Source organism: Oerskovia douganii (genome assembly GCF_015142735.1).
Classification (GTDB): Bacteria; Actinomycetota; Actinomycetes; order Actinomycetales; family Cellulomonadaceae; genus Oerskovia; species Oerskovia douganii.
Genome location: NZ_JACSPN010000024.1, coordinates 1 through 56557, shown reverse-complemented (window position 1 = coordinate 56557; position 56557 = coordinate 1). Strand labels below are relative to the sequence as shown.

The window sequence follows — 56557 nt, the reverse complement described above, 5'->3', positions numbered from 1 at the left end:
ACCCTTGATGTCGGACTCGGCGGCCCGGACCGACGCGACGAACTCCGCGGGGACGGCCAGCGTCACGGCGAGGATCGGGGTGCGCATCGACACCTTGGCCTCCGACTTGACCTTGCGCAGTGCGGCCAGCGCGTGGCCCGCGCCCACGAGGACGACAGGGACGCCGCCGCTCGTGGCCGGCAGCAGCTCGGCGGTCGTGGGCCACGGCGCACGGTGCACCGAACCCTTGCGCCACCACGACCACACCTCTTCCGTCGCGAACGGGATGAAGGGCGCGAAGAGGCGCAGCAACGTGTCGAGAGCCAGGGCGAGCGCGACGCGAGCCGACTGCGTGGCGGGGGCCGCCGCGTCGGGCGTCTCGTTCGTCGTGCCTGCGCCGTACGCGCGGTCCTTGACGAGCTCCAGGTAGTCGTCGCAGAAGGTCCAGAAGAACGTCTCGGTGACCTCGAGGGCGCGCGTGTGGTCGTACTCCTCGAGCGCCTCGGTCGCACGGGCGACCACCTCGAGAAGGCTCGCGAGCATCGAGCGGTCGATCGCCTCGGTCACGAGCGACGGGTCGAGCGTGATCTCGCTGCCGCCGAACGACAGCGCGAACTTGGACGCGTTGAGGACCTTGATCGCGAGGCGGCGGCCGATCTTCATCTGGCCGACCTCGAAGGCCGCGTCCGTGCCGAGGCGTGCCGAGGCCGCCCAGTAGCGGACCGCGTCCGAGCCGTGCTCCTCGAGCAGGCCCATGGGCGTGACCACGTTGCCCTTGGACTTGGACATCTTCTTGCGGTCCGGGTCCAGGATCCAGCCCGAGATCGCGGCGTTGGACCAGGGCAGCGAGCCGTGCTCGAGGTGCGAGCGGACGACCGTCGAGAAGAGCCACGTGCGGATGATGTCCTGGCCCTGGGGGCGCAGGTCCATGGGGAAGACGCGCTCGAACAGGTCAGGGTCGGACTCCCAGCCGCCCGCGATCTGCGGGGTCAGCGACGACGTGGCCCAGGTGTCCATGACGTCGGGCTCGCCCACGAACCCACCGGGCACGCCGCGCTGGTCGGCCGTGTAGCCGGCCGGGACGTCGGAGGACGGGTCGATCGGCAGGATCGACTCGTCCGGGACGATCGGGTGCTCGTAGTCGACCTCGCCCGACTCCAGGACGGGGTACCACAGCGGGATGGCGACGCCGAAGAAGCGCTGGCGCGAGACGAGCCAGTCACCGTTGAGGCCACCGACCCAGTTCTCGTAGCGCACCTGCATGAACTCGGGGTGGAAGCCCAGCTCCTTGCCGCGCGCGAGCAGCTCCTCGCGCAGCGCCACGTCGCGGCCACCGTTGCGGATGTACCACTGGCGCGACGTCACGATCTCGAGGGGCTTGTCGCCCTTCTCGAAGAAGTTCGCCTTGCGCTGGGTCGCGACGGGCTCGCCGTCCAGGTCGCCCGACTCGCGCAGCGCGTCGACGACGGCCGCGCGCGCCGAGAACGTCGTCTTGCCCGCGATCTCCTCGAACAGCGCGACCGCACGCTCGGATGTCAGCCAGGACGGGGTCTCGCGCGTGATGCGCCCGTCGCGGTTGATGATCGAGCGCGTCGGGAGCTGCAGCTCGCGCCACCACTGGACGTCGGTCAGGTCGCCGAACGTGCAGCACATCGCGATGCCCGCGCCCTTGTCCATCTGCGCGGCGGGGTGCGCCAGCACGGGCACCTCGACGTCGAACAGGGGAGACGTGACCGTGGTGCCGAACAGGCCCTGGTAGCGCTCGTCGTCGGGGTGCGCGATGAGCGCGACGCAGGCTGCGAGCAGCTCGGGGCGCGTGGTCTCGATGAAGACCTTCTCGCCGCCCGGGGCGTGGAACGCGACCTTGTGGAAGTGCCCGGGGTAGTCGCGGGCCTCGAGCTCGGCCTGCGCGACGGCGGTCTGGAACGTGACGTCCCACAGGCCCGGGGCCTCGGACTGGTACGCCTCGCCGCGCGAGAGGTTCCGCAGGAACGCCTTCTGCGCGACGATCCGGGCCGGCACGCCGATGGTCTGGTAGTGGTGCGACCAGTCGACCGACAGGCCCAGGCGGCGCCACAGCTCCTCGAACTGGACCTCGTCCTCGGCCGTCAGGCGCTCGCACAGCTCGACGAAGTTGCGGCGCGAGACGGGCTGCTGGTCGGCGGCCTTGACGCTCTTGCCCTCGGCTCCCTGGAGCGGGGGCTCGTAGCCCTCGATGTACGGCAGCGACGGGTCGCAGCGCACGCCGTAGTAGTTCTGCACGCGACGCTCGGTCGGCAGCCCGTTGTCGTCCCAGCCCATGGGGTAGAAGACCTCGCGGCCGCGCATGCGCTGGAAGCGCGCGACGACGTCGGTGTGCGTGTAGGAGAAGACGTGCCCCACGTGCAGCGAGCCGGAGACGGTGGGCGGCGGGGTGTCGATCGAGTAGACCTGCTCGCGCGTCTTCGTCCGGTCGAACGAGTAGGTGCCCTGCTCGGTCCAGGCGGCGTCGAACTTGGTCTCGAGGCCGTCGAGGCTCACCTTGTCCGGTACCTCTCCGACCACGGCGCGGACTACCTCGGTGCCCTCGGCGGGGGCGGGTGCGGCGGGGGTCTGGGAGGCGGGTGCGGGCGTGGTGCCCTCGACGGGTGAACTCATGGACGACATTCTCCCAGAATCTCGGAGGGACCTGCGAAACGCGCCGCTCCCCGGACCGGGGTGGGTGGGACTCCGGCGGCGAGCGGCCCGCGGGAGGCCGGTCGGCGAACCTCCGGGGGCCTCGGTGAGTGCCGGGCCGGTGAGCAGCACGCCTGTAGCCGCCCCGGGGTTTTACCGAACGAACAAAGGCCAAAGGTCCCTGGTCGGTGTTGGTCATCGGCTCGTAACCTTCGAGCAAAGGCGGGGGCGTACGTGGACGCGCCCCATCAACTCGACGCCTTCGTTCGAGGTCCGACCCAGGAGTAGCTATGACATTGATCGACAGCGTGGCCGTGCACGGTACCGGGAGCATCCCTGCCGGCATGGTCCTTCCCCCCGCTGTCCAGGCCGCCCTGGATGCGTGCGCCACCGTGATCGTCCCCGCCTCCCGTGAGGAGCTGTACCAGCTCGCGCTCGGCCCCGAGGGAGGGCCGCGCTTCACGGTCGAGTACGACGTGTTCGGCACGCCGGTCCCCGAGGCCGAGGTGGTCCGCTGCAAGAACGGGATCGCCGTGAACTACCCCGAGGACTACATGCGCCGTCGGGACCCCGACTGCATGCGCATCGCCGACGACCTGCCCACCGACAAGCCGCGCTACCGCGACGTGTTCGGGACCGGGTTCGACCAGGTCAAGGCCGAGACGCTCGACTGGCTCGCGGGCCAGGACCTCGTCGTCGTGCCCTTCAAGGCCGGCGGCCTCACGCACGGCTACCCCTCGCTCGCGATCTGCCCCGTCAACTCCGCGTTCTTCGCGCTGACGCTCGTGGACCTGCAGGGCTGGGTCACGTTCGACGAGATCGGGCCCTTCGAGCCGCGCTCGATCCTCTACGTCGCGCCGCCCTTCCGCCACACGCACTTCGACGGCCGCCAGGTCGTCGTGCACGACCGCTCCGAGACGCTGCACGAGGTCTTCGCCTACAACCTCTACCCGGGCCCCAGCGCCAAGAAGGGCGTCTTCTCCGTCCTGCTCGACGTCGGCGAGCAGGAGGGGTGGGTCACCGCGCACGCGTCGTCGGTGCGCGTCACGACCCCCTACGAGAACGAGACCGTCATCATGCACGAGGGCGCGTCGGGCGGCGGGAAGTCCGAGATGTGCCAGGAGATCCGCCGCCAGGAGGACGGGCGCATCCTGCTGGGCACCAACGTCGTGACCGACGAGCCCTACGTCATCAACCTCGGCGAGTCCAGCGCGCTGGACCCCGTGACCGACGACATGACGCTGTGCCACGTCGACCTGCAGACCGGCGAGGGGCGCCTCGTGGTCGCCGACGCCGAGGACGGCTGGTTCGTGCGCGTCGACAACCTCACGGGCTACGGCCAGGACGCCCACCTCGAGCGGGCCTGCATCCACCCCGACCAGCCGCTCGTCTTCTTCAACATCGACGGCGTCCCGGACGCGACCGTCCTGCCGTGGGAGCACACGCTCGACTCGACGGGCAAGCGCTGCCCCAACCCTCGCGTGGTCGTGCCCCGTCGTCTCCTGACCGACGTCACGGGGGCCGAGGAGGTCGACGTGCGCACCTTCGGCGCCCGGATGCCGGCCTGCACCCGCGACAACCCGACCTACGGGATCATGGGCATGATGCACATCGTGCCGCCGTCGCTCGCGTGGATCTGGCGGCTCATCGCCCCGCGCGGAGACAAGAACCCCTCGATCGGCGAGTCCAAGTCGGCGACCGACAAGCTGGCCCACGGCGGCATGGTCGCAGAGGGCGTCGGGTCGTACTGGCCGTTCTCCACGGGCACCAAGGTCGCGGCCGCGAACCTGCTCCTGCGCCAGCTCGTGGACATGGACCGCACGCGCTACGTGCTCACGCCCAACCAGCACATCGGCGCGTACAAGGTCGACTTCGCGGCCGAGTGGCTCACCCGCGAGTACCTGGCGCGCCGTGGCGGCGGCAAGTTCCGCACCGAGGAGCTGACCCCCTCGCGGTGCCCGCTGTTCGGGTACACGCTCCAGGAGATGAAGATCGACGGGCAGCTCGTGCGCCCGACGTTCCTCAAGCCCGAGATGCAGTCGCAGGTGGGCGTCGAGGCCTACGACGCCGGCGCGAGGATCATCACGGACTTCTTCAAGAGCGAGCTCCAGGAGTTCCTCACCGACGACCTGGACCCGCTGGGTCGCCAGATCATCGAGGTGTGCCTGCGCGACGGCTCGGTCGAGGAGTACACGGCGCTCACCCCGCTGTTCACCTGATCGAGGCCTGCTGAGAAGAGGACGGGCCCCCCCGCCCCCCCCCCCCGCGGCCCGGCCCCCGCCGGGGGGCGGCCGTCCTCCGGCAAGTATCAGATACCGGCGCTCGGGCGCGAGGCGCCCGTACTAAGGTCGGTCCATGGACTTGACGATCGGCTACGCCGCCATGCTCGAGCAGTTCCACCCGACCGAGGTGATCGCCCTCTCCGAGTACGCCGAGAGCAAGGGCTTCTCCGGCGTCATGGCCGCGGACCACTTCCAGCCCTGGGTCCCCGCGCAGGGGCACTCGGCGTTCGTGTGGAACGTCCTGTCGGCCCTCGGCGAGCGCACGCGCGGCGACCTGGGCCCGGGCGTCACGGCGCCCACGTTCCGTTGGCACCCCGCGATGGTCGCGCAGGCCTCGGCGACGCTCGCCGCGATGTACCCCGGGCGGCACTGGCTGGGCCTGGGCTCGGGCGAGGCCCTGAACGAGCACGTCACGGCGCAGTACTGGCCCGAGGCCCCCGAGCGCATCAACCGCATGTTCGAGGCCATCGACATCATCAAGAAGCTCTTCGCCGCCTCGCTCGCGGGCAAGGACACCAAGCACTCGGGGCAGTTCTACAAGCACGAGTCCACGCGGCTGTGGACCATGCCCGAGGTCGCCCCCGAGATCCTCGTCGCCACGGCCGGCCCCGTGACCGCGAAGCGCGCGGGCAAGCACGCCGACGGCCTCATCACCGTGGGCGCCCCGCTCGAGAAGATCTCGATGCTGTTCGGCAAGTTCGACGACGGCGTCCGCGAGTCCGGCCGCGACCCGCAGACCATGCCCAAGGTCCTCCAGCTCCACATGTCGTGGGCCGAGACCGACGAGGAGGCGCTGACGAACGCCATGACCGAGTGGCCCAACGGCGGCATGAAGTTCCCCAAGGCCGACATCCGCTCGCCGTTCGACTTCGAGCAGATGGCCAAGCTCGTCCGGCCCGAGGACTTCGAGGGGCGCCTGGTCATCTCGTCCGACCCGGACGTGCACCGCGCCTACATCCAGAAGTTCGTCGACCTGGGCTTCGACCGCATCTACCTCCACAACGTGGGCCGCAACCAGCGCGAGTGGATCGACACGTTCTCGCGCGACGTCCTGCCGAAGCTCGTCCGGTGACGGGCACGTCCGTCCCGCTGCCCGACGGCGGAGCTCGCGCCGAGCGGCAGGCGTCGCCCGAGGCGAGGCGTGCCGCGGGCGACGACACGCGCTTCACGGTCGTGGCGCCGTCGGGCATCGGGGAGATCTTGCCCGGTGACGACCTGGCGCGCATCGTGGGCGACGCGCTCGCCCGCGAGGGCGGGCTGCACGACGGCGACGTCGTGGTCGTCACGAGCAAGGTCGTGTCCAAGGCCGAAGGGCGCGTCGTCGCGGCCACCGACCGCGAGCAGGCGATCACCGACGAGACCGTGCGCGTCGTCGCGACCCGGCCGTCACCCGGGGGCGTGCTGCGGATCGTCGAGAACCGGCTCGGCCTCGTCATGGCCGCAGCGGGCGTCGACGCGTCCAACACCCCCGAGGGCACCGTGCTGCTGCTGCCCGTCGACCCCGACGCCTCGGCGCGCGCTCTGCGGGCGGCGCTCGCGGAACGGTTCGGGGTCCGCGTCGGGGTCGTCGTGTCCGACACGGCCGGGCGTGCGTGGCGAGAAGGGCTCACCGACCTGGCGATCGGGGTCGCCGGGGTGGTCGCGCTCGACGACCTGCGCGGCGGCGTCGACTCCCACGGGCGTGAGCTGTCCGTGACCGTGACGGCGGTCGCGGACCAGATCGCCGCGGCCTCCGAGCTCGTCCGGGGCAAGGCCGCGGGGCGCCCCGTGGCCGTCGTGCGCGGGCTCGGGCGGTTCGTGACCGACGACGACGGGCCGGGGGCGCGCGTGCTCGTGCGGGACTCGGGGACCGACATGTTCCGCGAGGGCTCCGCGGAGGCGTACGCGCGGGGGGTGGCGGCAGGCCGTGCGGGCGCTGCCGGTGAGGGCAGGCCGGGGGTGGGTGCGCCGGTCGGTGCTGCGGCGCCCGGCGGTGCTGCGCCCGGCGGTGCCGAACGGCTCGCCCGCGAGGCCGGGTACGCCGACGGGTACCGGGACGGGTTCACCGAGGGGTTCCGGGAGGGGACCGGAAATCCTCAACAGGGCTGACGTCGGGTGCCGAGAACGGGGTTGTGGTCGTTCTGAGGGTTTTGGCGGCCGCAAGGTCGTGGTCGACTGAACGGAAGGTCCTGCTCGATGACTGCTGGGGCGGGCGCGTAGTGCGGCGGGAACCGAGGGCGGAGCTCCGTCGGCTCGCGCGGGACCTTGCGTTCTCCGGCGACCTGGCCGACGAGCACGCACGATGGGCGCTGTACCAGAAGGCGCTGCAGCATGGCGCGCTCGAGCCTCTCTTCCGGGCGGTGGCCGACGACAGCGACCACGTGATGGCGGGCGGAGCCGTCGTCGTGGCCCTCGAGCTCGTCCCGCCCGTCGAGCGGGCGCGTTGGGTGGGGCTCACGAGCGACTGGACAGTGGCCAACTTCGTCGCCCGGCGGGCCGCGGAGCTGGCGATCCTCGAGTCCGTGTCGGGCGCCGTCGCCGCATCGGGCGGCGAGCTCCGATCGCTGGGCGACGGGCTCGACGTCGAGTGCTGGTCCGACTGGCTCCAGCTGCGCGCGGCGAGCTCCGCGACCCGTGCCGACGTCCTGGACGCCCTCGCCGGGGGCGGTCGGACCCGCCGGATCCGGTATGCTGCGGCGGCGAACCGCGGTCGTTCGGGCGGTGCTGGCTGAGCTTGTTCCGCCCTTCCGGTCCGACGGCCCGCGATCGCTCAGGGGACCGGGTGCCGAGAACGACGTTGTGGTCGTTCTGAGGGGTCTGGCGACCGCAAGGTCGTGGTCGACTGAACGGAAGGTCGTGCTCGGCAGGGGCACCGGAGCCGGACGCCCAGCACAGAATCTGCTGGGCGGATCGGCCGGCCGCTCGGTATCGTTCCCTGATGCTTCCCGCCGACTGGATCCCGCACCGCCGTCCCGACGACCGTGAGCACATCGGCTGGATCCGTCCCGACGGTGACGGGTGGGTCGCCGTCTCCCTGCTGGGGCACGCGCTCACCGAGCCGGTCGACTGGCTCGACGCCGAGGAAGCCCTCGATGCCACCGGGCTCTCGTGGCTCGGCGACGTGTGGATGCTCGAAGGGGACGGCGTCGAGCCGATCCGCGTCCGCCTCGTCGAGGTCACACCCGAGCGCGTCGTCGTCCAGACCGACGACTTCGGGGCGATCGACGCGCCCGTCGTCCGGTTCGAGCTGCCGTGGCCGGCCCCCGCCCGGCTCAGGCCCCGGCGCAGCGACGACCCGGACGAAAGAGTCGTGTTCGGACCGGCGTGAGGCGCGTTCCGAACGGCAGGTGTCGCGAACGGCGCACGAGGCGAAGGTGTCGCACGGCCCCGCCTCCTCGGGACGAGTGGCTGTGCGCCCACCGGGGGTCGGCGCACAGCCCTCCTCAGGGACTACTCGTCGTCGACGTCGTGACGGTTCCAGCGACGGACGCGTCCGATCTTGCGCAGGTCGCGGAAGGGCAGGCGCGCGGCGTCGCCGATCCCGCGGATCTTGTGCGGGCTGCACAACCGGCAGCCCTTCCACCGGCGGTGGGGTGAATGTGCCACGAGGCACCTCGTCTCAGGACAACACCCGCCTGAGAGGGCGGGGTTGGTTCCCGCGCGGACGCACCCGTGGAGTCATGCGAGCACCGTACAGCGCGCCGCCGACGTGCCTCCCGGGCACGGCGGCCGGACTGACCCTGACGCACCCGCGGCCACGGCACCCGCCGCGCCCCGAGACCCCCGGTTCCGCCGTGCGTCCACGAAGACCCTCGTCATTCGGCCGACGTGACGCCCTCGTAGAGGCCGAGCTGGTTCCCGTCGAGGTCCTCGAAGATCGCCCACCAGCTCGTCGGGCTGATCTGCGACTTGCCCATGAGCACCTTCCCGCCGAGGGAGGACACCTGCGCGAGGGTGTCGTCGATCGAGTCGACCTCGACGTAGCTGCGCGGGGTCGTGAAGCTCGCGTCCCGTGGTGCGAGCCCGCCGCCGCTGATCTGGTTGGGTGCCCGCCACATGGGGTACCCCTCGAAGCCGGGGACCTCCGCGATGTCCCAGCCGAACAGCCCGCTGTAGAACGTGCGGGCGGCCTGGGTGTCGCCGACCGGGATGTCGATGTGCGTGATGTCGCCGTGAGCCATGGGGTCCTCCTCGACCGGGGTGCTGGGCGGTGCGGCCGGGCGCCGGGCGGCGTCCCCGCTTCTCCACGCTACGTCCGTCGAGCGCGACGGGCACCCGTCCGCCGGGGTGAGCGACGCCGTCGGGCAGGAGCGCTCCCGGGCGGTCAGCCCTTCGCCGCGCGCTCCGCCTTCGCCGCGGCCTTGGCCGCCTTCTTGGTCTCGCGGACCTGGTCGAGCGAGTGCTGGTCGACGACGTCGGCGATCGAGCGGCGCGCACCCTCCTCGCCGTACGCCCCCGCTGCCTCGCGCCACCCCTCGGGCTGGACGCCGTACTGCTTGCCGAGGAGCGCGAGGAAGATCTTCGCCTTCTGCTCGCCGAAACCCGGCAGGGCCTTGAGCCGCTTGAGGACGAGCGGGCCGTCGGGGGCGCTGCCGTCGGGTCCGGGGTCGGTCCACAGGCGCGTGACGTCGCCGTCGTACTGCTCGTCGACGACCTGGGCGACGGCCTGCACGCGACCCGCCATGGAGCCGGGGTAGCGGTGGATCGCCGGGGGAGTGGCGGCCATCGCGGCGAACGACTCGGGCTCGGCCGCGGCGATGCGGTGCACGTCGAACCCGCCCATGCGCTGGGAGATCTTGAGCGGCCCGGCGAACGCCGACTCCATGGTGACCTGCTGGTCGAGGAGCATCCCGACGAGCAGCGCGAACGGGTCGGTGGACAGCAGCGTGTCGGCTTCCGGGTCGCCGGTGAACCACAGGTCGTTGGCCATGCCCCCATCATGGCAGCCGGGGCCCGCCGACGCCGTGGCGCCGGGGTGCCGGGGTGCCGCTCAGCGGGGCGGACCCACCCGCCCGTCGAGGAACTCGTCCACGCGCAGCACCCGCAGCGCGACCCGGATCACGCCCGGCACGAGCCGGAGCCCGGCGTCGCCGTGCAGGCGGCGCAGGTCGTCGACGACGTAGCCGCGCCCACCGCGCGTGAGCCCGAACAGACCGACGGCCTCGACGTTCCTGAGCCAGTCCACGTCGGGGCCGTAGGTCAGGGCGATCACCACGCGGACCTCGTGCGGAGCGGTCGCCGACGCCGGCTCCCGGAACGCCATGACCGGTGTCGCGAAGGGGCGCCCGCTGCGCCGCCCGTGGTGGTGGACCGTCGCGAAGGGGGGCACGCGCGACGACATGCGGAGCACGAGGGGGTTGAGGAGACGCCTGTTGGTCCGGGCGACCGCGTGCGGGATGGGCATGACAGCCATGGTGCGCGCCGGCGCGTGCACCGGCCAGCGCACGAGCGCCCGGCGTCGTGACCGGCTGCCGGCCGAGGACGACGTTGCGCGCCCTCGAGAACGAGGTTGCGGTCGTCTCGGCGGGTATGACGACCGCAACCTCGTTCTCGGCGGGCAGGGCCCCGGTCCGGCCGTGGCCGTTCAGGCGGCCCCGGCCCGTTCCCGGTGCGCGGTCGGGCTCATGCCGCGCACGCGTGTGAACGCTGCGCTCAGTGCGAACGGTGTCCCGTACCCGACCTGGCGGGCCACCGACCCGACCGTCGCCCCGGGTTCCAGCAGCAGGTCGGCCGCGAGGGTCAGGCGCCACCCGGTCAGGTAGCTCATGGGCGGCTCGCCCACGAGCTCGGTGAACCGGCGCGAGAACGCGGCGCGCGACAGCCCGACGGACCGCGCGAGGGACTCGACCGTCCAGGCCGTGGCCGGCTCGTGGTGCATGAGCCGCAGCGCGTGCCCGACCACGGGGTCGGCGTCGGCGCGGTACCACCCCGGCGCCTCGCCGCGGTCGAGCCAGGCGCGCAGGGCGCCGATGAGCAGGATGTCGAGCAACCGGTCGAGCACGGCCTCCTGCCCGGGCCGGTCGTGCGCCATCTCGCGGGCGAGGAGCGACACGAGGTCGGCGTCGAGGTCTCCCCGGCGCAGCACGAGCAGCGGCGGCAGGACGCTCAGCAGGCGGCCGCCGACCTCGCCGTCGAGGGGGTAGGTCCCGGTCAGCAGGACGGTCGGACCGTCGGGGTCGTTTCCCAGGTCCGGACGCCGAGGTCGACGAGGGGCGACGGCTGGTCGCCGACCGCCCGGCAGGCCCCGACGGCGTCGCTCACCATCTGCGGTGGCGTCCCGGGGGCGTCGGCCACGGTGTAGTGGCGTGGGCCGCGCAGCAGGGCGACGTCGCCCGCGACGAGGTGGGCGTCGAGCCGCGGCTCGTCGGGTCCCGGCCCGGCGTCCATCCCGATCCACGCCGTCCCGTGCACGACGGGTACGAGCGTGAGCGGCGCCTCGTCCTCGATGCGCATCGACCACGGCGGCGCGAGGAGCGAGCGCAGCAGGAAGGCGCCCCGCGCGCGGGGCCCGTCGAGCAGTCCGGCGACAGCGTCCATGCCTCGACCGTACGCCGCCCCGCTGCCCGGTGGAAGACGGACGGACATGCAGACGAGCCTCTGGGCCATGGAACGTCTCGGACGGTACCTGTTGACTCGAAACCACAGCACCGGACCATCGATCACAGGAGACCGACATGACCGCGCACCAGCCCCCCGCAGAAACCGCAGCACCCGCAGGACCCGCAGCACCCGCGGCACCGGACGGCGTCGCGCCGCTGGTCGCCGTCGTCGGCGCGACGGGCAAGTCGGGTCGTCGTGTCGCCGCCCGCCTCACCGCGGCGGGCGTCCGCGTCCGCGCCGTCTCGCGCAGCACCGAGGTGCGGCTCGACTGGGACGACCCGGCGACCTGGGCCACGGCCGTCGCGGGAGCCGACGCCGTCTACGTGGCCGTCGCCCCGGACCTCGCAGCCCCCGGCGTCCCCGAGGTCGTCGCCGACCTCGCCGGGGTCGCCGCCCGGGAGGGGGTCCGGCGCCTGGTCCTGCTCTCCGGCCGGGGCGAGCCCGAGGCACAGCGGGCCGAGGGGCTCGTCGCCGAGGCCTTCCCTGCGCGCACGGTCGTGCGCTGCGCGTGGTTCGCGCAGAACTTCAGCGAGAGCTTCCTGCTGGACCCCGTGCTCGGCGGCGTGGTCCACCTTCCGGTCGACGGCGTGGTCGAGCCGTTCGTCGACCTCGAGGACGTGGCCGAGGTCGCGGTCGCCGCACTGACCCAGCCCGGGCACGAGGGCCTGGTCCACGAGCTCACGGGGCCGCGACTGCTGACGTTCGGCGAGGCGCTCGCGGAGATCGGTGCGGCGAGCGGTCGGGAGGTCCGCCTCCGGACCGTCACGGGCGACGAGTTCGCGGCCGGCCTGCGTGCCGCGGGGCTCCCGGCGGACGACGTCGACCTCGTGCGCTACCTCTTCGAGGAGGTTCTCGACGGTCGCAACGCGCACCTGGCCCACGGGGTCCGCGAGGCGCTCGGGCGCGAGCCCCGGGACTTCGCCGGGTTCGCGCGCCGCGAGGCCGCCGTGTGGTCCCCGACCTCCACCGCAGCCCCGTCCGCTCTCTCGGAGGTGCACTGATGGACGCGGTCGGCGCGGTGGGGTGGGCGGTCGTGGTCGCGGCCGTGGGCTGCGCCCTGGTCGGGGGAGTGCTCTTCGCGTTCTCGACCTTCGTCATGGCCGGTCTGCGGTCGGTCGCGCCGGACGTCGGCGCGGCGGCGATGGCCGCGATCAACCGTCATGCGACGAGGGTGCCGTTCGGGTCGCTCCTGCTCGTGACGACCGGGCTGGTGACGGTGCTCGGCGTCGTGGCGGCTACCCGGCTGGGCGAGGCGGGCATGCCGCTCGTCGTCGCGGGTGCCGTGGTCTACCTCGTGGGCGGGATCGGGGTGACGGCGGCGGTCAACGTCCCGCTCAACGACCGCCTCGAGGCCGCGGACGCCGCGGTCTCGGCCTCCTCGCCCCGCGCTGTCCCGGCCTCGGGCGCAGGGGTGCGCGACGTGAAGGTCCGGGCCACCAGCCCGACGGCGGAGCGCGACCAGGTCTGGCGGGTCTTCCTGGGGCGCTGGGTCGCCTGGAACCACGTGCGGACCCTCGCGTGCGCGGCGGCGGCCCTGCTCCTGACCCTGGGACTGGTGACGCTCGTCGGGGGATGAGCGGCGCCGTCGGGCCCGGTCCTGGTCCGGTCGTCGAGGTGGACCTGGAATAGCCGCTCGCACGCCGGGGTTCGCCCCGGTATGAGCGAACAGAGCTGGGGCGACGACGCCACGATCCGCACGGTCCTCGCGGACACCGAGACCTGGGCCGTGGTGGGTCTGTCGAACAACTCGGCACGCGCTGCCTACGGGGTGGCGCGGCTGCTCCAGCGTCAGGGCAAGCGGATCGTGCCGGTCCACCCGTCGGGCCAGTCCGTGCACGGCGAGCAGGGGTACGCCTCGCTGGCCGACATCCCGTTCCCGGTCGACGTGGTGGACGTGTTCGTGCGGTCCGAGCTCGCCGGGGACGTCGCGGACCAGGCCGTGGCGATCGGGGCGAAGGCCGTCTGGTTCCAGCTCGGCGTGGTCGACGAGGACGCCCTCGCGCGGGTCCGCGACGCCGGTCTGGACATGGTCATGGACCGCTGCCCCGCGATCGAGTGGCCGCGCCTGGGCCCCGCCGTCTGACCGGCCGGGCCCCGCAGGGCGCCGAGAACGGGGTTGAGGTCGTTCCGACCAGCAGAACGACCTCAACCCCGTTCTCGGCACCCCGGGGGACACAGCAGGGTCAGTCGCCGAACACCAGCACCGGGCGCCCCGTCCGTGGGTGGGTCAGCACGTCGCAGCGGACACCGTAGACCGGTTCGATCACGGCAGGCACGAGCACCTCCCTGACCGGTCCTGCCGCGACGACGCGCCCTTCCGCGAGGACCACGACGTGGTCGCACGAGGCCGCCGCGAGGTTGAGGTCGTGCAGCGCCGCGAGGACCGTCACGCCGTCGGCGGCGAGCTTGCGCAGCACCGTCATCGCCGCGAGCTGGGCCGCGATGTCGAGATGGTTGGTGGGCTCGTCGAGGAGCAGAAGGGCCGGGTCCTGGGCGAGCGCACGAGCCATGTGCACGCGCTGACGCTCACCGCCGGACAGCGTCGCGAGCGACCGCCCGGCGAGCTCCTCGACCCCGGCGCGGCCCAGGGCCTCGCGGGCCACGGCGCGGTCGGCGTCGGTGTCCCCCGCGAGGAGCGGGCGGTGGGGGATGCGGCCGAGCAGCACCGCGTCGAGCACCGAGATCGGCAGGTCGGTCGACGCGTCCTGCTCGACGAGCGCGACCCGACGGGCCCGACGACGCCGCGGCATGCCCAGGAGGTCCTCGCCGTCGAACCGGACCTCGCCCGCGTCCGGTACCTGCGTGGCCGCGATCGCGCGCAGCAGCGTCGACTTCCCCGAGCCGTTCGGTCCGAGCAGCCCGCTCACGGCGCCCGGGGGAGCGGTCGCGTCGACCCCGTCGAGGACGAGCCGTGTCCCGGCCGACCACGAGACGCGCGACGCGTCGAGCCCACGACCGCCCTCCGCGCCCGGGACCACAGCGCTCTCCCCGCTCACAGCGCCCGCCTCCCTCGCCACAGGATGAGCGCGAAGACGGGCGCACCGATCGCGGCCGTGAGGATGCCCACGGGCAGCTCGCGCGGGGCGAAGATCGTGCGGGCGAGCGTGTCCGCCCACACCAGGAACGACCCGCCGAGCAGTGCCGCGAGGGGCAGCAGCACGCGGTGCCGGGCGCCCGTCAGGAGCCGGACGGCGTGCGGCAGGATCAGGCCCACGAACCCGATCGCGCCCGAGACCGAGACCAGCGCTCCGGTGAGCAGCGCGACCCCCACGAGCAGCAGCCAGCGGGTCCGGTTCACGGCGATGCCGAGGCCCGCGGCCGCGGTGTCGCCGAACGTGAAGGCGTCGAGCACCGAGCCCGTCGAGGCGAGGAGCGTGCCCAGGACCAGCACGGCCCCGCCCGCGATCGCCACGGACGTCCAGGTGGCCCCCGCGACCGACCCCATGAGCCACGACAGGATCTCGCGGTAGGAGTCCCCTGTCGCGGACCAGAAGATGATGAACGACGTCGCCGCGGCCGCGAGCTGGCTCACCGCGAGACCCGCGAGGACCGTCCGTGTGGGGGTGACCGCCCCGAGCGAACCGGCGAGCGCGAGCGCCGCGACCAGGGCCAGGACGGCGCCGCCGAACGCCGCGACGGGCAGCAGGACGCTCACGCCGAGGACCAGGACGAGGACCGCGCCGAGCGAGGCGCCCGACGAGAGCCCGAGCAGGTACGGGTCGGCGAGCGGGTTGCGCGTGAGGGACTGCATGACGGCTCCGCAGATCGCGAGCCCTGCCCCGACGGCCGCGGCCGTGAGGACCCGCGGCAGGCGGAGCTGCCACACCATGCCGTCCTGCAGGAGCGGCAGCGGTTCGAGCCCGAGCGGCCCGCCGAGCCCGACGTGCGTCGCGATCGAGCGCCACACGTCTCCCCACGTGAGGTCCGCGGGGCCGATCGTCACGGCGACCACGACGCTCAGGACGAGCGCGAGCGACGCCCCGGCGAGCCACCACGGCCCCGCGCGCCGGTTTCCCGGGGAGCGGCGCGCGGGGGCGCGCTCACCCGACGGGGCGGTGCTCGTCTCGGCCACGAGGCTTCTCACGGGTGCCGGACCTCTCAGGAGACGGTCAGCGCGGCGAGCTGCGCGCCGAGGTCCTCGACGGCGTCGACGTTGCGGACGCCCGCCTCGGTCGCGGGGAAGGGGACGGTCAGGAAGCGGTCCTCCCGCACGGCCGTGAGGTTGGCCGTGGCCGGGTTGGCCTGCAGGGCGTCGATCTTGGACTGCGCCGTGTTCCAGGCCGAGTCGACGAGCACGATCACGTCGGGGTCGGCCGCGATGATCTCCTCGAACGAGAACGGCGTCCAGGTGTCCCGGACCGAGGCCGCGATGTTCTCGAGCCCGACGGCGTCCATGATCATCTGCGGCGCACCGGTCCCGGCACCCACGTAGGGGATGTCCGACCCGGACGAGTACCACAGGGCCGTGAGCCCGCGGTCGTCGGGCTCGACGGCGTCGAGCCCTGCGCGCTGGGCCGCCACGAGGTCCTCCGCCGTCCCGGCGACGTCGAAGACCTGGCCTGCCTCGGTGATCTCGGCGAACACGTCGTCGAACGTGAGCGGGTCCGGCTTGTACGCTTCGTCCTTGCAGGCCGAGGGCGAGACGTAGGTCTGGACGCCGAGCTGCTGGAGGGTCGAGCGGTCGCCCGCGCCCTCGGCGGTGAGGTTGGACTCCCACCCCGCGTACACGAGGTCGGGCTCGAGCGTGAGGACCGCCTCCGCGCCGGGGACCTTGTCCGCGAGCGGGGTCGCGACGGCCGGGAGGTCGGCGGCGACGTCGGCCCACCGCTCGGCCACGGCCCCGTCGGGGAACGCGGTCCCGACGATCCGGTCGCCCAGCCCGAGCGCGAGCATCATCTCGGTCGTGCTCGACTTGATCGTCACGACCTTCTCCGGCGCGGCGTCGAACGTGACGTCGAACCCGCAGTTGTCGAGCGTCAGGGGGTACGTCGTCGCCGCGACGTCGGTCCCGGCGGGCGCGGACGACTCGTCCGACCCACCGGCCGACGGGGCCCCGACGGCCGAGCACCCCGCGAGGGCGAGGGACGAGGCCAGGGCGAGCGCCGCCGTCGGGCCGGCGCCCGGTGCGCGACGGGACGGGCGGACGGACGGTCGGACACGGCGCAGCGTGGACAGCACAGCACTCCAGGTCGGGAGGTCGCCTGCTCGACCGGTGCAGGGCACGGCGGCGCGGCGAGATGCGAGAGGGGTAGGGCGCCACAATCCGCGACGAGGATCCGCGGCCCAAGCACGGGCCGCTGCGGCGAGCCAAGCACGGCCCGCGATCCGCACCCCAGCCTAGTAGGTCGTGGCGGCCGGGGGCCACGGTCGGTGAGACCGCCGTCCGCGCGGCGCACGGACCTAGAGTGGGCACATGAGCCCGACGGCGGAGCCCACCCCTCCCGGCACGCCCGGCACGCCCGGCACGCCCGGCCGCGGGTCCGGCGCGGCGCGCACCGGTCCGTCACGGCTGTGGGCGCCGCTGCTCGGGATCGTGTCGGCCCTCGGGGCGTTCGCCGTGGCCGAGCTCGTCGCGCTCGTCGTGGGCGCCGGGTCGAGCCCCGTCCTCGTCGTGGGCGCCGGGGTCGTGGACCGGGTGCCGCCGTGGCTCAAGGACTTCGCGGTCGAGACGTTCGGGACCGCGGACAAGACCGTGCTGATCCTCGGGATCGTCGTGGTGCTGGCGCTCGCGGCCGTCGCCGCCGGGACCCTCGAGACGCGACGGCCGCCGTGGGGCGCCGTCCTGCTCGTCGCGGTCGGCCTCGTGGGGGTGGCCGCCGCCGTCACGCGACCCGACGCGACGCCCCTGTGGGCGCTGCCGACCGTGGTGGGGGTCGGCGTCGGCGTGATGCTGCTGCGGACGGGCGCGGCGCGGCTGCGGACGTGGCGCAGCGCGGCGCTCGCGGCCACGACGGGTCCGGCCGACCCCGAGACCCCGCTCACCGCGGCCCGTCGGCGCGAGGCGGTCGACCGCCGGTCGTTCCTCGTCTTCGCGGGCCTCACGACCGCGACCGCGATCGTGGTCGGCGGGGTGTCGCGCGTGCTGTCCGCCTCTGCCCGGGCAGTGACCGCGGCGCGTGACGCGATCCGCCTCCCGGCCCCGACCGGGCCCGCCGTCGTGGTCCCGGCCGGGGCAGACCTCGCCGTGCCCGGCATCACGCCCTACGTGACGCCCAACGACGACTTCTACCGCATCGACACCGCCCTGCGCGTGCCCGAGGTCAACCCGGACGACTGGCGGCTGCGCGTCGTCGGGCTCGTCGAGGAGGAGGTCGAGCTCACGTTCGCGGAGCTGCTCGCGCTGCCCCTCGTCGAGCACGCCACGACCCTGACGTGCGTGTCGAACGAGGTCGGCGGGAACCTGGTCGGCAACGCGGTGTGGCTCGGGTACCCGCTGCGCGACCTGCTCGCCCGCGCCCGTCCGCACGCGGACGCCGACATGGTGCTCTCGCGCAGCGCCGACGGCTGGACCGCGAGCACGCCGCTCGACGTGCTCACGGACCCGGGCCGCGAGTCCCTGCTCGCGGTCGGCATGAACGGCGAGCCGCTGCCGCTCGCGCACGGCTTCCCGGTGCGCATGGTCGTGCCGGGGCTGTACGGGTACGTGTCGGCGACCAAGTGGGTCGTCGAGCTCAAGGTCACGCGCTTCGCCGACGACGTCGCCTACTGGTCCACGCGCGGCTGGTCCGAGCGCGGGCCGATCAAGACGTCGTCACGCATCGACGTGCCCCGGGCGGGTGCGACGGTGTCGCCCGGCGCCGCCGGGGACGTGGTCGTCGCGGGCGTCGCGTGGTCCCAGCACACGGGTGTCGCGGGCGTCGAGGTGCGGGTCGACGAGGGGGAGTGGGAGCAGGCCGAGCTCGCGGCGACCGTCTCGGCCGACACCTGGCGCCAGTGGACCTGGACCTGGGCGTCGCCCGCGGCGGGCAGCCACCGCCTCGCGGTCCGGGCGACCGACACCGACGGCACGGTCCAGACCTCGACCGAGGCGCCGCCCGCCCCCGACGGGTCGAGCGGCTGGGACGCGATCGAGGTCCGCGTGGGGTGAACCCGTCCAGCATGCGAGCACCTCGCGCAGCGGCGTGGACGACGCCGCGCGGCGTGGCAGGGTAGGGAGCGTGACGACCTCGCAGCCCCAGCCCCCGTCCACCGAGCAGGCCGCCGTGCCCGCGACCCTGCGCGCCGTCGTGACCGGCGCCTCGTCCGGCATCGGCGCCGCGACCGTGCGCCGGCTGCGCGCGCAGGGGTGGGACGTCGTCGCGTTCGCGCGCCGCGCCGACCTGCTCGACGCGCTCGCGGCCGAGACGGGCGCCCACCCCGTGGTCGGCGACGTCACGGACGAGGCCGACGTCGCGCGCCTCGTGCGCGAGGCCGAGGCCCGCGGACCTGTCCACGCGGTGCTCAACATCGCGGGCTTCGCGAGCGGCACGGACCCGATCGACGCGAGCGACCTGGACCGCTGGCGCGCGATGTTCGAGACCAACGTGCTGGGGACGGTGCGCGTGACCAAGGCGTTCCTGCCCGCGATCCGCCGCGCGGGGTTCGGCACGGTCCTGGTCCTGACGTCGACCGCGGGGCACGACGCATACAGCGGCGGCTCGGGCTACGTCGCGACCAAGCACGCGCAGGCCGCGGTCGCGGACACGCTGCGCCTCGAGCTCAACGGCGAGCCCGTCCGGGTCCTGGAGATCGCGCCCGGCATGGTCCGCACCGAGGGGTTCTCCCTGACGCGGTTCGACGGCGACCAGGCCAGGGCCGACGCGGTCTACGAGGGCGTCGAGAACCCGCTCACCGCGGACGACGTGGCCGACGTGGTGGCGTTCGCCGTGACCCGGCCCCAGCACGTCGCGATCGACACCCTGGTGCTGCGCCCCGTCGCGCAGTCCTCGACCACGCTCCTGGCCCGCGGGCCGCTCGTGACGCGGACGGACAGGGGCTGAGCGCCGGTCCGGGCTGAGGTGCGGGCGCCCTGGGCCGAGACGCGCTTGTCGGGCTGCGGCCCGGCTGGCATGATGACGCCCGTGACCCCCTCCGCGCACCCCCTGAGCACGCCGGTGCTCCCGGTGCGCCCGTGGGCGGTCCGCGCGTCGAGCTGTTGTTGAGGGCTCGCTGACGCTCCAGCAGCGTGCGACCTGGTGTCAGCGAGCAGTGCCGCGCCCCTCCCTCCTGGGAGAGGGCGTGATGGTCACCGATCAGTTCTCCGGACCCGGTCGGTCTGCCCTCGTGAGCACCCGCCTCGACCTCAGGACCTCCTATGAACATCGCTCTGAACGCCTACCCGTTCGCCGTCTCCGCGGACGTCGACCCGCTCGGCCGCCTGGTCGCCCACGACCCGTGGTTCGCCGCGGCCTCGCGGGGCGGCGTGCCGTCGGCGGCCCACGGCCCGACGGCGCAGCCCGCCCCGGCCGGGGCGCTCACCATCGAGTGGCTCGTCGCGCGCGACATCGACACCTACCGGGCGCGGCGCGGGCAGTCCTCGCGGGGCAGGTAGGCGGGCTCAGGCCGCTGCGCGGTCGCCGACCGTGCCGGCGCTCATGCGCAGCCCGGGCAGGCCCCGCCGGGCGACCAGCCACTCGGCGCGCACGATGTTGGGGAGCCAGCACAGGAACGCGACGGGGGCGTACGCGGTCTCGAAGAGCACCCCGGGGTCGGCGTCGGGTCCGGCGAACGGCGTCTGGACCGCCACGAGGACGCCGACCCACAGGCGCAGCGTCACGGCCGCGTACGTCAGGGCGAAGCAGCGGATCATCCAGGCCTGGTGCTCGGCGACGCGACCCGTCCGGACGGCGCGGTACGCCTTCCAGCCCGTCCAGGCCCACAGCACCGCGAGCGTGCCGAACCCGAAGAAGCCGAGGAAGGCGACCGAGCTCGCGGTCGAGACGACGAGCCCCGTGAGCGCGCCGACCCCGACCCCGACCAGGTAGACCCGGCCCAGCACGCGGTGCAGGCGTGGGAAGCGGCGGCGCCAGCGGGACACGAACTGCAGCGGTCCCACCAGGAGCGCGACGCCCGCGAACGCGATGTGCAGGTAGAACGCGAGCTGGATCGCGGGCGGGCGGTCCGCGAACGTCGACGCGAGGCCCGTGCCGTCCTGGGCCAGCTCGTCGAGCGTCGCGCCCGTGTAGGAGGTGAGCAGGACCGCGGCCATGGCGATCGAGCTGAGCGCGACCCACACGAGCCCGGGCCGGAAGCGGCGGGACGGGCGGACCGGGTGCGAGGGGCTCGTTCGCCCGGGGGCGCGCGGGGCGCCGGTCGTGGACGTGGCCTCGGAGGGAGTGGGCATCGTCGCCTCGTTCTCGGGTCGGGGTGCGGGACGGGGGCGCCGTCCGGGCACCGTCGGGCGTTCCCAGCGTCCCGCCCCGGGGAGGCCCTCCGACAGGAGGGCGACCCCCCGGAAACGTGGTGGCCCGCCCCCGGCACGCGCTCGACCGTTCCGGTACGCCGGTTCGACGATCGGCTCGGTGCCCGCGCCGACGGCGCGTTACCATGGGGCCACAGGCATCGACCCGGCCATCACCGGTGAGCCTCCGGAAGAACAGGTCCCACGCCGTGGCGCCCCAGTAGAACCGGACGGGTAGGCCCGTCACAGCCGTGTCGAGCGGTCGCCGCTCGGGCTCCGTGAGGTGCCCGACGACGGCAAGCGGGGTGGTACCGCGGCTCGCCCGCTCCCTCGGTCACCAGGGAGGGGTGGTCGTCCTCGCACGAGCACGTCCCGGACCACCGCCTGCCACTCACGATGGAGCCACTGAGCCATGGCCTACCCTCTGCACCGCACCGACGACACCGCCCCTGACGGTCAGGGCCACCAGATCCCCGCCAGCCCGAACCTGCCCGCGCTCGAGCGCGGCGTGCTGTCGTACTGGTCCAAGGACGACACGTTCCGTGCGTCGATCGAGCGCCGCGAGGCCGGCCAGGACGGCGACAACGAGTTCGTCTTCTACGACGGCCCTCCGTTCGCGAACGGCCTCCCGCACTACGGGCACCTCCTGACGGGGTACGCCAAGGACGTGGTGCCGCGGTACATGACCATGCGCGGCAAGCGCGTCGAGCGCCGCTTCGGCTGGGACACGCACGGCCTGCCCGCCGAGCTCGAGGCCGAGCGCGTGCTGGGCATCACCGACAAGTCGCAGATCGAGGCCATGGGCATCGCCGCGTTCAACGACGCCTGCCGTGAGTCCGTGCTCAGGTACACGGACGAGTGGAAGGACTACGTCACGCGCCAGGCGCGCTGGGTCGACTTCGCCAACGACTACAAGACGCTCGACATCACGTTCATGGAGTCGGTCATCTGGGCGTTCAAGCGCCTGTACGACAAGGGCCTCGCCTACGAGGGCTACCGCGTGCTGCCCTACTGCTGGCGCGACGAGACGCCGCTGTCGAACCACGAGCTGCGCATGGACGACGACGTCTACCAGTCGCGTCAGGACCCGGCGCTCACGGTCGGGCTGCGCCTCTCGGGTGACGTCGTGGACGGCGCCGCCTCCCCGGCGGCGGGCGCGCTCGTGCTCGTGTGGACCACGACCCCCTGGACGCTCCCCTCCAACCTGGCGGTCGCCGTCGGGCCGGACGTCGACTACGTGGTCGTGCGCCCCGGGGTCGACTCCGCGGTGGCGGGGGACAAGGTCGTTCTCGCGGCCGCGCGCCTGGGCGCCTACGTCAAGGAGCTCGGGGAGGACGCCGAGGTCCTGGCGACCGTCAAGGGAGCCGACCTCGCGGGGCTGCGCTACACCCCGGCCTTCGACTACTTCACCGACCGCTCGGCGGCCGGCTGGCCCAACGCCCACCAGGTGCTCGTCGCGGACTTCGTGACGACCGAGGACGGTACCGGTGTGGTCCACCTGGCCCCGGCCTTCGGCGAGGACGACATGGCGGTCTGCGACGCGGCGGGGATCGTGCCCGTCGTGCCGGTCGACGCGCGCGGTCGCTTCACCAACGAGGTGCCGGACTACGCGGGCGAGCAGGTCTTCGACGCCAACCCGAAGGTCATCAAGGACCTCAAGGAGGGCACGGGCCCTCTCGCGCGCGTCGAGCCCGGGGCACGCGCCGTCGTGCTGCGCCACGAGACCTACCAGCACTCCTACCCGCACTGCTGGCGCTGCCGGAACCCCCTGATCTACAAGGCGGTCTCGAGCTGGTTCGTGCGCGTGACCGAGTTCCGCGACCGCATGGTCGAGCTCAACCAGGACATCACCTGGACCCCGGAGCACATCCGCGACGGGCAGTTCGGCAAGTGGCTCGCCGGTGCGCGCGACTGGTCGATCTCCCGCAACCGCTACTGGGGCACGCCCATCCCCGTGTGGGTCTCGGACGACGCCAACCATCCGCGCATCGACGTCTACGGCTCGATCGCCGAGCTCGAGGCGGACTTCGGGGTGCCCGTGACGGACCTGCACCGCCCGTTCATCGACGACCTGACGCGCCCCAACCCGGACGACCCGACCGGGAAGTCCACCATGCGCCGCATCCCCGACGTCCTGGACGTCTGGTTCGACTCGGGGTCCATGCCGTTCGCGCAGGTGCACTACCCGTTCGAGAACGCCGACTGGTTCGAGCACCACTACCCGGGCGACTTCATCGTCGAGTACATCGGCCAGACGCGTGGCTGGTTCTACACGCTGCACGTGCTGGCCACGGCGCTCTTCGACCGGCCGGCGTTCCGCTCGGCCGTCTCGCACGGGATCGTGCTGGGCTCCGACGGGCGCAAGATGAGCAAGTCGCTGCGCAACTACCCGGACGTCAACGAGGTCTTCGACCGCGACGGGTCCGACGCGATGCGCTGGTTCCTCATGAGCTCGCCCATCCTGCGCGGTGGCAACCTCATCGTGACCGAGGACGGCATCCGCGACTCGGTGCGCCAGGTCCTGCTGCCGCTGTGGAGCACGTACTACTTCTTCACGCTCTACTCCAACAACGCCCAGGACGGCGCGGGGTACACCGCCCAGCGCGTGGCCCCCGAGCGCGTCGCCGGCCTCCCGGCCCTCGACCGCTACCTGCTGGCCCGCACGCACGACCTGGTCGAGACCGTCACGGCCCAGCTCGACGCGTTCGACATCGCCGGGGCGTGCGAGACCGTGCGCGAGCACCTGGACCTGCTCACCAACTGGTACGTCCGCACGCAGCGCGACCGGTTCTGGGACGAGGACGCCGACGCGTTCGACACCCTGTGGACGGCGCTCGAGGTCCTCACGCGCGTCATGGCGCCGCTCGCGCCCCTGCTCTCGGAAGAGGTCTGGCGCGGGCTCACGGGCGGGCGCAGCGTGCACCTGACCGACTGGCCCAGCGTCGCCGCCGGTGGGGCGGACGGCGCGGGGGAGTCCCTCGCGGACGTCCTGGTCGCCGACGACGCCCTGGTCGCCTCGATGGACCTGGTCCGCTCGGTCGCCTCGCTCTCGCTCGGGCTGCGCAAGGCGCACTCGCTGCGCGTGCGCCAGCCGCTGAGCACCCTGACCGTCGTGACCGAGGACCCGGCAGCGCTCGAGCCCTACGCCGACCTGCTCGCCCGCGAGCTCAACGTCAAGGCCGTGCGCTTCCTCGACCTCGAGTCGGGCGCGGCCGACGAGTTCGGCGTGTCGCAGAAGCTCACGGTCAACGCCCGGGCCGCCGGCCCGCGCCTGGGCCGTGGTGTCCAGGCCGTGATCAAGGCGGCCAAGGCCGGGGCGTGGCGCGTGGGTGACGACGGGTTCGTCGTCGTCGAGACGCCCGACGGCGACGTGCCGCTGCTCGGCTCGGAGTACGAGCTGACGACCGTGGTGCTCGCCGAGCAGGGCCACGACGAGGCGGACCCGGCGGCGCCGTCGATCGCCGCAGCCGTGCTGCCCACGGGCGGTTTCGTGGTCCTCGACCTCGAGCTGAACGACGCGCTCCTGGCCGAGGGGTACGCGCGCGACATCGTGCGCGAGGTGCAGGATGCCCGCAAGGCCGCCGGCCTCGAGGTGTCGGACCGCATCGACCTGTCCCTCTCGGTGCCCGGCCCCTGGCAGGGCGCGGTCGAGGACCACCGCGAGCTCATCGCGGGCGAGACCCTCGCAGTCAGCGTCACGATCGACCTGTCGCCGACCGACGAGCGCCAGGTCCTCGTGACCAAGGCGACCACGGGCGCCGACGTGTCCGGCTCGACCGGAGCACAGGCATGAGCGGCATCCGCGTCGGCCGTGGCGCCGGCGAGCGCCCGGGCGACAAGGACGCGCGGCGTCCCGGAGGTGCTGCGCACCAGCGCACGGCCGAGGAGGCCGCCGCGCTCGAGGACCTGACCACGGTGTACGCGCACATCATGGACCGGGCCCCCGAGCACGACATCGACCCGACGCTCGCGCGGGTCGAGCGGGTCCTCGAGCTCCTCGGCGACCCGCAGAAGGCCTACCGCACGGTCCACATCACCGGGACCAACGGCAAGACGTCGACGTCCCGCATGGTCGAGCGCCTCGTGCGCGAGCACGGCCTGCGCACCGGACGCTTCACGAGCCCGCACCTGACGTCGGTCACCGAGCGCATCGCGATCGACGGGGAGCCCGTGAGCCCCGCGCGCTTCGTCGAGATCTGGGAGGACGTCGCGCCGTACATCGGCGTCGCCGACCGCGAGTCCGAGGAGGCCGGCGGTCCCCGGCTGAGCTTCTTCGAGGTGCTCACCGTCATGGCCTTCGCCGCGTTCGCCGACGCCCCCGTGGACGTCGCGATCGTCGAGGTCGGCATGGGTGGCGGCTGGGACTCGACCAACGTCGTGGACGGCGACGTCGCGATCGTGACGCCCATCTCGATCGACCACACGCGCTGGCTCGGGCACACGATCGAGGAGATCGCGACCGAGAAGGCCGGCATCGTCAAGCAGGACGCCGTCGTGGTGCTCGCCGAGCAGAGCGACGTGGCCGAGGCGATCGTGATCGAGGCGGCCGCCGCCAAGGACGCCCGCGTCCTGCGCGAGGGCCAGGACATCGCGGTCGCCGGGCGGACGCCGGCGGTCGGGGGACAGGTCGTCGACCTGCGCACCCCCGCAGGCCTGTACACGCAGATCTTCCTGCCCATGATCGGCGAGCACCAGGCGCACAACGCCCTGCTCGCGCTGTCGGCGACCGAGGCCCTGCTGTCCGGCGGGCGCGCGCTCGACGGCGGGGTCGTCGAGGCCGCGTTCGGCGACGTGTCCTCGCCGGGGCGCCTCGAGGTCCTGCGGTCCAGCCCGACCGTGATCGTCGACGCGGCCCACAACCCGGCGGGTGCCGAGGCCCTCGTCGCGGCGCTCGACGAGGCGTTCGAGTTCGAGCACCTCATCGGGGTCGTCGCGATCATGGGCGACAAGGACTCCGAGCAGATCCTCTCGGTGCTCGAGCCCGTCCTTGCCGAGGTCGTCATCACGCGCAACAGCGCCGAGCGCTCGGCCGACGTGACGGACCTCGCGGAGGTCGCGACGGAGGTCTTCGGTGAGGACCGGGTCCACACGGCCGAGCGGCTCGACGAGGCGCTCGCCATCGCGGTCGACCTGGCCGAGCGCGACGACAGCGTCGGCGTCGGCGTCGGGACGGGCGTCCTCGTGACCGGGTCGGTCATCACGGCGGCCGACGTGCGGATCCTGCTCGGACGCGGCTGACGCGTCGGGCGACCACGGCGCGGGGCGCCTCCTCCGGGAGGTGCCCCGCGCCGTCGGCATCCGGTGCCGCGCGCCCGGACCGGGCGCTCCCTGCGTGCCGGGGGGCGCGCGCGGGTGTTTGATGGGGGGACGGGCGCCGGGGCACGAGCCACCGGCGCGCGTGCAGTGCACGCGGCCGCCCGGTGCCGCAGCAGTCCGACGGAGGGATGCGCCATGAAGAAGCTGCTCAACGACCCGCAGGACGCGGTCACGGAGTCGCTCGACGGGTTCGAGCTGGCTCACGCGGACCTGGTCGAGGTCCACCGCGCGCCGCTGTACGTCTCGCGCGCGGGCGGGGCCGTCCCCGGGAAGGTCGGGCTCGTCAGCGGGGGCGGCGCCGGGCACGAGCCGCTGCACGCGGGCTTCGTCGGGGCTGGCATGCTCGACGCCGCGGTGCCCGGGGCGGTGTTCACCTCGCCCACGCCGGACCAGATCGTGCCCGCGATCCTCGGCGCCGACTCGGGCGCGGGCGTGCTCGCGATCGTCAAGAACTACACGGGGGACGTGCTCAACTTCGAGACCGCGCTCGAGCTCGTCGAGGCCGAGGGCACGCAGGCCGCGAGCATCCTCATCAACGACGACGTCGCGGTCGAGGACTCGCTCTACACCGCGGGCCGCCGCGGCGTGGCCGGGACCGTCGCGGTCGAGAAGATCGCCGGGGCCGCCGCAGACCGGGGGGACGACCTCGGCAAGGTCACCGAGATCGCCGGCCGGGTGGTCGCCAACGTCCGGTCCATGGGCGTCGCGCTCAGCGCGTGCACCGTGCCGCACGTCGGCAAGCCCAGCTTCGACCTCGGCGACGACGAGATCGAGATCGGGATCGGGATCCACGGCGAACCAGGACGGCACCGCATCCCGCTCGCGGCCGCGGACGAGATCACGGGCATGCTCGTCGACGCCGTGGCCGAGGACCTGAGGCTCGAGGGCGGGGAGCGAGTGTTGCTGTTCGTTAACGGTATGGGCGGTACGCCCCAGTCCGAGCTCTACGTCGTCTATCGTCAGGCACGGAGGCTGCTCGAGGCGCGCGGCGTGGCGGTCACCCGCTCGCTCGTGGGCAACTACGTCACCTCGTTGGAGATGCAGGGGGCCTCGGTCACCGTGCTCCGGCTGGACGACGAGCTGACCGCGCTCTGGGACGCGCCCGTGCACACCGCCGCTCTGAGGTGGTGACTCCGGCCGCTCCCGAGAGCCGGGGGACGGCGCCCCGCCGGCGGTTCTCGCGAGCCGCCCCGGGACAGTAGTGAAAGGGCGATTGATGACGCTGGACGTTGCGTGGGCTGTGCGCTGGATGCGGGACACCGCGGAGATGGTCGTGTCGTCGAGGGACGAGCTCACCGAGCTGGACCGCCAGATCGGCGACGGTGACCACGGCGAGAACCTGAACCGTGGCTTCCAGGCGGTCGTCGCGAAGCTCGACGGGCTGGAGCAGCAGCCCGCACAGATCGGTGACGTGCTCAAGCTCGTCGCCACGACGCTCATGTCCTCGGTGGGGGGCGCGTCCGGCCCCCTCTACGGCACCGCGTTCCTGCGGGCGGCCAAGGTGACGGGTCTCGCCGAGCTCGACTCGTCGGCCGTCGTCGCGCTGCTCGAGGGCGCGCTCGAGGGGATCACCGCGCGGGGCAAGGCCGTGCCCGGCGAGAAGACCATGGTCGACGCCTGGCAGCCGGCCGTCGACGCGGCCGTCGCGGCGGCCGACGCCGGGGCCTCGCCGGAGGGGGTCCTCGAAGCGGCCCTCGCCGCCGCCGAGGAGGGGGCCCGCGCGACGATCCCCATGCTCGCGACCAAGGGGCGCGCGAGCTACCTGGGCGAGCGCAGCATCGGTCACCAGGACCCTGGTGCGACGTCGACGGTCGTGGTCCTGCGGGCCGCGGTCGCGGCGGCCACCGCTCCCGGTGAATGATGGCTCGATGACTACCCCACAGGTCGGCGACCGCGCGCGGATCGCCCTGGTGCTCGTGTCCCACTCGGCCCGCCTCGCGCAAGGGGTCGCCGAGCTCGCCGCCCAGATGGCGCCCGGGGTCCTCCTCCTGCCCGCGGGCGGGACGGACGACGGCAGCCTGGGCACGAGCTACGACGTGGTGTCCGCCGCGGTCGAGGAAGGGCTCGTCGGCACCGACGGGGTCGTCGTGCTCGCCGACCTGGGGTCGGCGGTCATGACGATAGAGTCCGTCATCGAGCTGGACGACTCGCTCGACGGCCGGGTGGTCCTCGCGGACGCCCCGTTCGTCGAGGGGGCCGTCGCCGCCGCGGTCACGGCCCACGGCGGCGGTTCCCTCGCGGAGGTGCTCGCGTCGGCCGAGGCCGCGGGCGGCACGTTCGCGCAGAGCGCGGGGGCCCCGGGGGGAGGGGGCGAGTTCGTCCCCGCCCCGGGACCGGCCGACCAGCTCGCCGGTGCCGCGGGGATCGAGGACGACTCGCCCGGGGCCCCGCGCGCGGTCACGCTGCGCAACCCGCTCGGCCTGCACGCCCGCCCTGCGGCGATCCTCGCGCGCCTCGTCGCGGGGTACGACGCGAAGGTCACGGTCAACGGGGTCAACGCGGCGAGCGTGCTCGAGCTGATGAAGCTCGGTGCGACCGGAGGCCGCGAGCTCGTGGTCGCGGCCGAGGGGCCGCAGGCGGACGAGGCCAGGGACGCGGCGGTCGCCGCGGTCGAGGAGGGCTTCGGAGAGGTCTGAGGGGCCGCGGCCCGGACGGCGCCGCCGGACCCCGCCATCGGACCCCGCCGTCGGCGCGTGCCGCGCCGAGTGCGTGACACGTGTCACGCGAAGACTGCATTGCCTGCAAAGTTGCACGACGCGTAAAGTTGCGTGCTGTGCAGAACGTCGTCGAACCGTCAGCGGCCCCCACGGGGCTGCGTGAGCGCAAGAAGCGCGAACGCCGCGAGGCGCTCATCGACGCCGCCCAGACCCTCGTGCTCGAACGAGGGCTGGACCGTGTCACGGTCGAGGACATCTGCACCTCGGTGGGCGTCTCGACGCGCACCTTCTTCAACTACTTCGCGTCGAAGGACGACGCCGTGCTCGGGGTCGAGGAGTTCTCCCCGTCCCCCGAGGCGGTCCGGACCTTCGTCGCGGGCGGCCCCACGGGCGACCTGCTCGCGGACGTCCAGGCGCTGGTCGCCGACCTCCTGTCCCACCAGGCGATGTCCCTCGACCGCGTGCACCGCGCGCTCGCGCTCGTCGAGCGCGAGCACCGGCTCCTCGCCCGCCACATGTGGTGGGTCGAGAACCTGCGCACGGGGCTCCTCGACGTCTTCGGTCGTCGCCGGGCGGACCACCCGTTCGTACCCGAGCCCGAGCTCCTCGTGATGGTCGTGATGAGCCTCCTGCGCACCACGACGCTCGAGTGGGAACGGCTCGGCCGTGCGGGCGAGCCCGTCGACCACCTGGGCTCCGTCGTCGACCAGCTCCGTGCGCTCGCGGGACCCGACCCCTCGCCGCACTGACCGACGAGACGCACCCTCCGGCCCGGCGGCTCGCGTCCGCCGGGTGCCTCACGACCCGACCGACCTGAACGGAATCCTCATGTCCTCCTCCCGCTCCACGACGCCGGCCGCGCCGGCCGGGGCCGGCGCGTCGCCCGCCGAGAGCGGCAAGCCGCTCATCGTGCTGACGCAGCGCACCGTCTGGCTGATCTTCGGCGCGCTCATGGCCTCGATGTTCCTGTCGTCGCTCGACCAGTCGATCGTCGGCACCGCGATGCCGACCATCGTGGGCGAGCTGCACGGTGTCGAGCACCAGGGCTGGGTCATCACGGCCTACATCCTGGCGATCGCGATCGTCATGCCCCTCTACGGCAAGTTCGGCGACCTCTGGGGTCGGCGCTGGCCGTTCCTCGTCGCGATCGGCCTGTTCACGATCGCGTCCGCGGGCGCCGGGTTCGCCCAGACCTTCCCCGAGCTCGTCGCGTGGCGGGCCGTCCAGGGCCTCGGCGGCGGTGGTCTCATGATCCTGTCGCAGGCGATCATCGCGGACATCGTCCCCGCCAAGGACCGCGGCAAGTACATGGGCCCCATGGGTGCCCTGTTCGGGATCGCGGCCGTGATCGGTCCGCTCCTCGGCGGCTGGTTCACCGAGGGCCCGGGCTGGCGCTGGGCCTTCTGGATCAACGTGCCGATCGGCATCGCGGCGTTCCTCGTCGCCTGGGTCACGCTCAAGCTCCCGAGCCACCGCTCGGGTCGCAAGATCGACGTCGCCGGCATCTTCTTCATGGTCGTCGGGACCTCGGGGATCGTCCTGCTCACGAGCTGGGAGTCACTGACCACGAGCGCGGGCTACGACTGGTCCGACCCCATGCTGCTGGGCCTCGTGGCCGCGACCCTCGCCTCGATCGCCCTGTTCGTCGTGGTCGAGAACCGTGCCGAGGAGCCGCTGCTGCCGCTGCACCTGTTCAAGAACCGCACCTTCACGATCGCGACGCTCATCGGCCTGGTCCTGGGCATGGGCATGTTCTCCGCGCTCGCGTTCCTGCCGACCTTCCTGCAGATGTCGACCGGTGCGGGCGTGACCGAGTCCGGCTTCCTCATGCTGCCCATGATGGTCGGTGTCATGATCACCGCGATCGGCTCGGGCTTCGCGATCACCAAGACGGGCCGGTACAAGGTCTATCCGGTCGTCGGCCTCGCGATCACGACCGCGGGCATCGTCTGGCTGACCAACATCACGGGCGACATGTCGATGGTGCTGTTCGGCGCCATGATCTTCGTCATGGGTGCCGGCATGGGGCTGGTCATGCAGACGATCGTGCTGGCCGTCCAGAACTCGGTGGACCCCCACGAGATCGGCACCGCGACGAGCGCGAACAACTTCTTCCGTGAGATCGGCGCCGCCGTGGGCACCGCCCTGTTCAGCACGATCTTCACCACGCGGCTCACCGCGAACCTCGCTGAGGTCATCCCGGGCGGGGCGGCGACGGGAGGCGGCGACGCGGCGAGCCTGACCCCCGCCGCCGTCCAGGCGCTGCCCGAACCCATCAAGACCGGCGTGATCGAGGGCTTCACGGACGCTCTCGCCCCGGCGTTCTGGTACCTCGTGCCGCTCGTCGTGGTCGGCTTCGTGCTGTCGCTCTTCCTCAAGGAGGTCGCGCTCTCGAACGAGGCGGGCATGGTCGCGCGCGGTGAGGCCCTCGCCGACCCGCGGGGAGCGCTGGTCGAGGGCGTCGAGGACGTTGCCGGTGGTCCGGAGGGGGACCCGGACGCCCGGGTGCGTGACGCCGTCGGGCCGGACGGGGCGCGCGTCCCGGGCGACGGCGACGCGCCGGGCGCCCCTGCCCGGCAGGACGCGCCGGTAAACTGACCGGCGTGAGCTCCACCATCGAACCGGCCGACGAGCCGGCAGAGCAGGCCCGGTCCGCCGCGTCCTCCGCCCCCGCGGGCGAGGACGCGGCGGGCCCGCCCCGCATCAAGGCCAAGAAGTCCGCGAAGATCCAGTTCACGTCCACGACGCTGCTGCTGGAGGCCTTCCTGGTCCTGTTCGCGACCCTCGTCGCGTACGGGCTGCGGACCGTGCCGTACGCGTGGCCGGACCGGCTGCAGGTCCCCTCGGGGCCCGCGATCTGGATCGTGGGCGGCACGCTCATGGTCGTGCTGATCCTCCTGAGCCGCATGGTCGGGGGCCCGGGCGGGTACGTCGCGGGCTCGGTCGTGCAGCTCCCCGTCATCGCGTGCGGCTTCGCCGTACCGCTGATGTTCCTGGTGGGAGGCATCTTCGTGGTGCTGTGGGTCGTGTCGTTGCGCCTCGGCGGGCGGATCGACCGTGAGCGCGCGGAGTACGACGCCGCGCACCCGGAGACCGCGCCGAACATGTGAGCGCGCCCGGTAGGGTCGTGCGCATGACTGATGTTGCAGCCCCCGCAGTGGCAGACGCGCTCTCCGAGACCATCGAGCGCACCCTCGTCCTCGTCAAGCCCGACGGCGTCCGTCGCGGTCTGTCGGGAGAGATCCTCCGCCGCGTCGAGGCCAAGGGGTACACCCTGGCCGCCGTCCAGCTCCTGGACGCCACCCCCGAGCTCCTCGCGGAGCACTACGCCGAGCACGAGGGCAAGCCGTTCTTCCAGCCCCTGGTCGACTTCATGCTCTCGGGTCCGATCCTCGCGGTCGTCGCCGAGGGGCAGGGCGTCATCCCGGGCTTCCGGTCGCTCGCCGGCACGACCGACCCCACCGCCGCCGCCCCGGGCACCATCCGCGGCGACCTGGGTCGCGACTGGGGCCTGAAGGTCCAGCAGAACCTGGTCCACGGCTCGGACTCCCCGGAGTCCGCGGCACGGGAGATCGCGCTCTGGTTCCCGGGCCTCTGAGCGGCCCCCGCACGACCCGCTGACGCCCCACCCGGCGCGGCACGCAGGCACCCCCCGTCCAAGGGACCGGGGGTGCCTGTCGTCGTCCGTGCCTGCGTCCCTGCGCCACCACCTCCCCGGTTCACCCGCAAAACCGCACTAGGCTCTGACCCGTGCACCTCAAGACCCTGACCCTTCGCGGGTTCAAGTCGTTCGCGTCGGCGACGACCCTGCGCTTCGAGCCCGGGGTGACGTGCGTCGTCGGGCCGAACGGCTCGGGCAAGTCGAACGTGGTCGACGCCCTGTCCTGGGTCATGGGCGAGCAGGGGGCCAAGTCCCTGCGCGGCGGCAAGATGGAGGACGTCATCTTCGCGGGCACCGCGGGGCGTCCGCCGCTGGGCCGCGCCGAGGTGTCGCTGACGATCGACAACACGGACGGCGCCCTGCCGATCGACTACTCCGAGGTGACGATCTCCCGCACCCTGTTCCGCAACGGCGGGTCGGAGTACGCGATCAACGGGTCGTCGTGCCGCCTCCTGGACATCCAGGAGCTGCTGTCGGACTCGGGCATCGGGCGCGAGATGCACGTGATCGTGGGGCAGGGGCAGCTCGACGCGGTGCTGCGGGCGACGCCCGAGGAGCGGCGCGGCTTCATCGAGGAGGCCGCGGGCGTCCTCAAGCACCGCAAGCGCAAGGAGAAGGCGCTGCGCAAGCTGGACGCGATGCAGGCGAACCTGACGCGGCTCGGGGACCTGACGGCCGAGATCCGGCGCCAGCTCGGCCCGCTCGGACGGCAGGCGCAGATCGCGCGCAAGGCACAGGTGGTCCAGCGTGACCTGCGCGACGCGCGGGCGCGCCTGCTCGCGGACGACCTGGCCCAGCTCACGGCGACGCTCGAGCAGGAGATCGCGGACGAGTCGGCGCTGCGCGCGCGGCAGGCCGAGGTCGAGCGCTCGCTCGCGGCGGCGCGCGAGGCGCTGGGGTCGTTGGAGGCGCAGGCCGCCGAGGCCGCCCCGGCGCTGGCCCAGGCGAGCGACGTCTGGTACCGGTTGTCGTCGCTCCAGGAGCGCCTGACCGGGACCCGGACGCTCGCGGCCGAGCGGCTGCGCCTGCTGGGCCGTCCGGAGACGGTGCAGCGCGGGCAGGACCCGAACGACCTCGACGCGCAGGCGGCGCGGGCGCGCGCCGCCGAGCAGGAGCTCGAGTCGGAGGTGGCGGTCGCGCGCGCGACGCTCGAGGGCGCCGTGTCGGAGCGGACCGCGGTCGAGGGCCAGGCCCAGGCCGCGGAGCGTGCGCTCGCGACGTTGCTGCGCGGGGCGGCGGACCGCCGCGAGGGGCTCGCACGGCTGGCGGGCCAGGTCGCGGCCCGGCGCTCGCGCGTCGAGGCGACCGAGGCCGAGATCGGGCGCCTGCGGGAGTCGCTCGCGGAGACCGAGCGGCGCGGGAACCAGGCCAACGTCGAGTTCGCGAGCCTCGAGACCCAGGTCGTGGGCGTCGAGGAGGGCGAGGAGGGCCTCGACGCCGAGCACGAGGAGGCGGCCGACGCCGTCGAGCGGACCGCGGCCGTGGTGTCCCGGCTGCGTGCCGACGAGCAGACCGCCGACCGCGAGCGGGCGACGTGGAGCGCACGCGTCGAGGCCCTCGAGATGAGCCTGGTCCGCAAGGACGGCGCGGGAACCCTGCTGGCCGCGGACCAGGTGGGGACGCTGGGCTCGCTCGCGGCGCTGCTCGGCATCGACACGGGGTACGAGGACGCGATCGCCGCAGCCCTGGGCCCCGCTGCCGACGCGGTCGCGGTCGAGAGCCTCGAGGCCGCGGTCGACGCGGTGCGCCACCTGCGTCAGGAGGACGCGGGACGGGCGAGCCTCGTGGTCGGCGGGGGAGCGCCCGTCGAGGACAGGGCGAGCGCCGCGCGTGCGGCCCGGCCCGCCGTCCTGCCCGACGGCGCAGCGTGGGCCACGTCGGTCGTCACGCCCGCGCGGTCCGTCGCCTCGGCGGTCGAGCTCCTGCTCGACGGCGTGGTCGTGGTCGAGGACCTCGCGCAGGCGCGTGCCCTGGTCACGGCGTCTCCCGAGGTCACGGCCGTGACCCGGGGTGGCGACCTGCTCTCGGCGCACGGTGCGTGGGGCGGGTCGGCGACCGCGCCGAGCGTCCTGCACCTGCAGTCGGCGCTCGAGGAGGCCCAGACGGCGCGGGACGACGCGGTCGCCCGGGGGGAGCGCACGCGCTTCGCCCTGGTCGGGGCGCTCGAGGAGGCAGACGAGGCGCAGCAGCGCTACGACGCGACGCTGGATCGGCTCAACGAGTCCGACGCCGCGCTCGCGGCCGTCGCGGAGCAGCTCGGGCACCTGGGCGCCACTGCGCGCGCGGCCGCGGCCGAGTCCGCCCGGGTCCGGGCGAACCTCGAGAAGGCGCAGGCCACGCTCGTGGCCGAGCAGGCCGAGCTCGAGGCCCTGGTCGCGCGGCACGACGAGGCCGAGGCAGCGCCCGAGCAGACCGAGGAGTCGGTCGCGGCCGCCACGGCAGCGCGCGACGAGGCGAACGCCCTGGCGACCGGGGCCCGGGCCGCCGAGACCGAGGCGCGCCTCGCGCTGCGCACGAGCGAGGAACGGGCGCGCGCCCTGACGGGGCGGGCGCAGTCCCTCGCCCGCGCTGCCGCGACCGAGCGGGCGGCTCGCGAGCGTGCCGCCGCCCGGGAGGCCGCACGGGTTCGACAGGCCGCGCGGGCAGAGGCCGTGCGCGACGGGGCGCAGGTGGCCCTGACGGCGATCGACCGCTCCCTCGCGCGGGCCCGGGACGAGCGGGAGGCCGCGGAGGCGGCCCGGGGCGAGCTCGACGCCGCCGTGACGGCCCGACGCGCCGAGGTCGACGCGCTCGCCGGACAGCTCCGCGAGCTGACCGACGTCGCGCACCGCGACGAGGTCGCCCGGACCCAGCAGCAGCTGCGGATCGAGCAGCTCCAGGAGCGCAGCGTCACCGAGCTCGGCCTGGACCCCGAGGTGCTGCTCGACGAGTTCGGCCCCGACCGCCCGGTGCCCGTGCTCGCGGAGGACGGCTCGGTCCGCCAGGACGAGGACGGCGATCCCGTGACCGAGCCCTACGTGCGCTCCGCGCAGGAGAAGCGGCTGCGGTCCGCCGAGCGCGCCCTGGGGCAGCTCGGGAAGGTCAACCCGCTCGCGCTCGAGGAGTTCGCCGCGCTCGAGGAGCGGCACACGTTCCTCACGACCCAGCTCGCCGACCTCAAGAAGTCCCGCGCCGACCTGCTGGAGATCGTCCGGGAGATCGACGAGCGCGTCGAGCAGGTCTTCACCGAGGCGTACCACGACACGGCCGAGCAGTTCGTGCACGTGTTCGAGCGCATGTTCCCCGGTGGTGAGGGGCGCCTGGTCCTGACGAACCCCGAGGACATGCTCACGACCGGCATCGAGGTCGAGGCGCGCCCCGCGGGCAAGAAGGTCAAGCGGCTGTCGCTGCTGTCCGGGGGAGAGCGGTCGCTGACCGCGGTCGCGCTCCTGGTCGCGATCTTCAAGGCTCGCCCCAGCCCGTTCTACGTCATGGACGAGGTCGAGGCGGCGCTCGACGACGTCAACCTGGGGCGCCTGCTCGAGATCTTCCGCGAGCTCCAGGAGGACTCGCAGCTCATCGTCATCACGCACCAGAAGCGGACCATGGAGATCGCGGACGCCCTGTACGGCGTGACCATGCGCGGCGACGGCGTGACGACCGTCATCAGCCAGCGGCTGCGCGACGAGGTCGGGGTGTGACGACCGTCTCGAGGAGGCGCCGGCCCCCGGTCCGGTGACCGAGGGGCCGCGTGCCGGAGCGTGCGACCCGCACGATCGTGCGGCTCGCGCGGTGTGAAGATGCTGTATCGATCAGCGGACTCGCCGCGTTCGGTAGGCGGTCGGCCGCGAGCCCCGGTGATACTTGACGAATGCTCTGGATGTTCGTGTTCCTCGGGATCGCGCTCGTGGCGGCCGTCGTGGTCTTCCTGTTCGCGAGCGTCGTCACGCGCATCGACGACCGCAACGAGCGCCAGGGTCCGCCCGTCGGGATCAAGGGGTTCTGGCGCGACTTCCGGTCGGGCCTCTCGGGCTGGCGTCGCCGCAAGGACGAGGACCGGGCCGCGGCGAGGGCCGCCCGACCGATCGACACGGGCATGGAGGAGTTCTTCGCCGCGACCGAGGTCGACGAGCCCGCCTACATGGACGCCGACGAGATCACGGACGTCCTGCACCGGGCCCGGGAGCGGGCCACCCACACGCTCCAGGGGGCCACGGTGCGCCGCCCGCACACCGGGTCCGTGCGCTCGGTCCCGGCGACACCGCCCCAGGGCCCGGTCGCCCCGCAGGGCTGACCCCCTCCGAGCCCCTCGGCGGACCCCGCCGCGAGCCCCTCGCCGGACCCCCGCCGCCGCACGTCACGCTCGTATTTGAGAGACTGCGACGGTGAACGATCTCCTCTGGCTCTGGATCACCCTCGCCGTCCTCGTCGTCGTCTCGGTCGGCTTCGTCGGCTACCGCCGCCGACCCGGGACGCGCGCCCCCCTTCCTCCGCCGACGCCGGGCACGACCCCCGACGCCGTCGAGCCCCCGACCGCGACGCAGGAACCGGGGGCCGTCGCGACGACCGAAGCCCCGACCGACCTCGAGGCACCGCCCGCGGTCGAGGTCCCCGAGGCCGTCGGCGGCCGTCTCGCCCGGCTCCGCGGCAGGCTCGCACGGTCCGGCTCCCCGCTCGGTTCCCGGCTGCTCGCGGTGCTCTCGCGCGACCACCTGACCGAGGACGACTGGGACGAGCTCGAGGAGACGCTGCTGCTCGCCGACGTCGGGGCCGGGCCCGCGGGCGAGCTCATCGAGTCCCTGCGGACCCGCGTCCGGGTCCTCGGCGTCCGCGACCCCGCGAGCGTGCGCGCCCTGCTCCGTGAGGAGCTGATCGCCCTGGTCGACCCGACCCTCGACCGCTCGCTGGCGACCGAGCCCCGGACGGCCGAGGACGGGTCGCGCGTGCCCGCCGTCGTGCTGGTCGTGGGTGTCAACGGCACGGGCAAGACGACGACCGTGGGCAAGCTCGCGCGCGTCCTGGTCGCCGAGGACCGCACGGTCGTGCTCGGCGCGGCCGACACCTTCCGCGCGGCCGCCGCGGACCAGCTCGAGACGTGGGGCGCCCGCGTGGGCGTGCGCACCGTGCGCTCGGAGCGTGACGGCGCGGACCCGGCCGCGGTCGCGTTCGACGCTGTCCGCACCGGTCGTACGGAGGGCGTCGACGTCGTGCTCGTGGACACCGCCGGCCGCCTCCAGAACAAGGCGGGCCTCATGGACGAGCTGGGCAAGATCCGGCGCGTCATCACCAAGGAGGCGCCGCTCTCCGAGGTCCTCCTGGTCCTGGACGCGACCACGGGCCAGAACGGCCTCAACCAGGCGCGCGTCTTCGGCGAGATCGCCGGTGTCACGGGCATCGTGCTGACCAAGCTCGACGGCACGGCCAAGGGGGGCATCGTCGTCGCGGTCCAGCGCGAGCTGGGCGTGCCCGTCAAGCTCGTGGGCCTGGGTGAGGGGCCCGACGACCTGGCCCCGTTCGACCCGCAGGAGTTCGTCGACGGACTGCTCGGCGACTGACGCCGCGCCACCCCGAGCCCGCAGGTCGTCGACCCGCGGGGCGTCCCGGAGGCTCCACGGCCACCGGGGCGCCCCGCGCGGCCGACGGACGACCGGGTAACGCAACGTTTACACGCAGGGTCCGCGCGTTACACCTCCGTCACCGCGCGAGCGTCGGCGGGAAACGCCGCTGGACGACTCTTGACCTGTCCGGCCGCCCGGCTGGCGAGGTGAGAGGCGACAGCGCATGCCCTTCGAACTTGACACTGGAAACACGGCCTGGCTCCTGACGTCGGCCGCCCTGGTGCTGCTGATGACCCCGGCCCTGGCGTTCTTCTACGGCGGCATGGTCCGCGGCAAGAGCGTCCTGAACATGATGATGATGAGCTTCGGCGCGATCGCCGTGGTGGGCATCATCTGGGTGCTGTGGGGCTACTCGATGACCTTCGGGTCCGACGTGGCGGGAGTCTTCGGCAACCCGACCGAGTTCTTCGGTCTGGCCCCCCTGACCGACGACTCGAACAGCCTTCTGGCGGCCAGCGGCGTCCCGGCGCTCGTGGCGGCAGGGTTCCAGGCCACCTTCGCGATCATCACGGTCGCGCTGATCAGCGGCGCGATCGCCGACCGGGCGCGGTTCGGCGCCTGGCTCGTCTTCGCGGGCGTCTGGGTCACCCTGGTCTACTTCCCGCTCGCCCACATGGTGTGGGGCGGCGGCCTGCTCGGCGCAGGCGAGAACGGCATCGCGGCTGCGATCTACGGCGTGACGGACGGGATCGCGAACGTCGCTCCCATCGACTTCGCGGGCGGCACGGTCGTGCACATCAACGCGGGGATCGCCGGCCTGGTGCTCGCCCTGATCATCGGCAAGCGCAAGGGGTTCGGCAAGGAGCCCATGCGTCCCCACAACCTCCCGTTCGTGATGCTCGGCGCAGCACTCCTGTGGTTCGGCTGGTTCGGGTTCAACGCCGGTTCCGCCGGCGCGGCCAACGAGGTCGCGGGTCTGGCCTGGGTCAACACCACGGTCGCGACCTGCGCCGCCATGGCGGCCTGGCTGCTCACCGAGCGTCTGCGCGACGGGCACGCAACGAGCCTCGGTGCGGCGTCCGGCATCGTCGCGGGCCTCGTCGCGATCACCCCGGCTGCCGCGGCGGTCAACCCGATCGGCGCGATCGCGCTCGGTGCCGTCGCCGGCGTCCTGTGCGCCCTCGCGGTGGGTCTCAAGTACCGCTTCGGGTATGACGACTCGCTCGACGTCGTCGGCGTCCACCTGGTCGGTGGCCTGGTCGGCACCGTCCTGATCGGCCTGCTCGCCACCGACACGGGCCTGCTGTACGGCGGAGGGATCGACCAGCTGGTGATCCAGGTCGTCATCGCCCTCGCGGCCGTGATCTTCTCCGGTGTCCTCACGTTCGTCATCGGCACCGTCATCAAGGTGACGATGGGCTGGCGGATCAGCGAGGAGGCCGAGGTCGGCGGGATCGACCTCGCAGAGCACGGTGAGACCGCATACGAGACCATCGCACAGGGTCGTGTCATCCAGGAGGTCAGGGCATGAAGCTCGTCACAGGAATCATCCAGCCGCACCGTCTCGACGACGTGAAGTCCGCGCTCGAGGCCGCAGGGGTCCGCGGCATGACGGTCAGCGAGGCCAGCGGCTACGGCCGGCAGAAGGGCCACACCGAGGTCTACCGCGGTGCGGAGTACACCGTGGACCTGGTCCCGAAGGTTCGGGTGGAGGTCCTCGTCGACGACGAGGACGCCACGACGGTCACCGAGGTCATCGTCAAGGCGGCCCAGACCGGGCGGATCGGGGACGGGAAGGTGTGGACGGTCACGCTCGACGACGTCGCGCGGGTCCGGACCGGCGAGCACGGCTCGGGCGCCCTCTAGGACCTGAGGGCCCGGTCGGGCGGCACGAGCGGTGGCAGCAGGCACGGCGGGGGCGACGGAGGCGGAGCCGAGATGAGTGGACCGGCAGGGGCAGGAGCCACCCGCGACGTCGACCGGCCGCCGGAGGCCCCGCACCCGTCAGGGGTGCGGGGCCTCCGGGCCGAGATGCTCGCGGTGGCTCGCGGGCTCAGCGGCCCGGGGAGCTCGGGGGTGGCGCGTCGGTCGGCGGTCTGCACCGTGGTGACGGACCGGCTGCGGGCGCTGTGGGACGAGGCGACGGCGGGGGAGAGCACCGAGGGCATCGCGCTCGCGGCGGTCGGGAGCCTCGGCCGGGGGGACATGGGGCCCGTGAGCGACCTCGACCTGGTGCTCGTGCACGACGGTCGCCACCACTCGGCCGAGCAGGTCGCGGTGGTCGCGGAGCGGCTCTGGTACCCGTTGTGGGATGCCGGGATCGACCTGGACCATGCGGTGCGCTCGTTGTCCCAGTGCCGTCAGGTCGCGTCCCGGGACGTGCCCGCGGCCGTGGGCTGGCTCGACGTGCGGGCGGTCGCGGGGGACGCGCTCGTGGTCCACCGGGCGGCGTCGGCGGTCCTCACGGACTGGCGGTCGGCGTCGCGTCGCCGGCTGCCGGAGCTGCTGTCGTCCGTCAAGGAGCGGGCCGAGCGGTCGGGCGAGCTCGCGTACCTGATCGAGCCGGACCTCAAGGACGCGCGGGGTGGGATCCGGGACGCGGTCGTGCTGTCGGCGCTGGCCGCGACGTGGCTCACCGACCGCCCGCACGGGACGGTCGACCGCGCGTACGCGCACCTGCTGGACGTGCGTGACGCGGTCCAGGTCGTCACGGGGCGGCACACGAACAGGCTGCTCCTGGCGGACCTCGACGAGGTCGCGCAGGTGAGCGGGTACGACGATCCCGACGAGCTCCTGGCGAGCCTCGCGGCGGCGGGCCGGGAGATCTCCTACGCGCTCGACACCACGGTCCGACGGGCCCGCCAGGCGCTCCAGCGCCCGAGCGTCGCGCGTCGCCCCGTCCTCGTGCGGGGCCGGCGTGCGGCGCCCCGGCTGCGGTCGGTCGGTGACGGCCTCGTCGAGCACGACGGCGAGCTGGTCCTCGCGATCGACGCGCACCCCGAGACGGACCCGTTGCTCGCGCTGCGGGCAGCAGCGACCGCGGCGCGCACGGGCCTGACGCTGTCGCCGGTCTCGGTCAGCAGCCTCGCGCACTGCCCGCCCCTGCCCGAGCCGTGGCCCGCGCTGGCACGGTCGGCCTTCCTGTCCCTCCTGGGGAGCGGACCGGCCCAGGTCGCGGTGTGGGAGGCCCTCGACCTCGTGGGCGTCGTCACGACCTGGATCCCGGAGTGGTCCGGGGTCCGCAACCGGCCGCAGCGTGCCGCGATCCACCGGCACACGGTCGACCGCCACCTCGTCGAGACGGTCGCCCGTGCGGCGCGCGACCGCAGGGCGGTCGAGCGCGGCGACCTGCTGCTGCTCTCGGCCCTGTTCCACGACATCGGCAAGCGGCGCGGTGCGGGCGACCACTCGGAGGAGGGGGCGCGCCTCGTGCCGGGCATCCTGCGGCGCATGGGCTTCGAGGACGGCGTGCCCGACGACGTCGCGCGCCTCGTGCGCCACCACCTCACCCTGTCGCGGCTCGCCGTCGCGGCGGACCCGGACGACCCGGCGACCGTCGCCGAGCTCGCCGCCGCCGTCGGGCACCGCCGGGACCTCCTCGACGTGCTGCGCGCACTGACCGAGGCCGACTCGTCGTCGCTCGGACCGGCGGGCTGGACGGCGTGGCGGGCGCGCCTGGTGGACGACCTCACGGCCGCGACCCGGGCGACCCTGCCCGAACCGCCGCCCCCGACCGGTAGGCTGGGTACTTCCCTGATTCACGAGCGGTAAGGATGACGCGGTGTTCGCCACGCTGTCAGATCGATTGACGTCGACCTTCAAGAACCTGCGGAGCAAGGGCCGTCTCTCCGAGGCGGACATCGACGCCACGATCCGTGAGATCCGGCGCGCGCTCCTCGACGCGGACGTCGCTGTGCCCGTCGTCAAGGACTTCACCGGCGCGATCCGGGAACGGGCCCTGTCGGCCGAGGTCTCCGGCGCGCTCAACCCTGCCCAGCAGGTCGTCAAGATCGTCAACGAGGAGCTCGTCGCGATCCTCGGCGGCGAGACCCGCGGGCTGCGCCTGGCGAAGAACCCGCCGACCGTCATCATGCTCGCGGGCCTCCAGGGCGCCGGCAAGACGACCCTCGCCGGCAAGCTGGCCCTGCACCTGCGCGAGCAGGGGCACACGCCGCTGCTGGTCGCGGCAGACCTCCAGCGCCCCAACGCGGTCAACCAGCTGTCCGTGGTGGGCGAGCGCGCCGGCGTGCCGGTCTACGCGCCGCTGCCCGGCAACCAGGGGTCCGAGGGGCAGTCCGGCACGAGCGTCGGCGACCCGGTGCAGGTCGCGCGCGACGGCGTCGAGACCGCTCGCCAGCGCCAGCACGACGTCGTGATCGTCGACACCGCGGGCCGCCTCGGCGTCGACGCCGAGCTCATGCGCCAGGCCGCGGACATCCGCGACGCCGTGAACCCCGACGAGATCCTGTTCGTCATCGACGCGATGATCGGTCAGGACGCGGTCGCGACGGCCAAGGCCTTCGAGGAGGGCGTCGACTTCACGGGCGTCGTCCTGTCGAAGCTCGACGGCGACGCGCGCGGTGGTGCGGCCCTGTCGGTCGCACGCGTCACGGGTCGCCCGATCCTCTTCGCGTCGACCGGTGAGAAGCTCACCGACTTCGAGGCCTTCCACCCGGACCGCATGGCGTCGCGCATCCTCGACATGGGCGACGTGCTGACGCTCATCGAGCAGGCCGAGAAGGCGTTCGACGCCGACGAGGCCGCGAAGATGGCCGAGAAGGTCGCCAGCGGGCAGGACTTCACGCTCGCGGACTTCCTCGTCCAGATGCAGCAGATGAAGAACATGGGCTCCATGAAGAAGATGCTCGGCATGCTGCCGGGCATGGGGCAGATGCGTGAGGCGCTCGACAACTTCGACGAGCGCGAGGTCGACCGCATCGAGGCCATCATCCGCTCGATGACCCCCGCCGAGCGGGAGAACCCCAAGATCATCAACGGGTCGCGCCGTGCGCGCATCGCCCGCGGCTCGGGCGTCACGACGAGCGACGTCAACCAGCTCCTCGACCGGTTCGCGGGGGCGCAGAAGATGATGCGCCAGATGAGCCGCGGCGGCGGCATGCCCGGCATGCCGGGCATGGGCAACCTGCCGGGCATGGGGGGCAAGAAGGCCCGCGGCCGCGTCGCGCCTCCCGCCAAGGGACGCAAGGCGAAGTCGGGCAACCCGGCCAAGCGTGCGGCCGAGGAGGCGGCACGCCAGGCGCGCGCCCTGGGCGGCCCGGCCGCACCCAAGGCCGCTCCCGGCGCGGCGTTCGGCGCCCTGGGCGGTGCCAAGAGCGCCCAGAAGTCGCCGGATCCCGCCGATCTCCAGCTCCCGCCCGACCTGGAGAAGTTCCTGGGGCGCTAGCGCGCTAGGTTATGTCCTGCAGGTCACGGTGGCCCTCACCGTGACCTCCGTCCGTCGCGTCCGACCTGTCCGTCCTCAGTCGCCCAGGAGTCGGACGAGCCCGACCGCCCGAGAACTGGGAGACCGATGTCCGCGCTCGAAGGCCCCTCGCTGCACCTCCGGGGGCACATCCTCCTGGGAGACGACCGTGAGGTGTCCGACCTCTGGGTCAAGGACGGTCACGTCACGCTGACCCGTCCCTCCGCGCAGGGGACCAACATGGTCGCGCTCGAGGGATGGGTCCTCCCGGGCCTCGTGGACGTCCACTGCCACGTGGGCCTCGGCAAGGACGGGGCGGTCGACAACGCGACCGCCCAGGCCCAGGCGATCGCCGACCGGGACAGCGGCGCGCTCCTCCTGCGCGACGCCGGCTCCCCGCTCGACACGCGGTGGGTCCGCTCGCGCAAGGACCTGCCGCGCCTCGTGCGGGCCGGTCGGCACATCGCGCGCCCCAAGCGCTACCTGCGGGGCTACGGCCTCGAGCTCGACGACGTCGCGCAGCTCCCCGACGCCGTCCGTCAGGAGGCGCGCGCCGGGGACGGGTGGGTCAAGCTCGTGGGCGACTGGATCGACCGCGACCTGGGTGCCGACGGCGACCTGCGCCCCCTGTGGCCCCAGGACGTGCTGACCGAGGCCGTGGCCGTCGCGCACGCGGAGGCCGCCCGGGTCACGGTGCACGCGTTCTCGAGCGAGGTCGTCCCCTCGCTGCTCGCGGCCGGCGTGGACTGCATCGAGCACGGCACCGGGATCCACCCCGACGACATGTACACGCTGTCCGAGCGGGGCGTCGCCGTGACGCCCACCCTGCTGCAGATCGACGAGTTCGAGAACATCGCCCGCCAGGCCGACGACCGGTACCCGGTCTTCGCCGCGCGCCTCCGGGCCCTGCACGCGCGTCGGCACGAGCAGGTGCGCCTGCTGCACGAGGCCGGCATCCAGCTCCTCGTCGGCACCGACGCGGGCGGGACCATCGGTCACGGCCGCATCGCCGACGAGTGCGCCGCGATGGTCGCCGCCGGGGTCCCGACCGCCGACGTGGTGGCGGCCGCGAGCTGGCAGGGACGCGAGTTCCTGGGGTACGGCGGTCTCGTCGAGGGCTCGAGCGCCGACCTGGTCGTGTACCCGGCGGACCCGCGCGAGAACATCGAGGTCCTGCGGCACCCGACGGCGGTGATCCTGCGCGGGGAGATCGTCGCGCCGGTGTGATCCGGATCCCGACGAGGGGTGTTGGTCGCACCGGGCCGGATCTGGCACAATAGCCGGGTACTCGGCGTGCCCGGCCCCTCTCTCCGCGCAACGCCGTGTCCCGACACCGTGCTCACCTGGTCCCCACCGGGAGGACGCACGGGTCACCTCACCCAGAACCAGGAGAGACCACCACAGTGGCCACCAAGATTCGTTTGAAGCGTCTCGGCAAGATCCGTGCGCCGTACTACCGTGTCGTCGTCGCGGACTCGCGCACCAAGCGTGACGGTCGCGTCATCGAGGAGATCGGCAAGTACCACCCGACCGAGGAGCCGTCGCTCATCGACATCTCCTCCGAGCGTGCGCAGTACTGGCTGAGCGTCGGCGCGCAGCCGACCGAGCAGGTTCTCGTGCTCCTCAAGATCACGGGTGACTGGCAGAAGTTCAAGGGCCTCCCGGGCGCCGAGGGCACCCTGCGCGTCAAGGGCGAGAAGGTCGACCCGGCCGCCGCCATCGAGGCCGCCGCCAAGGACGCCGAGAAGGTCAAGGCCAAGGCTGCCGAGAAGAAGGCCGCCGCTCCTGCCGAGACCGAGTCCGCTGACGCGGCTGAGGCAGCCGAAGAGCAGGCCTGATGCTCGGCGAGGCGCTCGAGCACCTGGTGCGCGGGATCGTGGACAACCCGGACGCCGTCCGGGTCAACGCGAAGCCGCTGCGCCGGGGCGAGCTGCTCGAGGTCCGGGTTCACCCCGAGGACCTCGGCCGCGTCATCGGCCGTGGTGGGCGTACCGCCCGTGCCTTGCGCACGGTGATCGGTGCCCTGTCGGTCGACGGTCCGGTGCGGGTCGACGTCGTCGACGTCGACCGCCGCTGACGACGGCTGAGCGCAAGCCGATACACAGCACGACGTGACGGTTCCGACCGTCGCGCTGACGAGGCCCGGTCCCCCTCAGGGTGGACCGGGCCTCGTCGTCTGCCCGGCACCTGCCCGCCCCCTGCCGCCCGACGGACGTGCGACCGCGTCGTGCGGGTGCCACGGTGGGAACGCCAGGTCGCCGGCCCCCGGCACGATCCGCTGCACGACGAGCACGAACACGACGAGAAGGAGCACAGGATGCAGCTCACGGTGGCCCGTATCGGCCGCGCCCACGGACTGCGCGGCGAGGTCGCGCTGGACATGCGCACCGACAACCCCGAGGCGCGTCTCGTCGTCGGGTCCACGATCGACACCGAGCCCGCCGAGGCCGGCCCGCTGACGATCGAGCGTGCACGCCTGCACCAGGGCAAGTGGCTCGTGACGTTCGCGGGCGTGACCGACCGGTCCGCGGCCGAGCGCATGCGGGGCATCACGCTCGTCGTGGAGGCCGACGTGTCCGACGAGGAGGACGCCTGGTACCCGCACGAGCTCGTGGGGCTGCGCGTCGAGCTCGAGGACGGGACCGTCGTGGGTGAGGTGCTGGGCCTCGAGCACCTGCCCGCGCACGACCTGCTCGTGATCAGGGAGACCGACGGCGCGCGCACGCTCGTGCCGTTCGTGCACGCGATCGTGCCCGTGGTCGACGTGCCGGGTGGGCGCGTCGTGCTCGACCCTCCGGGCGGCCTCCTGGCGCGGGACGCCGACCGGCTCGAGGTCGCGGAGCCCACGCCGGGCTCGGGCGACCTCGACGACGACGCGGCGGGCACCGACGGCACGGACGGGACGAACGACTGACGTGCGCATCGACATCGTCTCGATCTTCCCCGAGTACCTCGCGGCCCTCGACCTCTCGCTCGTCGGCAAGGCGCGCGTCGCCGGCCTGCTCGACCTGCGCGTCCACGACCTGCGCGACTGGACGACCGACCGGCACCGCACGGTCGACGACACGCCGTTCGGCGGGGGAGCGGGCATGGTCATGCGGCCCGACGTGTGGGGCCAGGCCCTCGACGAGCTGACCGCGACCGGACCCGCGCACCTGGTGGTCCCGACGCCGTCGGGCACGACGTTCACCCAGCGCACCGCGGAAGCCCTCGCGACCGAGGAGCAGCTGGTGTTCGCGTGCGGGCGCTACGAGGGGATCGACGCGCGCGTCGCCGAGCACTACCGTGCTGCGGGCCACCGCGTGAGCGAGCTCTCGATCGGCGACTACGTGCTCAACGGCGGCGAGGTCGCCTCGCTCGTCATGGTCGAGGCCGTCGCACGCCTCCTGCCGGGCGTGATCGGCAACCCCGAGTCGCTCGTCGAGGAGTCGCACGGCGCGGCCGGCCTGCTCGAGTACCCCGTCTACACCAAGCCGCCCGTCTGGTCCGACCTCGAGGTGCCCGAGGTGCTGCTCTCGGGTCACCACGCGAAGATCAGCCGGTGGCGCCGCGACCGGGCGCTCGAGAAGACGTCCGCGCGCCGCCCCGACCTGATCGAGGCGCTCGACCCGGGCCACCTGGACAAGCACGACAGGGCGTTCCTCGCGACGCTCGGCTGGGAGGTCCGCGGCGGAGCGCTGCGCCGGGAGGGCGGACGGGACGAGCCGCGCCCCGAGGCCACCGTCGGCGGTGTGGCAGAATAGACCCTTGGTGTGCGCCGGTCGGGCCTCTGCCACAGGGGAAGCCCACCGCACGTCCGCGTGCGCGACCGATCACATGCGCCCACCACCCTTGTACTGAACCGGACCCACCTCGCGGTGGGCCACGAGAACGCGTCTGACCTGTGGCAGGGCGGGGAGAGATCAATGCACACGCTGGACAGCGTCGACGCAGCATCGCTGCGTAGCGACATCCCGGAGTTCCGGGCCGGAGACACCGTCAAGGTCAACGTCAAGGTCGTCGAGGGCAACCGCTCTCGTGTCCAGGCGTTCCAGGGCGTCGTCATCGGCCGCCAGGGTGGCGGCATCCGCGAGACCTTCACGGTCCGCAAGATCAGCTTCAGCGTCGGCGTGGAGCGTACCTTCCCGGTGCACTCCCCGACCCTCGAGTCGATCGAGCTCGTCACGCGCGGTGACGTCCGTCGCGCCAAGCTGTACTACCTGCGCAAGCTGCGCGGCAAGAAGGCGAAGATCAAGGAGAAGCGCGACGCGCTCCCCTCGAAGTGATCTGCGCCTGACGTCACGTCAGGCTCGTCACACGTCCACGGGCGGCCACCTCTCGAAGGTGGCCGCCCGTCGGCGTCCCAGGGGTGGTCGGCCGCCGCAGGGCGGGCGCACGGCGGGTCGCTCCCGGTTTCGCCCGACGGCCCGCGCAATGGCACAGTGAGCGCGTGACAGACAGCGCCGCACCGGCCCCCATCCGACCCGAACCCGCCGTGGGCGGGTCACCGGCCGCGGAGCCGGACACGAGGAGCCCCATGGAACAGCCCGCGGGCCCGACCCCCCGGCGGGGGTCGATGCTGCGCGAGACCGTCATCATCCTGGTCAGCGCGCTCGTCCTGTCCTGGCTGATCAAGACGTTCCTGGTGCAGGCCTTCTTCATCCCGAGCGCATCCATGGAGGACACCCTGGTCGAGGGGGACCGCGTCATGGTCTCGCGCCTGGTCCCCGACGCGTTCGACGTGCACCGCGGCGACGTGGTGGTGTTCAAGGACCCCGGTGGCTGGCTGCCGCCCTACGTCGCCCCCGACCGCGGACCGGTCGGCAACACCGTGACGTCGGCCATGACGTTCGTCGGCCTCCTGCCCCAGGACACGGGCGAGCACCTCATCAAGCGCGTCATCGGCACGGCGGGCGACCACGTCGTGTGCTGCGACGCGCAGGGCCGCGTGAGCGTCAACGGCCAGCCCGTCGACGAGACGTACATCAAGCCGGGGTCGGTCCCGAGCCAGGACCCTTTCGACGTGGTGGTCCCGGAGGGCATGCTGTTCGTCATGGGCGACAACCGTCAGCACTCGGCCGACTCCCGGTACAACACCGGCAAGCCGGGCGGCGGGTTCGTGCCGGTGAGCAACGTCGTGGGGACCGCGTTCGTCAAGGTGTGGCCGCTCACCGACCTCACGCTCATGCGCAACCCGGGCGACGTCTTCGCGGAGGTGCCGGAGCCGTGACGACCGACCTGGGTTCCCCGCTCGGCGTCGGTGCCCCGGCCCCCGCCGCGCGCCGCACCGCCCGCACGACGCCCACCAAGCGATCGACCGGTCCCAAGCCCCCGACGCTGCGGCACGAGCGCGCGATCCTCGACTCGGGCGCACGCTTCGTCGCGGGCATGGACGAGGTCGGACGCGGTGCCCTGGCCGGTCCGGTCAGCGTGGGGGTCGTCGTCGTCGACCTGGGCACGGGAGCCTTCCCCCAGGGGCTGACCGACTCCAAGATGCTCACGCCCGCGGCCCGGGAAGCTCTGCTGCCCGCCGTGCGGGGGTGGGGGCTCGCCTGGGCCGTGGGGCACGCGGGCCCCGCCGAGATCGACGCGCACGGCATCGTCGCGGCGCTGCGCCTGGCCGGGCGCCGCGCGCTGGCCCAGGTGCGCCGGTCCCTCGGTCCGGTCGACGCGGTCCTGCTCGACGGCAAGCACGACTGGCTGACCCGTCCCAGCGTGGACCTCTTCGAGGCCTTCGACCTCGACCCCGACGGGGACCTCGGCGCGCTCCCGGACCCGGCCGTGCGCACGCTCGTCAAGGCGGACCTCCAGTGCGCGTCGGTCGCCGCCGCGAGCGTGCTCGCCAAGTGCGAGCGCGACGGACTCATGACCGGGCTGGCCCGCCAGTACCCGGCCTACGGGTGGGACGGCAACAAGGGGTACGGCTCGGCCGTGCACGTCGAGGCGCTCAAGGCTCACGGCCCGACGCCGCAGCACCGGCGCAGCTGGCGGCTCCCGGAGCGCGACGAGGGCTGAGGGCAGGGGACGGGTCGGTGCGGTCCGGCGAGACGCGGGCACCCGGACCACGGGCGCGCGCCGCGCGCACCCGGCCGACGATCCGGGGTTGTGGCACCCGATGGTCCATGATGGTGCAGTGAGCGCCGAAGACCTCGAGAACTATGAGACCGAGATGGAGCTGGCCCTCTACCGCGAGTATCGCGATGTGGTGGGCCTGTTCTCCTACGTGGTCGAGACAGAACGACGTTTCTACCTGGCGAACCAGGTGGACCTTCAGGTCAGGTCGGCTGCCGGCGAGGTGTACTTCGAGCTGCGGCTCGCGGACGCCTGGGTGTGGGACGTGTACCGCTCCGCGCGGTTCGTGAAGTCGGTGCGCGTGGTGACGTTCAAGGACGTCAACGTCGAGGAGCTGGCCAAGGCCGAGCTCCAGCTCTAGGAGCACGTCGGCGGCCGCTCGGGCGCGGCGGAACGTACGACCCGCCGTCGCCCGTGCCCCGAGCCGTGCACAGGGCCTCGGCCCTCACGGTTCTCCACAACCGACGCATCATCCCCTCCCGATCGCACCCCGTACCGGTCAGGGTGGGCGCCGGAGGTGGGACATGAGAGCGAAGGACGCTGTCGGCCGGTACGGGGAGAAGGTCGCCGCGGCGCACCTGGTCGAGGCCGGCTGGGTGGTGCTGGACCGCAACTGGCGCGGCACACGGGGTGAGCTGGACCTGGTCGCCCGCGACGGCGACGTCCTGGTCGTCGTCGAGGTCAAGACCCGTCGCGGTACGGCCTACGGCCACCCGGCGGAGGCGGTGACGGTCGACAAGCTGGCCCGCTTGCGCCGACTGACGGGCGAGTGGATCACGACCCACCAGGTGCGGCCCGCGTCCGTGCGCATCGACGTGGTGGCGGTCACGCTGCCCGCCGCGGGGGCCGCGCACGTCGAGCACCTCGTCGGGGTCAGCTGATGTCCCTCGGCACGACGTTCGCGGTCTCCCTCGTGGGGCTCTCGGGGCACCTGGTCGAGGTGCAGGCGCACCTCGCGGCCTCGGTCCCGGGGTTCACCCTGGTCGGGCTGCCCGACACCGCGCTGTCGGAGTCGCGCGACCGCGTCCGCGCAGCGATCGCCTCCTCGGGCATCGAGTGGCCCCAGCGGAAGATCACGGTCAACCTGTCGCCCGCCTCGCTGCCCAAGGCCGGGTCGGGGTTCGACGTCGCCATCGCGGTCGCCATGCTCGCCGGAGCCCGCAGGATCTCGGTCGCGGACCCCGAGCGCGTGGTCCACATCGGCGAGCTCGGGCTCGACGGCAGGCTCCAGTCCGTCCGCGGGGTGCTTCCCGCCGTCGCCGCCGCGGTCGCGGCCGGGCTGCGCGACGTCGTCGTGCCCGCGCAGGACGCCGACGAGGCACGCCTCGTCCCGGGCGCCCGGGTCGTCGGGGTCGGGAGCCTCGCCGAGATCGCGGCGCTCTACGGCGCCGAGGTCCCCGGCATCGTGCTGCCGTCCGCGACCGCGCGTCCCACCCGCAGCGGCGTCGCACGACGGGCCGAGGGAGACCTGCGCGACGTCCTGGGGCAGGAGCAGGCGCGGCGAGCACTCGAGGTCTCGGCCGCGGGCGGTCACCACCTGCTCCTCGTCGGGCCGCCCGGGGCGGGCAAGACCATGCTCGCGTCCCGGATCACGGGCATCCTGCCCGACCTCGACGAGTCGGAGGCCGTCGAGGTCACGGCCGTGCACTCCGTGGCAGGGGTCTTCGACCCGGGACAGGGCCTCATCCGTCGGCCGCCCTACGAGGACCCGCACCACACCGCGACCGCGGCCGCGATCGTGGGAGGGGGCAGCGGGCTGCCGCGCCCCGGGGCCGCGTCGAGGGCGCACCGCGGCGTCCTGTTCCTCGACGAGGCCCCTGAGTTCGGGTCCCGCGTCCTGCAGACCCTGCGCCAGCCGCTCGAGCACGGGGAGCTCGTGATCCACCGCGCGGCCGGGTCGGCACGCTACCCGGCGCGCTTCCAGCTGGTCCTGGCCGCCAACCCGTGCCCGTGCGGCCTGGGCATCGGCAAGGGGCTCGAGTGCTCGTGCAGCCCGCTGGTCCGACGCCGGTACTTCGCCCGCCTGTCGGGCCCGCTGCTCGACCGCGTCGACGTGCAGGTCGAGGTGCGCCCCGTCTCCCGGGTCGACCGTGGGGGCGGGACCGACGTCGAGTCGAGCGCGACCGTCGCGGCCCGGGTCGCAGCGGCCCGGGCCGCCGCCAGGGCGCGGCTCGCAGGAACCCCGTGGGTCACGAACGCCGAGGTGCCCGGCACCTGGCTGCGTGAACGGCTGGGACCCGACCCGGGCCTGCTCGCGGGTATCGACGCGGCCCTGGACCGGGGCACGCTCTCGCTCCGCGGCGCCGACCGGGTCCTGCGGCTGGCCTGGACCGTGGCGGACCTCGCGGGCCGCGGCGCACCGAGCAGGGGAGACGTCGGCCAGGGGCTCGCGCTGCGGACCCGAGGACACCATGGCTGACCGGGGCAAGGTCGCGGCCGCCCCGTCGTTCGACGCGAGCGACCCGCTGCTCGCCCGGGCGGCCTGGAGCCGGGTGGCCGAGCCCGGGGACCCGGTCGCGGGGGCGCTCGTCACGCACCTGGGAGCGCCGGACGCCCTGGCCTGGCTCTACGAGGCGGCTGCCGACGCGAGCCCGTTCGTGCCCGGGGCGCTCGCGCGCGGGCAGGACCGCCCGGCGGTCGAGCGCGTGCTGCGGGCCGTGGAGCGGTGGCGGGGCAGGCTGGCGGTGCTCGACCCGGTCCGGGAGATGCGGGCCCTCGACCAGCTCGGGGGTGCGCTCCTCGTGCCCGGCGACCCCCGGTGGCCGACGTCGGTCGACGCGCTGGGCGACGTCGCGCCCCTCGCGCTGTGGGTCCGGGGGGAGACGGACCTCGCCGGGCTCTCGCGGCGCTCCGTCGCGCTCGTGGGAGCTCGCGCGTGCACCGAGTACGGGAGGCACGTCGCAGCCGACCTGGCTTCCGGCCTGGTCGACCGACGCTTCACGGTCGTCTCCGGCGGGGCGTACGGGATCGACGCCAGCGCCCACCGTGGCGCGATCGTCGCGCAGGGGCGCACGGTCGCGTTCCTCGCGGGCGGCGTCGACCGCCTCTACCCCGCGGGGAACACCGACCTCCTGCGGGCGGTCCTGGACACGGGGAGCCTCGTCAGCGAGGTGCCACCTGGATCGGTCCCGAGCCGCGTCCGCTTCCTGCAGCGCAACCGGCTCATCGCAGCGTTCTCGCGGGCGACCGTCGTCGTGGAGGCGGCCTGGCGCTCCGGCGCGCTCAGCACCGCGACGCACGCCTCCGCACTGCTCCGTCCCGTGGGGGCGGTGCCCGGGCCGGTCACCTCGATGGCCTCCGGTGGCTGCCACCAGCTCCTGCGGGACGCGAAGGCCGTGTGCGTGACCGACGTGGACGAGGTGGCCGAGCTCGCCGGGCACGTCGGGGCGGACGCGCCGCCCCCGCGGGAGGGAGCGTCCGCCCCGCAGGACGGCCTCGACGAGCTCGGCACGAGGCTCTGGGACGCCCTCCCGCTGCGCGCCTACGCCGCCGTGGACTCCGTGGCGCGGGCAGCGGGACTCGGGGTCGACGAGACGTTGGGCGGTCTCGGCCACCTGGAGCTCGTCGGGCTCGCCACCCAGTCCGGCGGTCGGTGGCGACGGGCAGCCCGGCCGTCGCAGGGCGTGGGGTCCACGGCCCGAGGTGGCTGACCAGGGACACTGGGGTCATGAGGACACCGGGGACATGAGCCGCGAGACCGAGCAGCGCCGGAGCGTCTCCCGCACCGCGCCCCGCCCCGCGCCGGGGAGCGGCCCGACGCCGGAGGCCGAGCCCGCTCAGGGTGCCGAGCCTGCACAGGCACCCGACGCGCGGCACCTCCCGCCTGCGCTCGCCACCGCTGTGGCCGAGTTCGAGCAGCATCTCGACGTCCAGCGCGGCCTCTCGACCCACACGGTGCGCGCCTACACGGGCGACGTCCGGTCGTTGCTGTCCCGCGCCGTCGAGACCGGGGTGCGGGGCCTCGACGACGTCGACATCGCGGTCCTGCGCGACTGGCTCGCGGACCTCGGCGCTCGCGACCTCGCCCGCACCACGATGGCCCGCAGGGGAGCGGCCGCCCGTGCCTTCTTCGCCTGGACGACGAGCACCGGACGCACCGCGCACAACCCGGCCCTCCGGCTCGCGAGCCCCAAGGTCGCGCGACACCTGCCGACCGTCCTCGCGGTCGACGCCGCCACCCACCTCATGGAGACCGCCCGAGACGCAGCGGCCGACGGTGACCCGGCGCGCCTGCGCGAGTGGGTCGCCGTCGAGGTCCTCTACGCGTCGGGGCTCCGCGTGGCCGAGCTCGTGGGCATCGACGTCGACGACGTCGACCTCGGTGAGCGGACCCTGCGCGTCGTGGGCAAGGGCGACAAGGAGCGCGTCGTGCCGTTCGGCGTCCCGGCGGGTCGCGCGCTCCGCCGCTGGCTCGACGTGGGGCGCCCAGCGCTCGCCGTCCCGGGCTCCGGTCCTGCCCTCCTCCTGGGGGAGCGGGGGCGCCGCTGGGGGCAGCGGCAGGCGCGCGAGACGGTGCACCGTCTCGCGGCGCTCGCGGGCGTCGACGACGTCGCCCCCCACGACCTGCGGCACAGCGCCGCGACACACCTGCTCCAGGGAGGGTCCGACCTGCGCAGCGTCCAGGAGGTGCTCGGCCATGCCACGCTCTCCACGACGCAGCGCTACACGCACGTGAGCGCGGACCGGCTGCGCGCCTCGTTCGAGCAGGCCTTCCCGCGGGCGTGACGGGGCGCTGAACGGCCGGCCCGGGCCGGGGGCCGTCGTCGGGGCGACGGACGCGTGCTGAGCGGTGGACGGGCCCCGACCCCGCTCAGCGCAGGGGGAGCAGCACGATCGGCTCCCGCGGCCCGAGCAGTGCGAGCGGGTCGAGGTACGTCTCGCCGCGTCGCACGCCCCAGTGCACGCACGACGCGGGCAGGCAGTGGCCGGCCCCCGCCGGACCAGCCCCGTCCGCAGGTGCCGTGGCGTCGGGCCCGTCCGAACCCTGGACCGTCCCGACGGCCTGCCCACGGTGCACCCTGGTCCCCGCCGCGACGGTCCCGTCGACGGGCTCGAGGGAGGTCCGCAGGCCGTCGTAGTGCAGGACGACCACGACCCCACGGTCCACGACCGTCCCGGCGAACGTCACGACCCCGGACGCGGGTGCCACCACGGCAGCCCCCTGCGGGGCGGCGAGGTCGACGCCACGATGCCCGGCGAGCCAGTCCTGGTCCGGAGGGAGGAACGCGCGGAGCACGACGGGCTCTCCCTCGACGGGCGACGTCCACCCGGCCTGTGCCGGGCCGGGGTCACCGGCCGCCCGTGCCGGCAGGACGGCCAGAGGCGGGAGCAGCGAGAGCGCGACGGCGAGCGCGGCCACCCGTGCCCTCAGCCGACCGGTTCGCGGTCCCCGGCCGCGCCGTGCTGCGACACCCGCACCGGCCGAGGCGGGAACCTCTGCGCGTCCGCCCCGCCCGCGCGACGCCCGCCCCCGCGACGCCCCTCCCGGGGCCTCGCGGGGCGGGCCGGCAGCACGACGGGTGCGGCGCCGTCGGGCAGGGGAGGACGGCCGTGCGGACGGCCTGGGAGACTGGTGGGAGGGCGTCATCGCCCGAGCCTCGCGCACGAGCGTGCGCGCCGGTCGAGCGCCCGCCCGGCCTGTGGAGGGGGCGCCGGTCGGCGGAGCTGTGCACGGGTCGGGCCGTCGCCCGCGATCAGGTAGACTTAACGCCGCGATCGGCACGTTCATTCGGACGGCCTCCCAGCACCTCCGACGGACCCCGGCGGAGAGGCGACGGGCCCCCGTTGCGCGCCGTCGACTTCGCGCGTCACTTCCCCGCCACCCCGCCCGACAGGGCAAGGGGCCGGGGGCTGCCACGACATCGGTCCGGACCCTCGTTCGCCAGGGTCCGGCGTCCAACGGCGGTGTGGCGCCAGGGGTGCAGGGCCAATCCCGGCCGGCACCGACAACCGGAAAGCACCGACCGGACGCACCGCGACCGGTCGGACGAATGAGCGTGAGCAGCGGGAGGATCCCGCGTCACGCCTGAAAGGAAGTGCCATGGCCGTCGTGACCATGCGCCAGCTCCTCGACAGCGGAGTCCACTTCGGACACCAGACCCGCCGCTGGAACCCGAAGATGAAGCGCTTCATCTTCACGGAGCGCAACGGCATCTACATCGTCGACCTGCAGCAGTCGCTGTCGTACATCGACCGCGCCTACGAGTTCGTCAAGGAGACCGTCGCCCACGGTGGCACGATCCTCTTCGTCGGCACCAAGAAGCAGGCGCAGGAGCCCGTCGCCGAGCAGGCCGCTCGTGTCGGCATGCCCTACGTGAACCACCGCTGGCTCGGTGGCATGCTCACCAACTTCACCACGGTGCACAAGCGTCTGCAGCGTATGAAGGAGCTCGAGGAGATCGACTTCGACGACGTCGCAGGCTCCGGGCTCACCAAGAAGGAGCTGCTCGTCCTCCGTCGCGAGAAGGACAAGCTGACCCGCACCCTGGGCGGCATCCGCGACATGGCGAAGGTCCCCTCCGCCGTCTGGATCGTCGACACCAACAAGGAGCACCTGGCCGTCGACGAGGCGCGCAAGCTGCGCATCCCGATCGTCGCGATCCTGGACACCAACTGCGACCCCGACGTCGTCGACTACAAGATCCCGGGCAACGACGACGCGATCCGCGCCGTCACGCTGCTGACCCGCGTGATCGCCGACGCCGCGGCCGAGGGCCTGCTCCAGCGCCACTCGGGCAACCGCACGGGCGCCGAGGCCGGGTCGGCCACCGAGGCAGAGCCTCTCGCCGAGTGGGAGCGCGAGCTCCTCGCCGGTGCCGAGGCGGAGACCGCCGTGGAGACCGCAGCCGCCGCTGAGGTCGTCGCCGAGGCAGCAGCCGAGACGGCCGTCGAGGCCGAGGTCGTCGCCGAGGCAGCCGCTGAGGTCGCCGTCGAGGCCGAGGTCGAGGCAGAGGCAGCCGTCGAGGCAGCCGCCGAGGCCCCCGCCGAAGAGGCCGACGAGTCCAAGTGACGACGTGGTGCGCGCCCCTCTCCGGAGGGG

At 73.5% G+C, this 56557-nt stretch carries 52 protein-coding genes and 1 pseudogene (1 of these 53 cut by a window edge); 41 read left to right on the top strand and 12 right to left on the bottom strand.

Going from position 1 to position 56557, the window contains the following annotated elements; translation table 11 throughout:
- Positions 1-2616, bottom strand: partial view of a valine--tRNA ligase gene (gene valS, locus H9623_RS15870; protein WP_193720983.1) — the 5' portion only. The gene continues 129 nt to the left of window position 1, outside the view; 2616 of the gene's 2745 nt are visible here — the first part of the coding sequence; it begins with the start codon at positions 2614-2616; its stop codon lies off the left edge, out of view.
- Positions 2617-2924: 308 nt separating this feature from the next.
- Here valS and H9623_RS15865 point away from each other — a divergent pair, with 308 nt between their 5' ends.
- From H9623_RS15865 to H9623_RS15845, 5 genes and pseudogenes are all read left to right on the top strand, one after another.
- Positions 2925-4853, top strand: coding sequence for a DUF4914 family protein (locus H9623_RS15865; RefSeq protein ID WP_193720982.1), 1929 nt, complete (start codon positions 2925-2927; stop codon positions 4851-4853).
- A 136-nt stretch (positions 4854-4989) separates the two neighbouring features.
- Positions 4990-5988, top strand: a complete 999-nt coding sequence (locus tag H9623_RS15860) for a TIGR03557 family F420-dependent LLM class oxidoreductase (RefSeq protein WP_138824860.1) — start codon at positions 4990-4992, stop codon at positions 5986-5988.
- Between the two features lie 101 nt (positions 5989-6089).
- Positions 6090-6836, top strand: a pseudogene (cofE, locus tag H9623_RS15855) (coenzyme F420-0:L-glutamate ligase); the annotation flags it as partial.
- 278 nt (positions 6837-7114) lie between these two features.
- Entirely contained in the window at positions 7115-7627 is a 513-nt protein-coding gene (locus tag H9623_RS15850) for a hypothetical protein (protein WP_193720981.1), read from the top strand.
- Between the two features lie 206 nt (positions 7628-7833).
- Positions 7834-8223, top strand: coding sequence for a hypothetical protein (locus H9623_RS15845; RefSeq protein WP_193720980.1), 390 nt, complete (start codon positions 7834-7836; stop codon positions 8221-8223).
- A gap of 122 nt (positions 8224-8345) precedes the next feature.
- Here the strand turns inward: H9623_RS15845 and H9623_RS15840 are convergent, their stop codons facing one another.
- From H9623_RS15840 to H9623_RS19635, 6 genes are all read right to left on the bottom strand, one after another.
- Positions 8346-8501 carry a hypothetical protein gene (locus tag H9623_RS15840; RefSeq protein ID WP_193720979.1) on the bottom strand — a complete coding sequence of 52 codons (156 nt, stop codon included), beginning with the start codon at positions 8499-8501 and terminating at the stop codon, positions 8346-8348.
- Positions 8502-8710: 209 nt separating this feature from the next.
- Positions 8711-9076: a VOC family protein gene (locus H9623_RS15835; protein WP_193720978.1), complete on the bottom strand. Its 366-nt coding sequence runs from the start codon at positions 9074-9076 to the stop codon at positions 8711-8713.
- Positions 9077-9219: 143 nt separating this feature from the next.
- On the bottom strand, positions 9220-9825 hold the full coding sequence (locus H9623_RS15830) for an HhH-GPD-type base excision DNA repair protein (protein WP_193720977.1): 606 nt from the start codon (positions 9823-9825) through the stop codon (positions 9220-9222).
- Positions 9826-9885: 60 nt separating this feature from the next.
- Positions 9886-10299, bottom strand: a complete 414-nt coding sequence (locus H9623_RS15825; protein ID WP_193720976.1) for a PNPOx family protein — start codon at positions 10297-10299, stop codon at positions 9886-9888.
- 180 nt (positions 10300-10479) lie between these two features.
- Positions 10480-11049 carry a helix-turn-helix transcriptional regulator gene (locus tag H9623_RS20195; RefSeq protein ID WP_407671948.1) on the bottom strand — a complete coding sequence of 190 codons (570 nt, stop codon included), beginning with the start codon at positions 11047-11049 and terminating at the stop codon, positions 10480-10482.
- Positions 11046-11432: a cupin domain-containing protein gene (locus H9623_RS19635; RefSeq protein WP_407671946.1), complete on the bottom strand. Its 387-nt coding sequence runs from the start codon at positions 11430-11432 to the stop codon at positions 11046-11048. The genes H9623_RS20195 and H9623_RS19635 overlap by 4 nt, the downstream gene beginning before the upstream one ends.
- Before the next feature lie 137 nt (positions 11433-11569).
- Between H9623_RS19635 and H9623_RS15815 the strand changes: the two genes are divergently transcribed.
- The 3 genes from H9623_RS15815 to H9623_RS15805 all read left to right on the top strand — a co-directional run bounded on the left by H9623_RS15815 (position 11570) and on the right by H9623_RS15805 (position 13578).
- Positions 11570-12496 (top strand): NAD(P)H-binding protein, encoded by a 927-nt coding sequence (locus H9623_RS15815; protein WP_193720975.1) that lies wholly within the window; start codon positions 11570-11572, stop codon positions 12494-12496.
- Positions 12496-13071: an anthrone oxygenase family protein gene (locus H9623_RS15810; protein WP_193720974.1), complete on the top strand. Its 576-nt coding sequence runs from the start codon at positions 12496-12498 to the stop codon at positions 13069-13071. Before H9623_RS15815 ends, H9623_RS15810 begins: the two co-directional genes overlap by 1 nt.
- Before the next feature lie 81 nt (positions 13072-13152).
- Positions 13153-13578 carry a CoA-binding protein gene (locus H9623_RS15805; protein ID WP_193720973.1) on the top strand — a complete coding sequence of 142 codons (426 nt, stop codon included), beginning with the start codon at positions 13153-13155 and terminating at the stop codon, positions 13576-13578.
- Positions 13579-13678: 100 nt separating this feature from the next.
- On the opposite strand, the gene H9623_RS15800 is transcribed toward H9623_RS15805, so the two are convergent.
- From H9623_RS15800 to H9623_RS15790, 3 genes are read right to left on the bottom strand one after another with little or no spacing between them, the layout of a single operon-like run.
- Positions 13679-14491: a putative F420-0 ABC transporter ATP-binding protein gene (locus tag H9623_RS15800; protein WP_321575484.1), complete on the bottom strand. Its 813-nt coding sequence runs from the start codon at positions 14489-14491 to the stop codon at positions 13679-13681.
- On the bottom strand, positions 14488-15567 hold the full coding sequence (locus H9623_RS15795; RefSeq protein ID WP_193720972.1) for a putative F420-0 ABC transporter permease subunit: 1080 nt from the start codon (positions 15565-15567) through the stop codon (positions 14488-14490). The genes H9623_RS15800 and H9623_RS15795 overlap by 4 nt, the downstream gene beginning before the upstream one ends.
- A gap of 26 nt (positions 15568-15593) precedes the next feature.
- Entirely contained in the window at positions 15594-16673 is a 1080-nt protein-coding gene (locus H9623_RS15790; RefSeq protein ID WP_321575483.1) for a putative F420-0 ABC transporter substrate-binding protein, read from the bottom strand.
- 235 nt (positions 16674-16908) lie between these two features.
- Between H9623_RS15790 and H9623_RS15785 the strand changes: the two genes are divergently transcribed.
- From H9623_RS15785 to H9623_RS15775, 3 genes are all read left to right on the top strand, one after another.
- The gene (locus H9623_RS15785; protein ID WP_193720971.1) at positions 16909-18582 is read left to right on the top strand and encodes a molybdopterin-dependent oxidoreductase; all 1674 of its coding nucleotides are present in this window, start codon (positions 16909-16911) and stop codon (positions 18580-18582) included.
- Between the two features lie 70 nt (positions 18583-18652).
- A complete protein-coding gene (locus H9623_RS15780) occupies positions 18653-19474 on the top strand; it encodes an SDR family oxidoreductase (protein WP_193720970.1) in 822 nt (273 codons plus the stop codon).
- A gap of 314 nt (positions 19475-19788) precedes the next feature.
- Positions 19789-20025, top strand: coding sequence for a hypothetical protein (locus H9623_RS15775; protein WP_193720969.1), 237 nt, complete (start codon positions 19789-19791; stop codon positions 20023-20025).
- A gap of 6 nt (positions 20026-20031) precedes the next feature.
- On the opposite strand, the gene H9623_RS15770 is transcribed toward H9623_RS15775, so the two are convergent.
- A complete protein-coding gene (locus tag H9623_RS15770) occupies positions 20032-20817 on the bottom strand; it encodes a DUF2306 domain-containing protein (protein ID WP_193720968.1) in 786 nt (261 codons plus the stop codon).
- 469 nt (positions 20818-21286) lie between these two features.
- Here H9623_RS15770 and ileS point away from each other — a divergent pair, with 469 nt between their 5' ends.
- From ileS to H9623_RS15625, 29 genes are all read left to right on the top strand, one after another.
- A complete protein-coding gene (gene ileS / locus H9623_RS15765) occupies positions 21287-24667 on the top strand; it encodes an isoleucine--tRNA ligase (protein ID WP_193720967.1) in 3381 nt (1126 codons plus the stop codon).
- Entirely contained in the window at positions 24664-26112 is a 1449-nt protein-coding gene (locus H9623_RS15760) for a bifunctional folylpolyglutamate synthase/dihydrofolate synthase (protein WP_193720966.1), read from the top strand. The genes ileS and H9623_RS15760 overlap by 4 nt, the downstream gene beginning before the upstream one ends.
- A gap of 213 nt (positions 26113-26325) precedes the next feature.
- On the top strand, positions 26326-27321 hold the full coding sequence (gene dhaK / locus H9623_RS15755; protein WP_193720965.1) for a dihydroxyacetone kinase subunit DhaK: 996 nt from the start codon (positions 26326-26328) through the stop codon (positions 27319-27321).
- 85 nt (positions 27322-27406) lie between these two features.
- A complete protein-coding gene (dhaL, locus tag H9623_RS15750; RefSeq protein ID WP_193720964.1) occupies positions 27407-28051 on the top strand; it encodes a dihydroxyacetone kinase subunit DhaL in 645 nt (214 codons plus the stop codon).
- Positions 28052-28058: 7 nt separating this feature from the next.
- A complete protein-coding gene (dhaM, locus tag H9623_RS15745) occupies positions 28059-28826 on the top strand; it encodes a dihydroxyacetone kinase phosphoryl donor subunit DhaM (RefSeq protein ID WP_193720963.1) in 768 nt (255 codons plus the stop codon).
- Between the two features lie 137 nt (positions 28827-28963).
- Positions 28964-29596, top strand: a complete 633-nt coding sequence (locus H9623_RS15740) for a TetR/AcrR family transcriptional regulator (protein WP_193720962.1) — start codon at positions 28964-28966, stop codon at positions 29594-29596.
- 79 nt (positions 29597-29675) lie between these two features.
- Positions 29676-31445, top strand: a complete 1770-nt coding sequence (locus H9623_RS15735) for an MDR family MFS transporter (protein ID WP_193720961.1) — start codon at positions 29676-29678, stop codon at positions 31443-31445.
- A 5-nt stretch (positions 31446-31450) separates the two neighbouring features.
- Positions 31451-31957 (top strand): DUF4233 domain-containing protein, encoded by a 507-nt coding sequence (locus H9623_RS15730; RefSeq protein WP_321575482.1) that lies wholly within the window; start codon positions 31451-31453, stop codon positions 31955-31957.
- Between the two features lie 23 nt (positions 31958-31980).
- On the top strand, positions 31981-32445 hold the full coding sequence (gene ndk, locus H9623_RS15725; protein WP_193720960.1) for a nucleoside-diphosphate kinase: 465 nt from the start codon (positions 31981-31983) through the stop codon (positions 32443-32445).
- 152 nt (positions 32446-32597) lie between these two features.
- Positions 32598-36188: a chromosome segregation protein SMC gene (gene smc / locus H9623_RS15720; RefSeq protein WP_193720959.1), complete on the top strand. Its 3591-nt coding sequence runs from the start codon at positions 32598-32600 to the stop codon at positions 36186-36188.
- Positions 36189-36358: 170 nt separating this feature from the next.
- Positions 36359-36781, top strand: a complete 423-nt coding sequence (locus tag H9623_RS15715) for a hypothetical protein (RefSeq protein ID WP_193720958.1) — start codon at positions 36359-36361, stop codon at positions 36779-36781.
- Positions 36782-36872: 91 nt separating this feature from the next.
- On the top strand, positions 36873-38042 hold the full coding sequence (gene ftsY, locus H9623_RS15710; protein WP_193720957.1) for a signal recognition particle-docking protein FtsY: 1170 nt from the start codon (positions 36873-36875) through the stop codon (positions 38040-38042).
- Between the two features lie 226 nt (positions 38043-38268).
- The gene (locus H9623_RS15705; protein ID WP_193720956.1) at positions 38269-39576 is read left to right on the top strand and encodes an ammonium transporter; all 1308 of its coding nucleotides are present in this window, start codon (positions 38269-38271) and stop codon (positions 39574-39576) included.
- Entirely contained in the window at positions 39573-39911 is a 339-nt protein-coding gene (locus H9623_RS15700) for a P-II family nitrogen regulator (protein WP_193720955.1), read from the top strand. Before H9623_RS15705 ends, H9623_RS15700 begins: the two co-directional genes overlap by 4 nt.
- Positions 39912-39983: 72 nt before the next feature.
- Positions 39984-41816, top strand: coding sequence for a [protein-PII] uridylyltransferase (locus H9623_RS15695; protein WP_193720954.1), 1833 nt, complete (start codon positions 39984-39986; stop codon positions 41814-41816).
- Positions 41817-41826: 10 nt separating this feature from the next.
- Positions 41827-43449 carry a signal recognition particle protein gene (gene ffh / locus H9623_RS15690; protein ID WP_193720953.1) on the top strand — a complete coding sequence of 541 codons (1623 nt, stop codon included), beginning with the start codon at positions 41827-41829 and terminating at the stop codon, positions 43447-43449.
- Between the two features lie 126 nt (positions 43450-43575).
- Positions 43576-44694, top strand: coding sequence for an amidohydrolase family protein (locus H9623_RS15685; protein WP_193720952.1), 1119 nt, complete (start codon positions 43576-43578; stop codon positions 44692-44694).
- A gap of 176 nt (positions 44695-44870) precedes the next feature.
- The gene (rpsP, locus tag H9623_RS15680) at positions 44871-45305 is read left to right on the top strand and encodes a 30S ribosomal protein S16 (RefSeq protein WP_193720951.1); all 435 of its coding nucleotides are present in this window, start codon (positions 44871-44873) and stop codon (positions 45303-45305) included.
- Positions 45305-45544, top strand: coding sequence for an RNA-binding protein (locus H9623_RS15675; RefSeq protein ID WP_030150613.1), 240 nt, complete (start codon positions 45305-45307; stop codon positions 45542-45544). The genes rpsP and H9623_RS15675 overlap by 1 nt, the downstream gene beginning before the upstream one ends.
- A gap of 240 nt (positions 45545-45784) precedes the next feature.
- Positions 45785-46381 (top strand): ribosome maturation factor RimM, encoded by a 597-nt coding sequence (gene rimM / locus H9623_RS15670; RefSeq protein ID WP_193720950.1) that lies wholly within the window; start codon positions 45785-45787, stop codon positions 46379-46381.
- A 1-nt stretch (position 46382) separates the two neighbouring features.
- Positions 46383-47210: a tRNA (guanosine(37)-N1)-methyltransferase TrmD gene (trmD, locus tag H9623_RS15665; RefSeq protein WP_193720949.1), complete on the top strand. Its 828-nt coding sequence runs from the start codon at positions 46383-46385 to the stop codon at positions 47208-47210.
- 162 nt (positions 47211-47372) lie between these two features.
- Positions 47373-47732, top strand: a complete 360-nt coding sequence (rplS, locus tag H9623_RS15660) for a 50S ribosomal protein L19 (protein WP_193720948.1) — start codon at positions 47373-47375, stop codon at positions 47730-47732.
- A gap of 251 nt (positions 47733-47983) precedes the next feature.
- Entirely contained in the window at positions 47984-48676 is a 693-nt protein-coding gene (gene lepB / locus H9623_RS15655) for a signal peptidase I (RefSeq protein WP_227748759.1), read from the top strand.
- Entirely contained in the window at positions 48673-49461 is a 789-nt protein-coding gene (locus H9623_RS15650) for a ribonuclease HII (RefSeq protein WP_407671942.1), read from the top strand. The genes lepB and H9623_RS15650 overlap by 4 nt, the downstream gene beginning before the upstream one ends.
- Positions 49462-49579: 118 nt before the next feature.
- The gene (locus tag H9623_RS15645) at positions 49580-49879 is read left to right on the top strand and encodes a DUF2469 domain-containing protein (protein WP_024840525.1); all 300 of its coding nucleotides are present in this window, start codon (positions 49580-49582) and stop codon (positions 49877-49879) included.
- A 163-nt stretch (positions 49880-50042) separates the two neighbouring features.
- Complete coding sequence (locus tag H9623_RS15640) at positions 50043-50399, top strand: YraN family protein (RefSeq protein ID WP_193720947.1); 357 nt, start codon at positions 50043-50045, stop codon at positions 50397-50399.
- Positions 50399-51937, top strand: coding sequence for a YifB family Mg chelatase-like AAA ATPase (locus H9623_RS15635; RefSeq protein WP_193720946.1), 1539 nt, complete (start codon positions 50399-50401; stop codon positions 51935-51937). Before H9623_RS15640 ends, H9623_RS15635 begins: the two co-directional genes overlap by 1 nt.
- The gene (gene dprA, locus H9623_RS15630) at positions 51930-53168 is read left to right on the top strand and encodes a DNA-processing protein DprA (RefSeq protein ID WP_193720945.1); all 1239 of its coding nucleotides are present in this window, start codon (positions 51930-51932) and stop codon (positions 53166-53168) included. The genes H9623_RS15635 and dprA overlap by 8 nt, the downstream gene beginning before the upstream one ends.
- 34 nt (positions 53169-53202) lie before the next feature.
- Positions 53203-54243: a tyrosine recombinase XerC gene (locus H9623_RS15625; protein ID WP_193720944.1), complete on the top strand. Its 1041-nt coding sequence runs from the start codon at positions 53203-53205 to the stop codon at positions 54241-54243.
- Positions 54244-54328: 85 nt separating this feature from the next.
- Here H9623_RS15625 and H9623_RS19630 read toward each other — a convergent pair whose 3' ends face one another.
- The gene (locus tag H9623_RS19630; protein WP_321575481.1) at positions 54329-54877 is read right to left on the bottom strand and encodes a peptidoglycan DD-metalloendopeptidase family protein; all 549 of its coding nucleotides are present in this window, start codon (positions 54875-54877) and stop codon (positions 54329-54331) included.
- A 681-nt stretch (positions 54878-55558) separates the two neighbouring features.
- Between H9623_RS19630 and rpsB the strand changes: the two genes are divergently transcribed.
- Complete coding sequence (gene rpsB, locus H9623_RS15615; protein WP_193720942.1) at positions 55559-56527, top strand: 30S ribosomal protein S2; 969 nt, start codon at positions 55559-55561, stop codon at positions 56525-56527.
- The last annotated feature ends 30 nt before the right edge of the window (positions 56528-56557 follow it).

What these genes read in the sequence shown, in the direction of transcription:
- H9623_RS15845 (WP_193720980.1), top strand. Translation starts at nt 7,834, where the DNA reads ATGCTTCCCGCCGACTGGATCCCGCACCGCCGTCCCGACGACCGTGAG.
- H9623_RS15770 (WP_193720968.1), bottom strand. Translation starts at nt 20,817, where the DNA reads ATGCCCACTCCCTCCGAGGCCACGTCCACGACCGGCGCCCCGCGCGCC.
- lepB (WP_227748759.1), top strand. Translation starts at nt 47,984, where the DNA reads ATGGAACAGCCCGCGGGCCCGACCCCCCGGCGGGGGTCGATGCTGCGC.
- H9623_RS15760 (WP_193720966.1), top strand. Translation starts at nt 24,664, where the DNA reads ATGAGCGGCATCCGCGTCGGCCGTGGCGCCGGCGAGCGCCCGGGCGAC.
- H9623_RS15830 (WP_193720977.1), bottom strand. Translation starts at nt 9,825, where the DNA reads ATGGCCAACGACCTGTGGTTCACCGGCGACCCGGAAGCCGACACGCTG.
- H9623_RS15860 (WP_138824860.1), top strand. Translation starts at nt 4,990, where the DNA reads ATGGACTTGACGATCGGCTACGCCGCCATGCTCGAGCAGTTCCACCCG.
- H9623_RS15815 (WP_193720975.1), top strand. Translation starts at nt 11,570, where the DNA reads ATGACCGCGCACCAGCCCCCCGCAGAAACCGCAGCACCCGCAGGACCC.
- H9623_RS15785 (WP_193720971.1), top strand. Translation starts at nt 16,909, where the DNA reads ATGAGCCCGACGGCGGAGCCCACCCCTCCCGGCACGCCCGGCACGCCC.
- dprA (WP_193720945.1), top strand. Translation starts at nt 51,930, where the DNA reads ATGGCTGACCGGGGCAAGGTCGCGGCCGCCCCGTCGTTCGACGCGAGC.
- H9623_RS15675 (WP_030150613.1), top strand. Translation starts at nt 45,305, where the DNA reads ATGCTCGGCGAGGCGCTCGAGCACCTGGTGCGCGGGATCGTGGACAAC.
- H9623_RS15625 (WP_193720944.1), top strand. Translation starts at nt 53,203, where the DNA reads ATGAGCCGCGAGACCGAGCAGCGCCGGAGCGTCTCCCGCACCGCGCCC.
- ileS (WP_193720967.1), top strand. Translation starts at nt 21,287, where the DNA reads ATGGCCTACCCTCTGCACCGCACCGACGACACCGCCCCTGACGGTCAG.
- H9623_RS15810 (WP_193720974.1), top strand. Translation starts at nt 12,496, where the DNA reads ATGGACGCGGTCGGCGCGGTGGGGTGGGCGGTCGTGGTCGCGGCCGTG.
- H9623_RS15685 (WP_193720952.1), top strand. Translation starts at nt 43,576, where the DNA reads ATGTCCGCGCTCGAAGGCCCCTCGCTGCACCTCCGGGGGCACATCCTC.
- dhaK (WP_193720965.1), top strand. Translation starts at nt 26,326, where the DNA reads ATGAAGAAGCTGCTCAACGACCCGCAGGACGCGGTCACGGAGTCGCTC.
- H9623_RS15700 (WP_193720955.1), top strand. Translation starts at nt 39,573, where the DNA reads ATGAAGCTCGTCACAGGAATCATCCAGCCGCACCGTCTCGACGACGTG.
- H9623_RS15775 (WP_193720969.1), top strand. Translation starts at nt 19,789, where the DNA reads ATGAACATCGCTCTGAACGCCTACCCGTTCGCCGTCTCCGCGGACGTC.
- dhaL (WP_193720964.1), top strand. Translation starts at nt 27,407, where the DNA reads ATGACGCTGGACGTTGCGTGGGCTGTGCGCTGGATGCGGGACACCGCG.
- rplS (WP_193720948.1), top strand. Translation starts at nt 47,373, where the DNA reads ATGCACACGCTGGACAGCGTCGACGCAGCATCGCTGCGTAGCGACATC.
- H9623_RS15635 (WP_193720946.1), top strand. Translation starts at nt 50,399, where the DNA reads ATGTCCCTCGGCACGACGTTCGCGGTCTCCCTCGTGGGGCTCTCGGGG.
- H9623_RS15640 (WP_193720947.1), top strand. Translation starts at nt 50,043, where the DNA reads ATGAGAGCGAAGGACGCTGTCGGCCGGTACGGGGAGAAGGTCGCCGCG.
- H9623_RS15825 (WP_193720976.1), bottom strand. Translation starts at nt 10,299, where the DNA reads ATGCCCATCCCGCACGCGGTCGCCCGGACCAACAGGCGTCTCCTCAAC.
- H9623_RS15695 (WP_193720954.1), top strand. Translation starts at nt 39,984, where the DNA reads ATGAGTGGACCGGCAGGGGCAGGAGCCACCCGCGACGTCGACCGGCCG.
- H9623_RS15705 (WP_193720956.1), top strand. Translation starts at nt 38,269, where the DNA reads ATGCCCTTCGAACTTGACACTGGAAACACGGCCTGGCTCCTGACGTCG.
- H9623_RS19635 (WP_407671946.1), bottom strand. Translation starts at nt 11,432, where the DNA reads ATGGACGCTGTCGCCGGACTGCTCGACGGGCCCCGCGCGCGGGGCGCC.
- H9623_RS15805 (WP_193720973.1), top strand. Translation starts at nt 13,153, where the DNA reads ATGAGCGAACAGAGCTGGGGCGACGACGCCACGATCCGCACGGTCCTC.
- H9623_RS15735 (WP_193720961.1), top strand. Translation starts at nt 29,676, where the DNA reads ATGTCCTCCTCCCGCTCCACGACGCCGGCCGCGCCGGCCGGGGCCGGC.
- rimM (WP_193720950.1), top strand. Translation starts at nt 45,785, where the DNA reads ATGCAGCTCACGGTGGCCCGTATCGGCCGCGCCCACGGACTGCGCGGC.
- ndk (WP_193720960.1), top strand. Translation starts at nt 31,981, where the DNA reads ATGACTGATGTTGCAGCCCCCGCAGTGGCAGACGCGCTCTCCGAGACC.
- rpsB (WP_193720942.1), top strand. Translation starts at nt 55,559, where the DNA reads ATGGCCGTCGTGACCATGCGCCAGCTCCTCGACAGCGGAGTCCACTTC.
- H9623_RS15715 (WP_193720958.1), top strand. Translation starts at nt 36,359, where the DNA reads ATGCTCTGGATGTTCGTGTTCCTCGGGATCGCGCTCGTGGCGGCCGTC.
- H9623_RS15865 (WP_193720982.1), top strand. Translation starts at nt 2,925, where the DNA reads ATGACATTGATCGACAGCGTGGCCGTGCACGGTACCGGGAGCATCCCT.
- dhaM (WP_193720963.1), top strand. Translation starts at nt 28,059, where the DNA reads ATGACTACCCCACAGGTCGGCGACCGCGCGCGGATCGCCCTGGTGCTC.
- H9623_RS15835 (WP_193720978.1), bottom strand. Translation starts at nt 9,076, where the DNA reads ATGGCTCACGGCGACATCACGCACATCGACATCCCGGTCGGCGACACC.